This window comes from Hanstruepera ponticola, from assembly GCF_012931685.1.
GTDB classification, from domain to species: Bacteria; Bacteroidota; Bacteroidia; order Flavobacteriales; family Flavobacteriaceae; genus Hanstruepera; species Hanstruepera ponticola.
The window spans coordinates 519043-575267 of the sequence record NZ_JABANC010000002.1 but is presented as its reverse complement, the minus strand read 5'-3'; the positions used below and the strand labels follow the sequence as shown (position 1 = coordinate 575267).

The following is a 56225-nucleotide window of genomic DNA, read 5'->3' as shown; positions in this document are numbered from 1 at the left end:
AACTGCATCCAGTTTTCGCCATCGCGACTAAATTCACCTATTTCAACCCATGTATTGTCTTTACTGTAATCACTAGTAAACCTCACGGTACCTTGATTTGGGATTTCCATTTTCCAACGAATAACTTTATCTGAAATGATGTCTATTTCTGAAATGGATATTTTATTATCCTTATAGGCTCTTAACATGAGTTTTTTGGTTTCTGGATCTACATACATCACGCCAAAAGCTTCATGAACAACAACGGTTTCATTGGTTTCAGCATCGGTTTTTGTTCCCAATCCTTCAGCAACCATAATGTTGCAATCTGTTTTGCAATAAATATGTTCTTTGATACGCGACTCAACTCGGCCTTCTCGAGTCATAGTCCAAGCATCACCTTCCCATGTGCCCAACATAAAATGTAAAGGTTCCATAGCGTTGGTAACTTTATCCAAATTGTTCTGTGAAAAAACAGAGCATGAAAAAGCGAGTATAATTATAAGATTTCCAATAAGAGTTTTCATAATGTTTGATTTATAATTTTAGTTGTTTAGCAATGCTATAATGCGTAATGGCGCACCCGTTCCGCCTTTTATTTTCATAGGTAAGGCAATAATGTCAAAACCATCCTGTGGTAATTTATCCAGATTGGTCAAATTTTCAAAAGCTGGTATGTTTTTAGATAGTAAAATAACATGACTTTTAAACAGTTGCGATTGCCCGTAATCTATGCTTGGTGTATCAATACCAATGGCGTTAATGTTTCTATTGTCAACCAGCCATTGTGCGGCTTCAGGTGATAATCCAGGGAAATGTAACAAGGCAATGGCATGGTCACCACGTTCGGTTGTGCCTAAATATTGTTCTTTATTTGGATAGTATTTTGCAAAACCTGTTTGCAACAACACAATACTGTTATTAGGAATTTGATGACCATTTTGGGTTTCCCAGCTTGTTAAATCTTCAACCGAAATCAAGTAATCGGGATTACCCTTGGCATTATCAGACACATCAATTTTTATAGCTGAACCTATTAAGTTTTCTAACGGAATTTCTTCAACGGTTTGCCCTGTTTTAGAAAAGTGAATGGGTGCATCTATATGGGTTCCACCATGCTCGGCAGTGGCAAAATTATTAGCAGAATAATAAAACCCTTTATCGGTGTCGCCTGCAAAAACGGTATCGAGTTCAAACTCTTTGGCTGTAACCCAATACACGGTTTCTTTGGAATACTCATGTGATAAATCAATAATGGTTTTATCAGACAAGTATTTTGGAGTTTCTGCGGTAACCGATTTGGTTTGTGTTTCACAGCTTAAAAGTATTAAACTAAATACTATGCTAAAGCTTTTTAGCAAGAAACTAACGTTTTGATTAGGAAATTTTAATTTTAAGTATAAGAAATATACAACCATTTTTAAGGTTTCGTTTACGTGTTTGTGTATGGTTTGTTGCGGAATTCAGCCAAAGCTCATTTTGAGCAAGGATGAGCCAGTTTGTGACTGGCGAAAATTCCGTCGGAGAAAAATGAGCTAGGCTGTGCCTTGTTAATTTTCCGATGAACTAAATATACAAAAAACGAGTTCAACTCTTCCTCTTAACCAACTAGCGCAGCAATGAATTATACACGTTGTTGTGCACAGTATTGTTAACTATCTCTATTTGAGATTCCATCAATTTTATTACTAGGCAATCCATTGTAAATTCCACTTACTTTTTTAGGAAGAGCTATCATATACTCGACGATTATGTTCACTAAATCAAAAAGTTGACCAACGGTTTCGGGATTATCAGTATCAATTTGTCCTGGATGAACTGCATCATTTCCAGTAACTCTAACAATATCCAATGATTGTTGAACAATTTCTGGAAGCCCTTTTTTTACAAGTTCTCCGATATCTTTATTGATATTTTTTCCATCTTCTCCAAGTTCCTTACAAAGAACTTGAATTGCAAGTCTCAATAAAGCAGCTGCTCCGCGTGAAGATTTTGAATGTATCGAAGTAGCTTCTAAATAGAGTTTCCGAACTGATTCTGGCATTTCTGGGTTAGGAAATGGTGCGTTTCCATTTTCAGGATAATGCATTTTGTCCTTAATCCAGAGTGTGTTTTCATTACAGTTATGGCATTTACCAACTCTAATTGGTTCGTACTCTCTTCTATGACTAGAATCTCTTACACCATTCCACTTTGAACTCCACCAATCTTGCTTTGATAATACACCACAATTTGGGCAGGTAAAGTTATTAGAGAATACTTCAGGTTTTACAAATTTCATAAAGATAAATTTTATTCAAGATTATCGTAATTTATAAATTCCCAAGGAATTTCTCTTTTAAATGTCTGAATAAATTCTTCCATTTGTTCAAGTGAAATACTTTCTTTGAAAATTCGTATCATTCGAGTTTTTTCTGTGTCATCTCGAAATATTTCAGCAATTAATTCATCATTTCGATAGATTTCAACTCCAATTCCGTCACGCTTGTTTACGTCACTCGCAATTATAACTCTATCTTTATTTTCTTTCATTTGCGTTCAGTTGAGATATTGTGCACAACGCTATGATATGAATGCGTTTTAATATTTCGACAAGCTCAATACAGGTTATCTATATCAACTGTAAACGAAGTTCGTCTATTTTTTTGATATAATCAAGTAAATAGCGAACACCAAAAATAATAGCTGTATCTTTGACACCTAATAGAAAATGGCGCTATAAATAAGAATGTCATTTGTACAATTATTTATATGTCATTTCAATCTTTAGGCTTAACCGATGCCTTACTAAAAGCGGTTTCTCAACAAGGTTATACTGAACCATCACCCATTCAACAAAAAGCCATTCCAGTTATTTTGGAAGGAAAAGATGTTTTAGCCTCTGCACAGACAGGTACTGGAAAAACAGCTGGTTTTACCTTACCTATGTTGCAATTATTGGAAGAAAATAAGCATCAAAAATACAGACCCATTCGTGCGCTTATTTTAACACCAACTCGGGAATTGGCTGCACAGGTTTATGAAAACGTGAAAGCATATAGCGAATTTACCAATTTACGTTCGGTTGTTATTTTTGGTGGTGTTAATCAGAAGCCACAAGCGGCTGCTATACGCAGAGGTGTCGATATTTTAGTTGCCACTCCAGGTCGTTTAATAGATTTGCAAAACCAAGGGATAGTGTCGTTAAAACGTGTTGAAATTCTGGTTTTAGATGAAGCCGATCGTATGCTAGACATGGGTTTTTTACGCGATATTGAGCGTATCATGGATTCAATGCCTAAAAAACGACAAAGTTTGTTGTTTTCAGCTACATTTTCAAAAGAGATTAGAAAGTTGGCTAATGGTATTTTGCACCAACCTGTGACGGTTGAGGCCACGCCTGAAAACACAGCTGTTGAGGTTATCAATCAGAAAGTGTATCGTGTAGCCAAAGGCAAAAAAACGGGATTAATTATCAAGTTAATTTCAGATGGGAACTGGAAACAGGTTTTGGTTTTTACCCGAACTAAGCATGGTGCTAACAAGCTTTGTAAAAAAATGATTGGTGCGGGAATTTCAGCTGCTGCTATTCATGGCAATAAGAGTCAAGGTGCTAGAACCAAAGCATTAGGTGGTTTTAAATCAGGGAAAATTAGTGCTTTGGTGGCAACAGATATTGCTGCTAGAGGTTTGGATATTCCATTATTACCACATGTTATTAACTTTGAGTTACCCAATATTTCTGAAGACTATGTACACCGCATTGGCAGAACAGGTAGAGCAGGAGCCAGTGGTGAAGCTATATCTTTAGTAAGTGCTGATGAAACAACCTATTTACGAGATATTGAAAAATTAATTGGTGAAAAAATACAAGCAGCTATTATTGAAGGATTTGAACCAGATCCTAACGCGTCAACCGAACCCAGAAAGCAAGGTCAAGGTAGGCAACAACGCTCTAAACCTAAAGGAGAAAATAAGCAACAATCTAAAAGCGGTAATGCGTCTCATACTGGACGAAACCGAAATAGAAATAAAAATAGAAGACGCTCAAATAATTAAGTTTTGACACCAATTTTAAGAGATAAAATACTGGCTGTTTGTGATAAGAAAATAGCTCAAAAAGGCGATGCTGTTGGTTTGTCGTTTTATGCCTTTTTTGCTAATAAAAATGACCATCCAGAATTATTAATGGAAGCTGCAACATGGTGGATACAAACACACCAATTAGATCATTTTGAAAAGGCTGTAAAAATTAAAAGCTTGATACATGGAGAGTCAGCCAAATAATCCACTTCATGGTATTAAACTCGAACAAATCATTAATGAGTTAGAAGCTCATTATGGTTGGGAATATATGGGACATGTTATTAATATTCGTTGTTTTACTGATAATCCTTCGGTTAAATCTAGTTTAAAATTTTTAAGACGGACACCTTGGGCACGAACTAAAGTTGAAGCAATGTATTTAACTATGCTTAAAAATAAACAGTAGTTTATGCGTTTTTTGAAGATGCGGTAATATTTGTGTTCTTTAAAAAAATCATTTTTCAAGATTGATTATTCATACTCATTCGATTGCTATTTAATTGGAATTTCATGATTTTTAGAGGAGGAATAAACAAAAAGATTAATTATTGAATATTGAATATTGAATGGATTATCAAAAGGCTTTAATTAAATAATGTATTTATAAAGTGCAACCTATTTATATTAATGTCAATTAAAAAAGTCTATCCTTTTGAAAGAATAGACTTCATTTTTTTTAAGTATCTACAATTATTTTTTGCTTTTTTGTTCTTTTATAGTTTTCTCATCAATATCAAAATCGTTGGTTTCAATATTGGTGTTTCCTGTTGGATTTGTAGGATTTGTTTGTTCTTTTGTAGGTTTAAATTTTCTTTTATCTGTTATAGTTCCCATAGTTTTTAATTTTTGTGTTCGCTAAAAGATAACAATTATGTTGTGGATGTTTATTAAAACTCTCTTAAAATCAGGTTTTTAAGTGTTAAAATCCTAGCTTTTTTTCTTATTACTGGTAGCTATTATAGCTTCAACATCTAAACCTTCACCAAAAGCATATATAGCAGACATGGCAGCTTTCATAGAAATGTTGTAGTATTCAAAATCACTATTAGTCATATAGCGAACTTCACCAGCATCAATTTTTGGAGCATCAGGAATGTAAATGGTGGTATGCGTTTTTGTTTTGTCAGTAATAAACCCAATGCGATAAAAACTATCTTCTTTAAAAATTATAGCTTGCCAGAACTCATTTATAACATTATTGTTATCACCAATTAAACGGAATTTCAGCATTTGAAGTGATGGCATAAAAATGAATAATTTTTTTTCTACACCAGAACTCCAATTTTTTACAATCCCTTTTTCTATAAGTAAGCCAGCTACAAAACATAAAATTATAAGGAGTATAATAGTAACGATAATAATCGATGCCGAACCAAAAACTGAATTTAGATCAAGTGCCTCACTTATTTTGGCACTAATAGGCTTGAGAGTTTTGTGTATTTGTGTCCAAGCAAAAATTATCAATAATAGCGGAACTATAAAAAATAGTCCTCCAAAAATTAGAGCTCTTGACGATTTATTTAAAATACCCATAGTGATTATTAATTAAACTCCCAGCCAAAAGTAGATTGAAACACATAATCAGATACCGATGCTCCCTCAACAGGTTTGCTATCATAGTTATAGGTTAATCCTAATTTTATAAAGAAATCTAATGGGAGATCATATTTTAGATTCAAATTATAGTCGGCTCTGTATCTGCCGGATTCAGTTAAACTGGGATAAAATGTCAGATTTGTATTGAGGTTAAAATCTTTTACATCAAAAATATCCAAGGCCAATCCTACATAAGCCTCTAGGGAATTTCTATTGGTGTTATTAATGTCTGTGAACTTTTCGTTGTTGAAAGCTAAACCAAAACCACCACCAAAATACATACGGTTAGAATGTATGACATATTTACCTAGTCCACTTTTTACCGTAGAACGCAATTGAAGTTTTTGTTCATCGTTAGATAAAAAGTCACCTGAAAGGGAATAAAACCAATCTTTTTTCATGAAATATTTGAGACCTACAGAAGCATCTACACGGCTAGTTGCATCAACACTGTCTTGATTACTTCTTACCAAATTATAGCTTCCATTTAAGCCCCATTTATAAGCGGTATAAGATAAATTACTATTTACTGACAATTGACTTAAATTATTGCTTTTCGTAAAATTATAACCAAGCGAAACAGATGCTTTTATTCGGGATAAAAATTTATTTTTTACGGGATTGATATATACAATATCTCTTATTTTAACCAATTCATTATTATGACCTTGTAATGTGACAACAGCCGAATCACCATCTTTTGTATACATAGAACTATTTATTCTTGTACCGTCAGAAAGTGTCATAAGGTAGTTTTGTTTACTTTTAATACTAATGATGTCTATCCAGGTTATAGTAAAGTCAGAATCACTATAATCAGTTTCAATAGTAACAACACCTCTGTCCATTGATTTAATTTCACCAACTAACTTGTCATTGTTTTTTAAGACGATTGTGTCGTTTTGAGACCATGAAATAAAAGGTGCTAAAACGACTAAAAAAAGAAATGTAATTTTTTGATATGCCATTATTAACTTGTTTTTATGCATTTGGTATTTATCCTTTTGGGAATAATAGTACTAGCATGGCTCTAAAACCCCAATCTGCAGTATTGGCATTGCCGTAGGGTATTCTTGGACCAATAGCGAACTGTGTGAGTTGCTTTCCGATACTAAATACTTTTGCACCAACAAGATGAAGACTTCCTGAAGTTGCATCAGCATCCCAATTTTGAGTTAATTCAGTGTTTAGAGTTATAGAATAGCCACCTTTAATGTTTTTTGCAATAAAAGGTTGTAAAAATGTATTATTTACATCGGCTCTGTCATTACTTCCTGCCACAGACCAAATATGGTTTGCTAAAGCACCAATTGTAAATTTTCCTGCTTGTTTAAGTATGACTACAGTAGGACCCATTCCAAATTTTTCAGTCCCTAGTAAGTCGTCAGTAGCTGTTGGAACTAGCAATACAGGACCTGCTCCCCAAATAATACCATTTGATGTAGGTTCTTTTGGAGAGAAAAATCCACTCACAACAGCATCACTTAAGCCAAATTGACTACCACTATTACCATAAACATTGTGTTGAGAAATTACAGGTAAAATTACTCTGCCAATTAAGTTCCAATGCTCACTAATGCTTAATGGAATTACCGGTTGAATGTTTAGTGTCATTCGTGAACCGTTTTCCGTACCAATACCAAAATCAAAATTCCCTTGAAACGGTACGCTTATTAAACTAGCAACAGGGTTTTGTAATTGCTTGGCTAGTTTGTCTGCTTGAGATATTTCTGGGTCTTGATTATCGACTATGTTATCAGGGTTATCTTGTGAAAAGGCCAAACTTTGAATAAGTATGGCTAGTAGAAAATATAAATTCTTCATTTATTGATGATTGATTAGTCGTTATAAAGATAACTGTTTTTGAGCAAAACAACTAGCCTATAGATATTGTTGGGATGAAATTTTCAATATTATCTAAAGGACTTTTTTTTATAAATTTTACGAACGCACTACCAATAATGGCACCTTTGGCATATTGTGTTGCTTGATTAAATGTCTTGTGATTTGATATGCCAAAACCAACAATTTGCGGATTATTGAGATTTAAGTCTGCTATACGTTTGAAGTAGTTGGTTTGTTCTTCGCCGAATCCGAGTTTAGCTCCAGTGGTACTAGCCGAACTTACCATATAAATAAATCCATTAGAAACGGAATCTATATATCTTATACGTTCGTCAGATGTTTGTGGCGTAATAAGAAATACATTAATGAGTCCGTATTTTTCAAAAGTTGCTTTATACTGTTCTACAAAAACGTCCACAGGTAAATCAGGTAGTATTAAGCCATCAATCCCTATTTCTTGACATCTTTTACAAAAGGCTTCAACACCATATTGTAAAATGGGATTAAAATAGCCCATGATGATTAATGGAATAGAAACCGATTTCCGAATATCTTGTAATTGATTGAATAACACTTCAGTTGTCATGCCATTTTTTAAGGCTTGTGTAGAGCTAGCTTGTATGGTGGGACCATCGGCTAAAGGGTCGCTAAACGGTAGGCCAATTTCAATCATATCCACACCGCTTTTCTCAAGGTTTTTAATAATTGTGGTTGTATCATTTAAATTGGGATAACCCGCTGTGAAATAAATAGAGATTAACTTTTTGTCTTCTTGTAATTTTTGATTGATTCTATTCATATTTATAAGTTAAAGTAATCAATATAGTTTTGTAAATCTTTATCACCGCGTCCCGATAAACTAATTACTACAATGTCATCGGGTTTAAATGTTTTGTGCTTAAAAACAGCCAATGCATGGGCTGTTTCAATGGCTGGTATAATACCTTCTAATTGTGTTAGTTCTAGCCCAGCCTGCATAGCGTCATCATCAGTTGCCGAATAAAATTCGCCACGTCCAGTTTTGTATAAATGTGCATGCAGTGGTCCAACGCCTGGATAGTCTAATCCAGCCGAAATGGAATAGGGTTCTGTTATTTGACCATCATTAGTTTGCATTAAGAGTGTTTTACAACCATGAATAATACCTGCTTTTCCTAAAGCCGATGTTGCAGCACTTTTTCCAGAGTCAATGCCTTTTCCAGCTGCTTCAATAGCAATTATTCCAACCCCTTTATTGTCTAAAAAATGGTAGTAGGTACCAGCAGCATTACTACCACCTCCAATACAAGCCACGACATAGTCAGGATACTCACGATTTTCTTTTTCCTTTAATTGCCATGTTATTTCTTCAGAAATAACCGATTGAAAACGTGTTACCATATCTGGATATGGATGAGGTCCAATTGCAGACCCGATAATATAATGCGTGTTTTCAGGGTTATTAATCCAATCTCTAATGGCTTCGTTAGTAGCGTCTTTTAGTGTTTTACTACCAGAAGTAGCTGGTACAACCCTTGCTCCAAGCATTTTCATTCTGGCAACATTGGGTGCTTGTCTAGCTATATCAATTTCACCCATATAAACAATACACTCTAAACCCATTAACGCACAAACAGTAGCTGTGGCTACACCATGCTGTCCTGCACCCGTTTCTGCAATTATGCGTGTTTTGCCTAATCGTTTGGCCATTAATATTTGACCAATAGTATTGTTGATTTTATGCGCGCCAGTATGATTTAAGTCTTCGCGTTTTAGATAGATTTTAGTTTGATACTTTTTACTCAATCGATTGGCGAAATATAGTGGAGAAGGACGACCGACATAATCCTTAAGTAACTGGTTGAACTGTTTCTGAAAGCTCGGTTCAACCATTACTTTTAGATAATTTTGCCGTAGTTCCTCAACATTTGGATAGAGCATTTCTGGAATGAAAGCTCCTCCAAATTCTCCGTAGTATCCTTTTTCGTTGATGTTGTATGACATAATGTTATTTTTATGTCATGCTGAACTTGTCGAAGCATCTCTTTCGAGATTCTTCACTTCGTTCAGAATGACAATCTGTTTTTAAATTCTTTTAATTCTTCAATATTTTTTAAACCTGGTTCAATTTCAAATTTACTATTGACATCTATACCGTAGCAATATTTGGATTCCTGTTTGGCTAGGAATGACAAGATATCATCTACATTTTCTAATCCAATACCACCACTTAAAAAGAAAGGTTTTGTTGATGGATAATTACTTAAAACGCGCCAATCAAAAGAATAACCATTGCCACCAGGAAGTTTGCCTTTAGTATCGAACAAGAAATAATTGCATGCGTCTTCATAAGATTCTAAAACTGAAAAATCAAATTCATTTTTAATGGAAAAAACCTTAATAACTTCAACACCTGACGATTTTAAAATTCGACATAATTCAGGTGATTCATGACCATGAAGTTGAATTACATTCAAATTGTGCGCGTCAATCTGTCTGGAGATAAATTCAACTTTTTCATCAACAAAAACACCAACTTTTTTTATCTCTGGTGCTATTTCAGGTATTGAGTTTTCAAAACATCTAGGTGAGGGTTCATGAAATATAAAGCCGAGATAATCCGGTTGCAATCTGGCAACTTCAAAAATATTATCGTGATATTTCATACCGCAAACTTTTAACTTCATTTTATTCTCGCAAAAGCGGGAATCTCACCACGCTTCTTATTTTCTGTCATTGCTGCGAAAGCAGGAATTTTATTCATATTGTTTGATTTATAATTGATTCCGCATCAAGTGCGGAATGACAATTCTATATTTCTAAATTATCTATAAACTCTTTGGCAGTTTCACCAGGATTATTAGTTTTCATGAAATTCTCGCCAATTAAAAATCCTTTGTAACCGTAAGATTGCAATTCTCGAATTGATTCAATAGAACTTATACCACTTTCAGAGACTTTTACGAATTCATCTGGTATTATCTTGCTTAATGTTTTACTTGTTTCTAAACTAACTTCAAAAGTTTTTAAATTGCGATTATTCACGCCTAACATATCCAGACTAGGCATAATTGATTTATGTAATTCTGCTTCGTTGTGAACCTCTAAAAGTACATCCAAATGGAGTGTTTTAGCTAATTTTGAAAATTGTTTGATTTCATCTTTAGAAAGTATTGCAGCGATTAATAAAATGGCATCAGCTCCATAAGCTTTCGCTTCAATAATCTGATAGGTATCTACAATAAATTCCTTTCGTAGTATAGGTAAATGACAACTTGCTCTTGTTATAAGTAAGTCATCTAAACTACCACCAAAATACTTTCCATCAGTTAAAACCGACATCCCACAAACGCCTGCAACTTCATATCCTTTGGCTACATCTTGGATATTTGTATTTTGATTAATCACGGACTTTGAAGGTGAGCGTCTTTTGTGTTCTGCTATAATACCTGTTTTGCTTTTGCTTAAAGCAGTTGCAAGTGACATTGTTTGTCTTTCGAACAGTACAGAATTTTCTAATTGAGAAACTGGAATTAGACTTTTTTTTAAGCCAATTTCAACATGTTTGTCTCTTATTATTTTGTCTAAAATGTTCATTAGTTTTGGCTTAATTCTACAAGAGTTTTAAAACTATTTAGGGCTTTGCCTGATATCAAGGATTCTTTAGCTATTTGAAAGCTGTCTTCAATTGATGTATTATTTACTGTTGATATGGCCAATGCGGCATTGGCGCAAACTACATTGTTTTGTGCATCAGTGCCTTGACCTAGCAAAATATGGGTGAAAATTTTTGCCGATGATTCAATCGAATTTCCGCCGTGAATTTGTTCTTGTTTTAATGGGTTGAGATTAAAAGTTGAAGCATCAATAATTTGTTCTCTATCATTTTGAATAACTTTGGCTGCACCTGTAAGCGATATTTCATCGTAGCCATCCAATGCATGTACAAGTGTGTATTTCTTTTTTGTGTTTTGGTATAGATAACTGTAAAGCCTTAATAATTCTAAACTAAACACACCGACTAATTGGTTTTTTGGAAAAGCAGGATTAACCATAGGACCAAGCATATTAAAAAATGTTTTGACACCTAATTCTTTTCTAATTGGAGCTACATGTTTCATAGCTGGATGAAACAATGGAGCATGCAATACACAAATGCCTGCTTGCTCTAAACAACACTCTAAGAAATCGGGATTGTTAGAAAATTTAATGCCCAAAAACTCCATAACATTTGATGATCCACATGCTGAAGACACACCATAGTTGCCGTGTTTTGTAACATGAATACCTGTTCCAGCTGTAACAAATGAAGCTAAAGTTGATATGTTGAACGTATCTTTACCATCACCACCAGTACCACATAAATCAATGGTACTATAATTATCTAATTTTACAGGAATGCATAACTCTAATAAGGCATCACGAAAACCTTGTAATTCCTCTATGGTTATTGTTCGCATCATATAGACTGTTAAGAATGATGCAATTTGACTTTGATTATAATCTCCTTTAGAAATATTTACCAATACGGCTTTGGCTTCTTCGCTAGAGATGCTTTCTTGATTTATTAATCTGTTTAAAATATGTTTCATATTAATGTTCAACCCAGTTTTTTAAAATGTCTTTTCCATTTGGTGTTAATACGGATTCAGGATGAAATTGTACGCCTCTCACATCATAGTCTATGTGTTTTAAGGACATAATTTGCCCATTGTCATCTCGTGACGTTGCAACTAAACAATCAGGAAGGTCATTGCTCACAACCCATGAATGGTAACGTCCAACTTCAATATGCTTATCTAGTCCACTAAACAAATAATCTTCAGTATCAATAATTTCAATTTTAGTAGAAACACCGTGAAAAACTGAATCCAGATTAATTATGGAACCACCAAAAACTTCCCCTATTGCTTGTTGTCCCAAGCACACACCTAAAATACTTTTGGTGGAAGCAAACTCTTTTATCAAGGGTTTTAATAATCCAGCTTCATTTGGAATTCCTGGTCCAGGTGACAATAAAATTTTATTGAACGCTTTTACAGCTTCAAGTTGAAATTTATCATTTCTTAAAACGATTACATCACAATCTAAATCTTCTAAATAATGAACCAGATTGTAAGTGAAACTATCGTAATTATCTATAACTAATACTTTTTTCATGTTATAAGGTTTCGGCAAGTTCTATAGCTTTTGTTAATGCACCTAACTTGTTATATACTTCTTGTAATTCATTTTCAGGATTGGATTTTGATACCAAGCCTGCACCAGCCTGCCAATGTAACTGATGGTTTTTACTCAAAAATGTTCGAATCATAATGGCGTGGTTATAATTGCCGCTAAAGTCCATGAAACCTATGGCACCTCCATAAACCTCACGGCTTGTTTTTTCATATTGCTCTATAAGTTGCATGGCTCTGTGTTTTGGAGCACCAGATAACGTTCCAGCAGGAAATGTGTCCGCTACCACTTGCATGGTTGTTGTTTGACTGTTCTTTATTCCAGATACCTTACTGACTAAATGAATGACATGTGAAAAGAATTGAATTTCTTTATAAGTATCCACTTTTACCGTACTACCATGTCTGCTTAAATCATTTCTTGCTAAATCAACAAGCATAACATGTTCAGCATTTTCTTTGTCATCCATAGCTAATTTTTTAGCTAGTTCGGCATCGTGTTCATCATTACCTGTGCGTTTAAAAGTTCCAGCAATTGGATGTATTTCAGCCTTACCTTTATTGACAATAAGTTGTGCTTCTGGCGAGCTTCCAAAAATCTTAAAGTTTCCATAATCAAAATAGAATAAATATGGTGATGGATTGATACTTCTTAATGCACGATAAACATTAAATTCATCACCTTTAAATTGTTGTGAGAACTTTTTTGAAAGCACCAATTGAAAGACATCACCTCTGGCGCAATGTTCTTTAGCTTTTGTTACATGCTTTTTATATTCCTCATCAGTTAAATTTGATTTGGTTTCACCATTTGTTTCAAAATTAAAGGCTGCGTAATTTTTAGATTTTATGAGCTGTAATAAATCATCAATATTATTTTCGGCATTAAAACAATGTGCAAAAACATAAGCTTCATTTTTAAAGTGATTTATAGCAATTATGTTTTGGTAAACAGCATAGTAAATGTCAGGGATCTCTAAATTATTCGGTTTTTTTGAAATTGAGATATCTTCAAAATACCTTACAGCATCATAGGCTGTAAAACCAAAAATACCATTATTAATGAACTTGAATTCCTTGGACGACTGTGTCTTAAAGCGTTTTGTGAATTTATGTATTTTATCGGCAACTTTAGTTTTTTTAGTTATTTGTGTGGTCAAACTGCTGCCATCAGGAAATTGCTGTAAGATTTTTTCATTCTGAACTTTTATTGAGGCAATTGGATTGCAACAAATGTATGAGAAGCTATTATCATTGGCATGATAATCACTACTCTCTAGTAAGATACTATTGGGAAACTTATCCCTTATTTTAAGGTACACACTAACAGGTGTTAAGGTATCTGCCAATATTTTTTTGTAATGTGTATAGAGACTGAATGTTTTCATAATTCAAATAAAAAAGGCTTGTCGTGAATGACAAGCCTTTTAAATATTTTTAATTAAATATATAGGGTTAATTCACGAAAGTTGTTTTCGAAAATTCCACCACCAGATATTGTTTATTATTAATTTCATTGTTTAATCAAATATAGAATGAATTTGTTAGTATCCAAAATAAAATCAAAAAAAAACTACCATGCAAGATGGTAGTTTTCTAGTTACTAGACATGTAAAGAGAATTAGTTAGCTATTAATCGAATCTTTTCCAGTAACTTGTTTAATTCTCGGGATTCCACTTTGGTTAGTTGGCTTGTTAAATCTTTTTCAATGTTATCAATCAAAATATCTAGAGTTTCTAAAACTTCAAGACCTTTTTTGGTTATTGTTATATCTAATTTTCGTTTGTTTGCTGCATTTAGTTTTTTGGTAACATAATTCTTGACTACTAATTTGTCAATCAACCTAGTTGTGTTACTCATTTTTGTTATCATCCGCTCTTGAATATCAGAAAGCGACGCAGCAACCCCTTTTTTACCTCTTAATATTCTTAAAACATTAAATTGTTCTAAAGAAATATCATGAGCTTTAAGGCTTTCATTTAATTTGTGATTAACCAGATTGGCTGTATAAATTAAACTAACAACAGTTTTTTTAGTGTCTGATAACGATTTACTTGTTTTAAGAATGTCTTCAATTCTCATGACAACTGTTGTATATACAAATGTAAAAAAATATATGTATAAACCACTAATAATTAAATATTTGTTAAACATTATTTGGTCTCAAAAGTTATCTATAATTTTAAGCTTATGAAGTATATATTTGTGTTTTTAGCTGTTTTCTTATTTAATTGTAATAATGATAAAAAAGATGTTACGTTAAATAAAGATGATAGGGTTACAGAAAGTGTTGATGCAACACAGCAAGACACCTCTTTGAAAATTTATGATTTTGCAGGTGTTGAGAAATATCTAAATTATAATGATGATAAAACATATATAGTCAACTTTTGGGCTACATGGTGTGCACCATGTGTAAAGGAATTACCATATTTTGAAAAAATAGGAGCTGATTATAAATCAGAAGATGTAGAAGTGATTCTCGTTAGTCTTGACTTCCCAAAGCATTATGAATCTAAATTAAAACCTTTTATTGCTGAAAAAAAACTACAATCTAAAGTGATTGTTTTGAATGATGTTGATAGCAATTCATGGATACCAAAGGTTAACGAAAACTGGTCAGGAGCTATACCAGCAACTTTAATATACAATAATGATAAAAGACAGTTTTATGAACAGTCTTTCAGTTATGAAGAATTAGAAACCGAACTTAAACAATTTTTAAAATAACAATTATGAAAACACTAAAAACAATTTTTACTTTCCTGGTTGTAGCAACATTATTTGCCTTTACAACAGGTACTGATAGTGGTGGTTATGATATTGGCGATATTGCTACCGATTTTAGTTTAGAAAACATCGATGGGAAAATGGTGTCATTGGCTGATTTTAAAGAAGCCAAAGGGTTTATAGTAATCTTTACCTGTAATACCTGTCCTTATGCTGTTGCCTATGAAGATAGAATAGAAGCTCTGAATAAAAAATATGCAAGTAAAGGTTATCCAGTAATTGCCATTATGCCTAATAATACAGATGTAAAACCTGGAGACAACATGGAAGCTATGAAGGCAAGAGCTAAAGCTAAGGGCTTTACATTTCCTTATTTAATGGATAAAGGACAAAAAATTTATCCGCAATATGGTGCTACAAAAACACCGCATGTATATGTTTTACAAAAAACAAAAAAAGGAAATGAGGTGAAGTACATTGGAGCAATAGATGATAATTACCAAGATGCCAGTGCGGTCAATCAAAAGTATGTTGAAAACGCTGTTGACGCTTTATTAAATGGGAAAGAAGTCCCAGAAACAAAAACAAGAGCGATAGGCTGCTCCATAAAAGTTTAATAATTATCTAATCCGAAGCGTAACACTTCGGATTTTTTTTCGTCTTTTAATTAAAGAAATCTTAATTTTGTTTTAATTCAAATTAAAGATCATGGCAGATTATACCCAAACTGAATGGCGCGAAAAGTTAGATAAAGATTCTGATGCAGTAATAATTGATGTGCGAACCGAACAAGAACTAGAGGACGGTTTTATACCCAATGCCATTCATCTTGACATCTACCAAGGACAAGCATTTATTGACAAGGTCCAAGAATTGGATAAAAACAAGCATTATTATGTTTATTGTAAATCCGGTGGCAGGAGTGCTCAAGCATGTGCCATTATGAACCAATTAGGTTTTAAGAGTGCTTATAACCTTGTAGGAGGATTTACAGAATGGCAAGGAGAAACCACTAAAAGTTAAACACAACAAATGAAAAAAAGTATCATACTTTGCGCTTTATTACTATTTATAGGTGTTAGTAGCTGCAAAAAAGAGGCGAAAAAAGGAGAGGTTAAGGTTGTATCGGTTGAAGAAATGCAATCGCTATTAGAATTGGAAGATATTCAATTGGTTGATGTGAGAACACCTGAAGAATATCAAGAAGGCTATATTGCAAATTTTCAGAACATCGATTTTTTATCGCCAACCTTTGATGAGGATATTGCTAAATTAGATAAAAATAAACCTGTAATTTTATATTGTAAATCTGGAGGCAGAAGTGCTAGTTGTGCACAAAAAATGCTAGATGCTGGATTTGTCAAAATTTATGATTTAGAAGGTGGTATTTCTAAATGGCAACACGAAGGGCAAGAGGTTAAAGTGTTGCAGTAAGCATTTATAATAGTGTTAATTGTCACCTAAATTATTCCCTAAAAAATGAAACCCTTGAATTTACTAGGTTTTCAAGGGTTTTTTGTGGAGTCGGAGAGAATCGAACTCTCGTCCAAACAAGTAATCAAAGGGCTTTCTACACGTTTATTCTGTTCTTGTTTTTTCGATTATAAGCTGGTTACAGACAACCTACTTACAACTTATCTTCTTAAGTTTCAAACGCAAATCGAAGCACTTCACGTTCTATATTAACATTTACGATGCCTCTAATCGAACGCCGTTAATCAAGGCTTTCAGGAGACATTTAGCTTGTACACCTTGTGTACCTAGGCCAATCCTACTATAATTCGGATTAGGCAGCTAAAGCGTAGTTATTCTCGCCGTTTAAAAGTTTGACCTAGCCTTTTACGTGTTTCAAAGTCATTACACGACGTGCTTACCATTTCATTAATCTCGCTGTCAAAACCAGTCGACCCCAATTTTTAATTATCAAAATGATAATGGATTGCAAAGTTATCAAAAAGTTTGTATAACCTTGCCAATACACTTATTTTCGTGCAATAATTATTCCAACTTATAAGTTATGAAGTTTGCCATCATAAAAGAACGTAAAAATCCTCCTGATAGACGTGTTGTTTTTTCACCTGAAAAATTGGCTGAAGCCAGAGCACAGTTTCCTCATGCCGAGTTTGTGGTTGAATCTAGCAATATTCGTATATTTCCTGATAGTGCTTATAAAGCAATGGGTTTTACAGTCACTGAAGATGTGTCAGATTGTGATGTCATGTTAGGCGTAAAAGAAGTCCCGATTGAAAATTTGATACCCAATAAAAAATACTTTTACTTTTCTCATACCATAAAAAAGCAGCCTTATAATAGGAAGTTATTGAAAGCTATGCTTAATAAAAATATTGAGATGTATGATCATGAAACTATAATTAAGCAAAGTGGGGCACGTTTAATTGGTTTTGGGCGTTATGCTGGATTGGTTGGAGCTTATAATGGGTTTAGAGCTCTAGGATTACGCGATAACCTTTTTAACTTACCAAAAGTTGAAACTTTAGCCGATTTAAATGAGGTTAAAGCCGAGCTCGATAAAATTACATTACCAAACATTAAAATATTGTTGTCTGGAACGGGTAAAGTTGCTCAAGGTGCGAAAGAAATTTTAGATCACCTCAAAATTAAAGAGGTTAGTGATGCGCTATATCTAACTTCTGAATTCACAGAACCAGTTTATTGTAGGGTTGATGTGATGGAATATAATAAGCGTAAAGATGGTAAAGTAGGAGATAAGTGGGCTTTTTATAAGGATCCAACAGCTTACAAGAGTAACTTTATGCCTTATGCCAAAGAAACTGACTTTTTTATAGCGGGTCATTTTTATGGTAATAATGCACCCTATTTGTTTACAAGAGAAGATGCCAAGCATCCAGATTTTAGAATAAATTTAGTGGCTGATATTAGCTGTGACATTGACGGACCAGTAGCATCGACCATACGAGCATCAACAATAGCCAATCCTTTTTATGGGTATGATGCCCAGACAGAAAGCGAAGTAGCCTTTGATGCTAGTGGAGCTATTACTGTAATGGCAGTAGATAATTTACCTTGCGAATTACCAAAAGATGCCAGTGAAGGTTTTGGTGATATGTTTCTAGAGCATGTTATTCCAGCTTTTTTTAACAATGATGAACGTGGTATTTTAAAGCGTGCAAAAATTACCGAGAATGGTAAGCTTACAGAACGCTTTGCGTACCTTCAAGATTATGTAGATGGAAACTAGAAAAACGGCTTTAATAACAGGAGGCGCATCTGGTTTGGGGTATGAATTAGTCTTGTTGTTTGCAAAAGATAACTATGGATTGGTGTTAGTTGACATTGATTCGGATAAGCTTTTGGAAACCAAAAAAGAAATAGAATCTACTTATCAAGTACCAGTACAAATAATGGCTAAAGATTTGAGCCAAGTCAATATCTCTGAAGAAATTGTGTCTGAATTGGGAGAAACTCAAATAGATGCTTTAGTAAATAATGCAGGATTTGGTGCTTTTGGAGCCTTTCATGAAGTTGATTGGGAGCGTCAGGAACAAATGTTGAATCTGCATGTTATGACTACAACCCATCTTACAAAGTTGATTTTAGATGGTATGGTGAAACGTGGTTCAGGAATGATATTAAACTTATCATCATTAGCGGCTTTTCAGCCAGGACCATTGATGTCTTTGTATTATGCTACCAAAGGTTATATTTTATCTTTTTCCGAAGCTATTGCTAACGAATTAAAAGGAACTGGTGTTACAGTTACAGCCTTGTGTCCTGGGCCAACTAAAACGTCTTTTCAGCAAGTTGTATCCAGTGCTTCTTCAGAGAATAAAATCACTTTCAATATGGCTAATGCCAAAGATGTGGCTGCTTATGGTTACAAGGCTATGAAAAAAGGCAAGTCTGTTGCTATCCCTGGTGGATTGAATAAAATTTTGGGGACACTACCGCGTTTTGTACCACGCAATATGGCCACTCAAATAGTAAGAAGGATTCAAGAAAAGAATAGGGAAGAATAAACTTCAGGTTTTTTTATCTATTGATATTTCAACTAAAATTACAAACATAACACCTATAGTATAAGCTACTAAATCAGAAATATGAAAGGTGGTTCCCAGAACTATTTTTGCAAATTGGTTGTTTTGAAAGTTTAGCGCCTCCAACATAGAAGTCATTTGTAAAAATTCAACACCATAAGCGAAAAGAAGAACACCAAAAGCTACAAGGGTTGTTTTGAGATTGAAGAAACTTTTAATAAAGCAATACATAAGTATAACTACTAAAAAATCACCAAATGTATGACGTATAAAGCCATTTTTTAAGAATAAAGCTATTAGAATTTCTACAGCAAGTAGGAAAGCAAAACAAGCAAAGTATCTTTTATTAAAGGTGACTTTCATATCTGAATGGGATTAAAGCAACACACAGATATAAAATATTACTATTGGAATATTTAGTAACATGATGGCACAAGTTTTAATTAATTTTAAGCGATGTTTAGGATTTAATATAGCAGATCCAATTAGTACAGATAAAAGAACGATATTGACTGTAAATACAACAATTATAAATACTAATCCAAATTCAATTATAAAACTAGACTCACCATAATACAAAAAGAATGCTAGTAAACTAGTACCAATTACAAAGCTTAAAGTTGCCGTTATTTGACCTAATTCGTTTAAACTATTCATAATATATTATTTAAAACCTCGCACATTACACATGTAAGAGGAGCGAGGTTGCAACACACTAACTAAACTTATCCGTTATTCCAATCTATTTTTCTAGACACATACATAACACTGGCTAGAATTAAAAATAATCCAATACTACCAACAAGAAGCGCATAGTTTTCGAGCTGTATAATTACATAAATAAACGTGTACAATGCTGTTAAGGATATTCCAATAAAAAGAGGAAACTTGAGTGTTTTTAAAATTGATTTTGAGTAAAGTGTTATTAACGCAATTACTGAAATGTCAGCAACTAAATAGGCCTTTAAAAAATCACTATGTTCAGATATGGAAACTAACAAAGTGTAAAACATGGTTAATGCCAATCCAATCATTAAATATTGAAACGGATGAATATGAATTTTACTCATGGTTTGAATTAAAAAGAAAATTAAGAAGGTTAGACCAATAACCAGAAAACCGTACTTTGCTGAGCGTTCACTCTTTTGATATTCGTCTACCATTACCATGAACTTGGTGCCAAATGCAAAACTATCAAGGTTAGGAATCTTGTTGAAGTATTGTTGGGAAAATGCACGGTTAATGTGTAATACTTTCCAATTAGCTTTAAAACCATCTTTAGTAATCTCTTTAGTTTCGTCATTAGGTAAATAATTACCTGTGAAGCTTGGATCTGGCCAATTAGATGTCATTTTCATAGTTGTAGTTTTTCCAATTGGAATAATTTTAATGTCTTTACTACCATTAAAGGTCATGCCAATATTAAATGGTGAACTTAAAAGCTGTTTTAAACTTTCTTCGTTTAAAAAAGTAGATTCAAGCTCTTCCAAATAACCATTATACGTTTTAGAATCACTATTAAAATTGGTTTCAAAATCTAATGTTTTGTTCATTAGTTTAAGTTTAATGGCATCTTTTATGCCTTTGAGGTTGGATGTTTTAATTAACACTGTTGCTTTACTCCAAATAATATCCTCATCTTTTATGTCTTTTGAACTCAATTCTGGACTTTTAAATTGCCCACTAAAATCCATGGTAGTTGTAAATACAGCAGATTCAAAATTTCCGCGATTTAAAGTTTTAGAATTCACTTCAATATTAGCATTGAGTGATTCTGGAAAAAAGTAAGCATAATTTATGTGCGTTTTGGTTTCCTTTAAATAGGTTTTTGTTTTCTCATTGTATGTGGAGGTTTCAGTATAGGTTTTGTATGGTAGTTTTAGAATAGGACCATAAACCAAAACATGGTTTCCCCATTTGTCGTTAATTTCGTTTACAACATCTTGTTGCCGTATTGAGCGTTCAGCTATTAAACTATTGATGTAGGATGGTATGAGTAATACGATTACCAAAAAGCCAACCATGAGCATTCTAGCTGTAATCGAGGTTTTTAACCAGTTTCCAAATTTACTTTTGTTTTGTTTTTCTTGTTGTTCCATGATAGATGATTTTAAAGTACTTTGAAATACAAAGTAAATTGATAAAAAAATAGCTCGTTTTGAGCTTGATGCCTGTTATTGTTTATTTATTAATTTTTCTAGGGCTTCTATGTGTTTTTTGAATTCTGAACGACCTAATTGAGTAGTTGCGTAACGTGTATTTGGTTTTCTGCCTATAAATTGTTTTTCAACCAAAATGTATTCCGCTTTCTCTAAAGCTTTGGTGTGGCTTGCTAGGTTGCCATCTGTAACATCTAATAATTCTTTGAGTGTGTTAAAATCGGCATACTCATTAACCATTAGAATAGACATAATGCCTAATCGAATGCGATGATCAAAAACTTTATTTATGTTAGTTATTATGCTCATAAGGTGTCCTGCTATGGAGGACATTTTAGTGATTACTTAACTGCCAGCGAAAGGTGTTCCAAATACTCCAACTGCCAATTCGGCCCAAGTTAATAATAGTATTGCTGCAATTATTAAAATTAATAATAATCTAGTCTGTTTCTTTTTGATAGTTCTCATAACTATTTCAATTGTTAAACCTGCTCCTAATAATAGAACGCCAGCAACTAAAAAATCGGAAACTGTCCAATTAACGTCATTAGAAAATTGCATCCCTATGAATGGAATTAATAATAGGAGTCCAACCCAGAGCATGATTGTAATCAATCGCTTGTTTTGTGTCAACATAATTTTAAATTTTAGTTATTAATTTATTGTTTATCGTATTTAAAATGCATCCAAGTGCCATAAATAATGTGCATAACGCCAAAACCAAGTGTCCAAAGCCAGAAGCCATAACCTGGAAAAAGCGCACAAATTAGTCCCAAAACTATTTGAATAAGTCCTAAATATCGAATATCGCCAATACTGTATTTCGAAGCATTAATTAATGCTAACCCATAGAAAAGTAACATTAATGCAGCTGTTTGCCCATATTTTTGTTGATTGAGAATAATAAGAATATAAATACCGCCAACTGCTAATGGAATTAAGAAGTTAAAAACTAAACGCTTTGAAGTAGTGTCCCAAATTTTCTCACCGTGTTTTTTTGCTTTGCGTGTGGTAAGTAGTATTCCAGTGACTATACTAAAGAATGCCACCAAACCTAAAATTAACACACAGGTTCTAAATACCCAACCATCTAAAGTTAAGGTGCCATAACTATAAGTTGTTACTAGCCAATGAGCTGTTGCAGCGCCTACAAGTGCATAAATACCTGCTAATATTCCTGAAAGTCCAGATAGTGATATGAAGCGAGACGATTTATTCATGAGGTTTTTAATCTCACTAATGTCTTTTAGATAATCTTTTGATTCCATATAAAAGTACTTTGAATTACAAAGTAAAATAAAATTATGTTATTATCCTAGTTAAATTTTTCACAATAGTTAAAATTCTAAATGCCCCTTTTTATGGTAGATTCTATTTTTATAGTAAGCGTTATATTATATATTGATTTTTTTGTAGCTAAATCAATTTTCATTCTTTTTCCAACAATGTATCAATTAGGTTGAGTACTTCAGCAGACTGTTCTTTAACCTTTAAATGTCCGCTAATAGAATTCTCGAACATAAATTTACGTAAACCGAGAATTGAAGTAAAACTGCCTACGAGTTCCTTTTCGTTGACATCTTCCCATAAAATTTTTTCAACTATTGAATTTTCGGGTATATCACTATAAATGGGATAATCTTGAAGATAGTCAGACATTATTCTTTCAAAATAACCCATATGGCTATAAAAGCGTTCCAGCTGATCGAGTTGTAGGCTATTTAAATCCATTAATTTTTGAGTAAGTTCTTTATCTAAAAGTTCAATGTTACCTGTTGAAATTAATGTTTTAAAAGTGTTGTTGGCATACTCCCGTTTAACAGCAAACTTAAAATTATACTCATTTTTTGCTATGTTAATTATCGTGTCTATGGTGCTATTTGGTGCCAGAATACGCTTTAAGTACTGATCTGAAGCCTGGTTATCGGTACGTTGAATTCTAGTTATACGATTGATATCTATAGTATCTTTTTTTAAGTCGTTTTTAATGGAATTCATGTAATAGACTTTTAACTGGTGGTTCTTTTTTTCTTCATTCCAATTATTAATTTGAAGCGCAATGAGAATACCTAAGACCACAAGTATAATCTCACCAATGGCATATTTGAAATATTTGCCTGCCCGCCCGACCGAGTCATTCGGGCTGGTTTTATTTTCCATAATAAGATTTTGACGTATTTTCCTAAAAAACTTAATCATGGTTTTTGGGTTTTGATAGATTAATAATCTTAACCAAAGTGTTTTGTACTTTTTGAAGTTCACCAGTGGCAGTCAATATTTGATCAATTAAATAATATTGATTTCTGACTAAATATTCAAACTCCAATGTTTGAAGTGCATTAAAATCATTGCGTTCATCGTTGAAATTAAAATTCCAGTCAAAATGTTTAGACATATATGGATCATATTGTTGAACCATATGTTCCGAAACTCTTAATTCTTCTTCTTGATAATCTGTAATTAAATCATTCCATGAAATTAAATGATCACGCAAGGTATTGTTTTTAATAATATCAAAAGACGATGTGCTAGCTAGTGCATTAATACTTGTTTGAGATGGATTAAAAGTGGTACCACCATAGGACCAAAACAATTGATGTTGCAGAGAGTCTAAAATAGCAGGTTCTGGTTTAGATTTTATTGGAAATAAATTGATAATTTTTGCACAATTATTTCTTGCCATAAGATGTTGATTAACTACCGAGTCCAACTGTTTTTTATTTTTCTTAAATTCTTTATGAATAGTGGCTAAAATAGCAGTTTCTTTATTGGATTTTATTCTGTTTTCATTCCAATTATTAATCTGCAATGCAATGAGAATACCAATAACCACAAGAATAATTTCCCCAATGGCGTATTTAAAGTATTTGCCAGTTTTATTCTGTTCCATAAGAGAGTGGCGTATTTTTTGAAAGAATTTAATCATGGTGAATTTCAGAATTTAAGAGGGCTAATATTTTTAGAATTTGTTTTCGAAGCACCATGGATTGGCCGTTTATTATTTTATTATAAAGTATGCATGTGCTAGCTGCACTTTGAAAAGCGATGGTGTTTTCTTGCAACTTTTCAAGCAAGTCGGTGTCGGTCATTTCAATATTATAAACTAAAGATATACTGCGGTCAAGAGCATGATCTGGAGTATATCCATTTTTTAGTAGGTATGAAGCTGTGTTTCTTGCAAAGTCTTGAGTCATAAAAACAGGCATAACATATTTACTACGCATCTCTTGCCAACTTGTTTCTAATTCTTGAACCTGATATACATCCGATGTCCAGTTTGAAAGTAAAATTATTAAACTGTCGTTTTGAATACTTCTTAATTTGCCAGAAACCACAAGATCATTTTGAATAGGATCAAAGGTAGGTTCTTGAGTAAGTCTGAACGAGTAGTATATTAAACTGTCTCTATTATATTTTTCCGGATGATCAATATAGTTAAGAATACCTGCAGATGCCAAAGTCATTTTATCACGCATATATATTTTTTCATCTAATTGATTTAAATTTTTTTGATATTCATTTTTTAATTGTTTCAGAATTTTTTGCTCTTCGTATTCAGCCTTTCTATTTTCATTCCAATTGTTTATCTGCAATGCAATAAGAATGCCTATAACTACAAGAATTATTTCGCCAATGGCATACTTAAAGTATTTCCTGGTTTTATTTTGTTCCATGAGGTTTAAGCGTATTTTACGGAAAAATTTTATCATTAGTTATTATTTAGTTCTTGCTCAATAATATTTAAAATTTCAACAATGCGTTGTCGTAAACTCAATGCTTGACTATTGGTGAGTTTAGCAAACGAAGCACATTGTGCGATGTGATTTTCAAATCTTGAGTCATTTATAAACTCTGTGATGTTAATCTCTTTTTTTGATGGTCCTAAATCGAATTCAGTTTGAGTGCCTTTGTCTAAATGGAAAGCCCCAATAATATTGGATTTCCAGTATCGATTAATGAGATTTCTATATAAACCATACTCTATCAAAAGGGGTGTATAGTAGTTTGACCGATAATTTAACCAAACTTGTTCTTCTTCAGTAACTTGAACTAATTCACTAGTCCAGCGTGATAATTTTTCTTTTAATTGGCTATTTTCTAGTAACTGTATTCTTCCAGAGCTAATAATGTCGTTTACAATAGGATCAAATGTTGGAGCAATTACAGTATATCCTACATGATTGAGAATACTATCAGTTTCTAGTGATTCTGGATAATCTATGTAGTTAAGTAGTTTTGCTGAGGCTTTGAGCATATTATTTCGTAATGCTATTTTTTGGTCTAACTGATCTAGGTTACTTAAAAATTCAGATTGTAATTGAGCTAAAAGTTCTTGTTCTTCTAAACGGTCTTTTCTGTTTTCATTCCAATTATTAATCTGTAGTGCAATTAGAATTCCTATAACTACAAGAATGATTTCGCCAATAGCATATTTAAAGTACTTGCCCGCCCGCCCGCCCGAGTCATTCGGGCTGGTTTTGTTCTCACTCATTAGGTTGTAGCGTATTTTTCTAAAGAATTTTATCATGGGTTGATTATACTTGTGTTAACTATACTTTTTCAATTTTGACTGTCATTTAGTTCAGTCTTTATCAATTTAATAATAGATACTATTTCATTGTGTAGATCTTCCCTGTATCCCAATGCCTCATTTGTCAGAACGGCCTTAATCCCCATTAAGTTACGAACTTTTGGTTGTGACATGATTTCGATATAGTCATTTTGAGAACCTAATGAAATATTATAGTCAGGTATTTTAAATTTTAAAAGTTGAAGAAAATTTACATTTTCCACACATATTTCATCAATCCTAATTTGATGAACATTCATCCTATCTTGGATTAACTTATCTAAATTGTAAATATTTGCCTCTAAAATGCTTAACCTGTCTCGAATAGAATCGTTTTGAACAATGGCAATTTTTCCTGCATTTTTTAAATCGGAATATGTATTAATTACAGGAATTTTTATTTCGAAGTCCCAAAATGCTTTGTTGAAATATTGTGTTGTTTTATCATTACTGTTTATGATTGTTTTTATTGAATCATTATGCAGTATTGTTTCAATAACATTCAGGTAGCTTTGCTCACTTTTAATGTATTGCGCTGAAAACGCTTTTGCAGAATTTAAATCTTCAAGTAATACATTCAGAATTTCTTTTTCTACTTTTCTGATTTGTCTTGTCTCATTCCAGTTGTTGATTTGTAAGGCTATTAATATACCAATAACGACTAGAATGATTTCACCAATGGCATATTTTAGGTACTTGCCTGCTTTATTTTCCATGAGGAGTGATTTACGTATGTGTCTGAAAAACTGAATCATATTTCACACATTTTAATTTTGAGCTTTCCGCAAGCGGCTATTTCCAACAAAGGTCTACAAGACCTTTGATTTTGCAAACGCAAAATTATTTTTCGATAATGGAAAAATTTAATCATGATTGCGGTTTATTTGTTGCTCCAATAATATCTTTAAACTCTTCAAGTCTCTATCAAGTTTCCTGTAGCTTTCTTCTAGCAATGTGTTATATATAAAATGGAGGTTGTCAATTTCATTTTCCCAAAATAACATGGAGAGTATTTGACGATTATCAATTTCTTTTACTTGGCTTTTTCCTAGGTTATCAAGGTTAGAGAATTGGTAGTCCACATTCCTTAAAGAGATATAATTATAAAGAAAAGGAATTAAATTGGTATTGGTGTCTTGTTCAATGTTTTGCTCGCGAAATTTGACTGTTTCCATAGTCGTTGGAATACTGTAAATGATATTTTTTAAACTGTCATTTTCAAAACTAGACACTTGACCAGTAGATAAAGCTTCGTTTAAAACAGCATCGTTAAAATAATAGGTTGGTGTGCCTAAAATATTATAAATTAAACTATCAACTTTTTTGGGATCAACTTCATGGTAGTCTTCACCTGAAAGGTGTAACATCATTAGCAATGAGTTTATTGATTTTTCTATTGAAATGATTTCTTTTTCTAGTTCAATGATGTTTTTATCAGTTTCTACAAGTAGCCGTTTACTTAAGAATATATTATTGTTTTCTTGTTTTTTGAGAGCATTCCAATTGTTAATCTGTAAGGCAATGAGAATACCTATAACTACAAGAATGATTTCGCCAATGGCATACTTGAAGTAACGTCCTGTTCGCCCGACCGAGTCATTCGGGCTGGTTTTATTTTTCATAATTAGTGATTGACGGATATGACGGAAGAATTTAATCATGGGTTAGCTCAATGATTTGTTTAATTAATTTTTCTAAACGTTTTAATACGATTCTGTAGTTTACAACAGCCCATCCAAGATTGTCCAAGTGGTTTTCAAATTCCAAATCATTGAAAACACTTTCATAGTCAATCTCGAATTTTGATTTTTCCTCCCAAGCCATTAAGGAATATTTGTCAATATTTTTCATTGAAGCTTTTTTAGTTAAGTAAGGAATAACCATATGTTGGTTAAAGTCGTCTAGGGTTTCCCAGGCTTCATTTAATTCGTTGAATTCGCCAGACCAATGGAGTAATTGGTATTTTAAGGAATCATTCTTGATTAAATTTAAACTCCCTGTCGATAATATTTCAGTCAAGATATTTTGTGTAGGATGGTATTCATAGACATCTACTGCTGCAGCAAGGAGACTGTCTATGTTTTCAGTTTTCAACTCTTCTGAAGACGCTTTTATTTTAGACATTAAAAACCGAATGGCTTGCTCGGTTTTGTAATATTGAACAATGCTGGTTTCAATTTTTGTCAGGTTGTTTTTGAATTCGGAATGGATACTGGCCATCATTTCTTTTTCCAACTTTCTGTTATTATGTTCTTGATTCCAGGTGTTAATCTGTAAGGCAATTAGAATACCTATAACCACAAGGATAATTTCACCAATGGCATATTTTAGGTATTTACTTGTTTTACCTTCGGCAAGAAGTGATTTTCGGATATTTCTGAAGAATTTAATCATTAATTTGAATCTTGATTTTTATTATTTATTTATCTCTACATTAATCAAAGGAATCAGTTTAGTTATAGATTCTTCTATTTTAACTAGGTTGTTTGTATTAAATGCTATCATCGGGTAGAGATCTCTTGAGGCCAAAGCCAATTCTTCAAAATGCTCTTCAAAACGGTTCATGGTTGCTCTGTGCGTAATTGTAAGATTTGGGTTATATTCAATAATCAGAACTATTTTTTGTCTTAAAACCGTGCCCAGTTGGCTGTGATATTTATTGTCTACTTGCTTATCTAGATCTTCATAGGCTTTATATTGGTAATCATAAAGATGAATTAATGATGACTTTATTTTGTCAGATTTCATTAAATCAAAACCGTTATTTGAGGTTAGTAAATTATACACTCCTGTTTGTGGGATAAAACTTCTTACAGAAAACCCAAGTTCTATTAAAAACGTGTTTAAATCGTCATCATTTAGTTCAAATAGGCTATCATTAATCTTGGTTGGAATTATTTTACGTAATGCAACTAGGCTTTTTTTGTTGTAATTACTAATTTTCTTAACCTTAATAAGGTCCTGTTCTAGTGAGGTTAGTAAATTTATATAATTTTCTTTAGCTAGTTTCTGAGCCTTTCTGTTCTCATTCCAGTTATTGATTTGTAATGCAATTAGAATCCCAATTACTACTAGAATAATTTCACCAATAGCATATTTAAAATACCTACTAGTTTTACCTTCGTTAAGAAGTTTTTTTCTGATATTTCTAAAGAATTTAATCATTTGTATTCAATTCTTTGTCGATTAATGCAATTGTTTTGTCTGTTAGTCTAACAAGGCCATACTTAACCCAAACTTCATCGGCTGCATACATTAAATATATTTTATTTAATGTTAGGTAGGTGTCAGGATTTTTGACTAGAGATGATAACTCCATATTGCTTAATAAAAAATCAGGATGTGTTGGAATTAATGGATGACTTAAAAATTCATCAGGAATTACAGGAAGCATATTTAATCTAGCCATTAAATTAACTATCCTGTTATCAATATCAACATTTAGCATGGCAGTACTTCTATCACTAATCACTTTTCTAGAATTGGTATAATCTTTTAGTACAGAAAGGTTTTGCTTTAAGCTATCACTTAACATTTCAAATTTACCAGAATTAATAGCTTCTTCTTGAACGGAACTCAATAAGGATAATGTTCTGCCATAAATCATTTCAGATAGATAAAACTTTAGACTATCATTAGGAATGGTATAATCTCCTACCGAATAAAGAAGCACTTTATTGAATCTTGAGTTGCTTTCATGTATTTCTAAACTATAATTATCCAATTCCTTTTTATTCTTGACCAATTCGCTTTTTAAAGCTAACATAAGTTGGCTTTTACTTTTTTCTAGTTTTCTGCCTTCATTCCAATTATTAATTTGAAGGGCAATTAGAATACCAATAACTACTAGGACAATTTCGCCTATTGCGTATTTAAAGTACTTGCCTGTTTTATTTTGTTCCATGAGGTTGTAGCGTATTTTCCTGAAGAATTTAATCATTGTAATTTTTTTAATAATTGATTCACTTCTATTTTAGTTTCATCTAAAATTTTATTGTACCAGTTTAATTGAATATAATGAAAGTGGAAGTCGTCTAACATTTTGGTATATGTAATATTATTTACATCGTTAAAGGCATTTGTTCTTCTGTAATGAATATATTTTTTACTTAAATGACTCCATCTTTCATCTACAATTTTACCATTGTCAATAAGTCTATCATAATTAGAACCATAGAGTTTTATAATACTTTGGATATTACTTTTTTGACTGTAGGTATTGATTTCATTACCCGCTATTGCAGATTTGAAAGCTCCAGAGACAGGGTAGAATGTACGTTGTCCAGAAAAAAGATAAATAGACATTAAAGAATCTATTTGTGTTTTATGGTTTTCATAATCTGTTGAGTACTTACTATTTAATAAGTTATAAGCATCTGTTTTAGGTTTTAAATACCTTTGAACATAGTTTATAAATTTTAGATCTTGATTAAGATCATTTGTTATGCTTTTAAAAAATTCTTTTTCTGCTATGGCATGTTTTCTAGTCTCATTCCAATTATTTATCTGTAGTGCAATCAAAATCCCAATGACTACAAGAATAATCTCACCAATAGCATATTTAAAGTATTTGCCAGTTTTGTTTTGTTCCATGAGGTTGTAGCGTATTTTTCTGAAGAATTTAATCATGATTAACAGTGGTTTCTAGGTCTTGAATGAGTCTTTGTAATTGAGTTAAGTGGGTTTCTAAAAGGAATTTTTTAGCACCTTCATTTCCAATTAAAAACCGAAGGTCTTTTTTTAATGAGGTGTCATTCCGAAGTAATTCTATAGCTATAACAGCTTCATCATTTGGTATATCCACCTCGCAATTTTCTGGTAATCGTGCCTCTATGCTGTTTCGTACTTTATAATAGATGTCATCGCATTTTTCACGAATTTTTTCCTGTATAAAGTTTGGCATCTTACTTCTCAAATTTTTTCTGTAGTCATTATTCATTTCAAATAATTTGTTTTTTGACCATTCCACTTCATAATGTCTTATTAAGGCGGTTTTTAAGCTGTCTTTCTTAATAAGATTTATTTGCCCAGATGCAATCAATTCTAAATAAGTTGATTTTATAGAGTTAGGGTCTTGTAATTGACTGGCTTGATACATGTCTATTAAGCTACGTGATGGGTTAGTAATTTCTTTTTGTGGATCTTCAAATAAGCTTATGGCATTTTTTGCATGATGTAGAATCTGATTAGAATAATTAATAACAGCTTTAACCAAAGCTTCTTCTTCTTTTAGATCTTCTATTAGTCTAATTATATATTGTTTTTCAAGTGAATTTTTATTTCGCTGTTCATTCCAATTATTAATCTGCAATGCAATCAAAATCCCAATGACTACAAGAATAATTTCGCCAATGGCGTATTTAAAGTACTTGCCTGTTTTATTTTGTTCCATGAGGTTGTAGCGTATTTTTCGGAAGAATTTAATCATTAGTATTCACCTTTTTATAGTTTAGATACTTGTGTTTTGCCATAATCTTAATACTTGTCTCATTTGGGTCGCTGTATAAATTAAATTTTACAACTTCAACTTCATTGGTTTTAAACATGAAAAACGAGGTGTTCGAATGTCTGTACATCCTAGTAGTTTGACCGTCTGAATCCTGTCTTTGTAAATAGTTGTTTGTTAATATAATTCTTGTCATATCTATAGATTCGCTATCGGATTTATAGTTTCCTAAATAATGATCAAGTTGATGCTCTTGACTGATTTGTAACTTAAGTAATTCGTTGTCTTCTGGAGTTTCATTTAACACATCGCTTATCTTTTTGTAGAGTGATACAGCCTGTACTCTGAAGGTTTGTGCACCTCTATTAAGGTTTTTATAATCGTTAATGTAATTAGCAACTTGGTTTTTATATATAGGGTCTTCTAAAAAAAACAAATGGCTTTCATCATGGTTTCCAGTGTCGCTTCCATATTGCCATTCGTGATACCATGTTTTACTCTTGGCGAGGTAGTCTAAATTTTTATATACTGTTGTGCTTATACGTTGATTGAACTTGTCTATATAATTACCTTGAGTAATGTAGAGTTCATCTAATGAGTCCTGAAAGCTAATAAATGAATCATCCAAGTTTTTCACGAAGTCTTTAAACTTTAAAAAAGCTTCTTTATTGATTACGAAGTTGTCATACCAATACATGAAATAGGTGCCTTCTGGTCCGTATATACTATTTTGATAATCAGATATTGTGAATTTATTATTGACAACTAATCGTGCCAACGAATCCTTTATTACGTAGGTTTCTAAAATATTTGTAGCACTTTCTATATCTGTTAAAAGATCTTTTTGAATATTTTTCAACAATTTACGTCCAGTTTGTTCTAATTGTCTTTCAGTGTTCCAATTATTGACTTGTAATGCAATGAGAATTCCAATGACTACAAGAATTATTTCACCAATGGCGTATTTAATGTATTTACCTGTTTTGTTATCGGCAAGAAGATGTTGCCTGGTACGACGAAAGAATTTGAGCATTTACTGGTTAGTTCCAAGTAAATTAAATTGGCTAGTAGTTTTGGTTGGTCATTTTCGATTAGTAATTTAGTAAATTCTTACAAATTATAATCAATTTCACATAACTAAATGAAACCAGTTGATGTTTATTTTTTGGAACAACAAGAGCCATTGCAATCTATTATGCTGTACGTAAGACAGGTAATTTTGAAGACTTTGCCTAATATTCAAGAACGCTATAGCTATAAAATTCCGTTTTATAACATGGGGAAAAAGCCTATGATATATTTGAATGTTTTAAAAGGAACTGATTTTGTAGATGTGGCTTTTGTTCAAGGTATTTTATTGGAAAATGACTTTCCGGAGTTACAGGATTATAATAACCGAAAACAAGTGCGCTCTATTCAATTAAAAAGCATTGAAGATTTAGATGAATTGCGTTTTGTTAAATTGCTGCAGGCAGCAGCAAAGCAATTGGAGCAGAGTAAAAAGGCTTGGTTTATTTAAAGTTGTTTTGAAACAATGTAATTCTCAAAAGACATGCCTTTCAATACTTTCTTTTGCTTTTTAATAACATCGTAGTAATGGTCTTCAAAAAAGGGTAATGCTGTAATACTCACATCAGATTTTATTTCATCGAAACCATCCATCATAACTTTTGATTCTATAATACGTAATAATTTTGAAGCAATACCTTGACGTTGATAGTCTTTATGAACGAACAGACCATCAAAATAGTTGCCGTTTTTTAAATAGGCAAAACCGACAATGGTGTCATTAGTTTCAGCAACTAAAAAATAGAATCTGTTAACTCTTTCTTCCCATTTTTCAGTATCATTGGCTCCAGCAGACCAGGTTTGAATCTGCTTATCTGAATAATCTTTTGAATTCACTTCGCGAACAGTATCCCTAAATAGTGTAGTTATCTCTGGAACATCTTCAATTGTTGCTTGGCGAATTTCAATATCCATAGAATAGACTTATTTCAAGCTGTTTATTGTTTTTCTAATAGCCACTAAATTAGAGAGTAAACCTTCTAGATTGTCTAAATGTAACATGTTGGCGCCATCACTTTTAGCATTGGCAGGATCAAAATGGGTTTCTATGAATAAACCATCAACATGATTTACAACACCAGCTCGCGCAATAGTTTCAATCATATCAGGTCTTCCGCCTGTTACACCAACCGATTGGTTAGGTTGTTGTAATGAGTGAGTAACATCTAATATTGTTGGTGCGTATTGTCGCATGGTTGGAATACCACGAAAATCAACTATCATATCTTGGTAGCCAAACATCGTTCCTCTATCGGTTATCCAAGCTTTATCGCTACCAGAATCTTTGACTTTCTGTACGGCATGTTTCATAGCTTCTGGACTCATAAATTGTCCTTTCTTTAGGTTAACTACTTTGCCTGTTTCAGCAGCCGCAACTACTAAATCTGTTTGACGGACCAAGAATGCTGGGATTTGAAGCACATCTACATATTCGGCAGCCATTTTAGCATCAGATACTTCATGAATATCTGTAACTGTTGGTACATCAAAGGTTTCAGAAACTTTACGTAAAATTTTTAAAGCTTTTTCATCACCTATTCCAGTAAAACTATCTATACGACTACGATTGGCTTTCTTAAAACTGCCTTTAAATACAAATGGAATGTGTAATTCGTTGGTAATAGCAATAATCTTTTCAGCAATGCGCAAAGCCATATCTTCACCTTCAATTGCACAAGGTCCTGCTAATAAAAAGAAGTTATTACTATTTGTATGCATTAACTTCGGAACGTCTCTTAAATTCATGAGCTTAAAAATTTAAGCTACAAAGATAGTTAAATTAAAACGCTTTTTTAATGCTATTTCTAATCATCCAAAGCGCCATTAAAAAATTGGTAAACACAAAGAGACCGCCATAAATAATGAAGGTTCTAGTTGATGCCGAAAAATCAATAATATTGAATAAATCAGATAAATAAGCGAGAATTAGATAGGATGACAAGCACACAAATACAATTCCTAGTGAGAAATTGAGTTGCTTATTTGGTTTAATTAATTGCCAAAGAAAAGGTATGCTAAATAATAAAATGGGATATGCAGTAAGACCATCGCTTCTATTTACATCTGTAAACCAATAGGCAATTACAGCTATATAATAAAGATATGGGATGAATTTAGAATATTTACTAATCAATTTCATTTTTTACATTTTTAAGGGTTAAACATGTAATTTAACATGAGTAAAGCGCCTTTGGTGGTTATGAAGTTGGTTAGTAATGGCTATTTACTAATAATACTTAAACGAAAGATAATTATAAATCGTATGTGTTATATTGATTGTAACATATAATTAACTATAATTTATAATAGTTGTTAAAATATAACGTACCTTTGCGCGCTTAAAATAGGGCATTATTATGGCTACAATTAAAAACATTGCAATTATTGCACACGTTGACCACGGTAAAACAACTTTGGTTGATAAGATCATGTATCACTGTCAGTTATTTCGTGATAACGAGAACACTGGAGATCTTATTCTTGATAACAACGATTTAGAGCGTGAAAGAGGTATTACAATTACTTCTAAAAACGTATCTGTTATTTATAAAGACACTAAAATAAATATTATAGATACTCCTGGTCACGCCGATTTTGGTGGTGAAGTAGAACGTGTATTAAATATGGCTGATGGTGTGCTGTTATTGGTTGATGCCTTTGAAGGTCCTATGCCACAAACGCGTTTTGTATTACAAAAAGCTATTGATTTAGGATTAAAACCATGTGTGGTTATTAATAAAGTTGATAAGGAAAATTGCACGCCAGATGAAGTACATGAAAAAGTATTTGACTTAATGTTTGAATTGGGTGCTGAAGAGTGGCAATTAGATTTTCCAACGGTTTATGGGTCTGCAAAGAACAACTGGATGAGTGACGACTGGAAGAATGAAACTGATAATATTGAGCCGTTACTAGATATGGTTATCGAGCATATTCCAGAGCCAAAAATTGAAGAAGGGACAACGCAAATGCTGATTACGTCTTTAGATTTTTCTTCGTTTACAGGTCGTATTGCAATTGGTCGTTTAACACGTGGAGAATTAAAGGTTAATCAAAATATTTCTTTGGTAAAACGCGATGGAAGTATTGTAAAATCTAAAATTAAAGAATTACATACATTTGAAGGTTTAGGTCGTAAGAAAGTTGAAGAGGTTAAAGCTGGAGATATTTGTGCCATTGTAGGTTTAGAAGGATTTGAAATTGGTGATACGGTTGCTGATTGGGAAAATCCAGAAGGTTTAAAAACCATAGCCATTGATGAGCCAACCATGAGTATGTTATTTACTATTAACGATTCGCCTTTCTTTGGAAAAGATGGTAAATATGTTACCTCAAGACACATAAAAGAACGTTTGACTAAAGAACTTGAAAAGAATTTAGCCTTACGTGTTGAAGAGACTGATAGTGCTGATAAATTTATGGTTTTTGGTCGTGGTGTACTGCATTTATCTGTTTTAATTGAAACGATGCGTCGTGAAGGATATGAATTACAAATTGGTCAACCACAAGTAATCATTAAGGAAATTGATGGTGTAAAATGTGAACCTGTTGAAGAAATGACAATTGATTTGCCTGAAACAGTTTCTGGTAAGGCTATTGAAATGGTTACTATGCGTAAAGGTGAAATGTTAAGTATGGAAGCTAAAGGTGAGCGTATGGTTTGCCAGTTTATAGTACCTTCAAGAGGTATTATAGGTTTGCGTAATCAATTATTAACAGCTACTGCTGGTGAGGCTATTATGGCGCACCGTTTTAAAGAATATCAGCCTTTAAAAGGCGGTATTCCAGAACGTCAAAATGGATCGTTAGTTTCTATGGAAAAAGGACAAGCTATTCCATATTCAATTGATAAATTACAAGATCGTGGAAAGTTTTTCGTTGATCCAGGCGAAGATATCTATGAAGGTCAGGTAATTGGAGAAAATTCTCGTGGAGATGATATGGTTGTTAATGTGACTAAAACTAAAAAATTAAGTAACGTGCGTTCATCAGGTGCTGATGATAAGGCTAAAATTGTTCCTGCTATCAAGTTTTCATTAGAAGAAGCGTTAGAATATATCCAGAAAGACGAATATGTTGAGGTAACACCTAAACATTTACGATTACGTAAAATTCTATTGACGGAAGTTGAACGTAAGCGTAATAAAAGTATATAAATTATGGAGTTGATTACTGTAACAGATTGGGTTGGTTATGCTGCCATGGCTACAGTTTTAATTTCATTCTTAATGAAAAAAGTAAACAACTTACGAATGGTAAATTCTGTGGGTTGTTTACTTTTTGTGATTTATGGCTTTATGCTTAATCCGTTGTCTTATCCCATTATTATTACCAATACAGCCATATTCTTGATAAACATATATTACTTGGTGTTAAAGAAAAGGTAGAGTTCATTATATTTACAAAAAGTTTGAATATGCATTTTCTATATTTCGATCCAAGTATTGGTGCTATGATTGTGCAAGCGGTCGTTGCAGCTGTGGCAGGAGTTGTTTTGTTTTCGAAAAGTTTTATGTTTAAAATCAAATCATTTTTGGGTCTTGTTAAAAACGACGATGACTTATTTGATGATATTGACGTTAAAGATTCTGACATAGAAAACAACAAAGCAGGTGACAAGTAATAAAAGGCATCCATCTTCATTTAGAGATCCATCTGGATACGTTTTTAAAGACCAAAATGTTTTTAAGCGTGTTATTAACCCAATATACTTTCGGCAATATAGAAGTTTAAAAGATTCAGGTTTCTTTAAAAAATTATTTCAGAATAAGTTATTGATTTCACATACTGAAGATCAATCTAACGATTCTGAAATAGTAATAGTACCTGAACATATTCCTTTTATTACCTATCCTTACGAATGGAGTTTTTTGCAATATAAAGAAGCTGCATTACTTACTTTAAAAATCCAAAAATATGCTCTAGAACATGGCTATTCATTAAAAGATGCATCGGCTTTCAATGTGACGTTTCATAATAGCCAAGCCATTTTTATAGACACCCTCTCATTTGATTTTTATATTGAAGATCAACCTTGGCGTGCTTACAAGCAATTTATAGCACACTTTTTGGGTCCATTACTGCTTGCACAATACCATGGTACACAATCTCTAAAACTATTATCAAGTTTTATAGACGGTATGCCAATGAGGCAGTTAGCATCCATGTTACCATTTAAAACAAAATTGAACCCGTTTTTGTATTCAAATGTGCACTTACTAGCAAAATTTGAAGAGAATTATAATGACGACTACGAGGGAAACATAAAGCAAACCAAACTTTCTAAAAAAGCGCAACTAAATATTATTAAATCGCTTTACGATTTCATAAAAAAAATGTCCTTAAAGGAACAATCTGAATGGGGCGACTATTATAGTAAAACCAATTATTCAGATACGGCTTTTAAAACAAAATCTGAAGTTATAAATAGATGGGTGAATTCAATTAAACCTAAAACCTTAATTGATATTGGTGGCAACGATGGTACTTTTGTTAGACTTCTAAATAATGAATTAGAACAGGCTTTGGTCTGTGATATTGATAATAATGCCGTTGATTGTAATTATAAAATTACTAAAACAAATAACGAAGCCTATATGTTGCCTTTTGTTTTAGATATTTTAAACCCATCGGCAAATATTGGGTTTAACAATGAAGAAAGAACGTCTTTTCTAAATCGTATTGAAGAATATGCTCCAGATATTACTTTAGCGTTGGCAGTTATTCATCATATAACGCTTTCAGGAAATGTGACCTTTGACATGTCTGCTGAATTTTTTGCCAATTTTTCTAGAAATTTAATAATTGAATTTCCAAAACCAGACGATTCTTGGGCTTTACGTTTACTAAATACCAAAGGAGAATTCAGAAATCATTTTGATTTTTATAACGAAGAAAATTTTGAGAAAGCCTATTTGAAGAAGTTTTATTTGGTAGAAAAAATAGACATACCGAATTCTAAACGGGTTATGTATTCTTTTAAAAGAAAATAGGAATGAGTAATCTGCGTGATAGAATTATAGCATTCATAAACAGTGATGAGGACAAACCACTAATTGCTGCTATAGCTGCTGGATTGTACCCCTTATTGTATTATTATAACAACAATTTGACTTTACTAAACTCTTCAGAACAAATTGTATTTTTTGTAATATACTTCTTAATTGTTCCCATTGCCGTATTTAAGCTTATGGGATTTTTGATTTCAAGAGTTTCCTATTTCAAGAGCATTAAAGTATATGCAACACCTGTTTTTAACTTAATGTGGTTTGCTTATTTATTGGTTTTAATTACGAAAGGGTTTCATATTAAGTTTATGCTGCTGGCAGTGGCATTAGGTTTTGTGCTTGGAGTTGTCCTAAAAAAGCATTTTAATAAAATAATTGCTTTGCAAATATTAATGGCTGTTTTGGTTTTAATTCCTTTAATGAAATACATTTTTTTTGATATCGAGACACCTATTGAATGGATTAATCAACCTGATAATATTGAAAATGTAGAATTCAAGAAGAAACCGAACATTTATATTATTCAACCTGATGGCTATGTTAACTTTTCTGAAATAGATAAGGGTTATTACAACTATGATAATTCAGATTTCAAAGGATATCTTTTAAATAATAATTTTGAATTATTTGATAATTATAGGAGCAATTATTATTCAACATTAAGTTCTAATAGTTCGCTGTTTGCAATGAAGCATCATTATTATAATTTACCAAGTAATAAAATTAGGGAGGTTTATAATGCAAGAGATGTTATTGCAGGAAATAATCCTGTAATTGATATTCTAAAGCAGAATAAATATAAGACTCACCTATTAATGGAAAAATCATATTTATTGACTAATAGACCAGAAATGCAATATGATTATTGTAACATAGATTATAATGAGTTTACATATTTCTCTAGAGGATTTCATGTAACAAAAGATGTACGCGAGAATTTAGAATCATTGTTTCCTCTTGAAAATGACTCTCATAATTTTTTCTTTATTGAGCAATTGTTGCCTGGTCATATAACCAATAGTTCTAATCTAGGAGACGTAGCTGATTTTGAACGGGATAAGTATTTTAGTAAGCTAGAGTTGGCTAATGTTTGGTTAAAGGATATTATCAACTTTATAATTGATAATGATCCAAATAGCCTGATAGTCATAACCGCAGATCATGGAGGGTTTGTTGGTATGCATACAACCATAGAGTCTCATGAAAAGCAGACAGATCGAGACTTAATTTACTCTATTTTTTCTTCACAATTAGCAATTAAATGGTCAAATGATACTCCTCATTTTGAAAAAGAAATTGAAACGCCAGTAAACTTATTTAGGTTTCTATTCTCTTATTTAAGCGACAATGAGATATATTTAGAAAACCTTCAAGCAGATAAAAGCTATATTCCTATTAATAGAAAAGCTGCTTTTGGTGTTTACGAATATATCAACGATAAAGAAGAAATTACTTTTAATCGAGTTTCAAAAAAAACAGCCCAATAGAGTAAATTATAATTAGTATTTTCATCTCAAATTTAAACCAATTTAGAAATTAAGTATTTAGCAAAGCCATATCATTCAAAATATAAACCTCATTGGGACGCCTTTATTGGTAGTGCAAAAAATGCTACTTTTTTATTCAATAGAGATTTTATGGAATACCATCAAGATCGATTTGAAGATGCCTCACTATTAATATTTAAAAATGATGAAGTTGTAGCTCTTTTACCTGCTAACAAAGTTGATAATATGGTTTATTCACATCAAGGTCTTACCTATGGCGGATTGGTTGTAAGTGAAAAATTGAAATTTCATGCTATTTTAGAATGTTTTAAGGAGGTTTTGAAATACTATTCAGAAAAAGGTTTTAATAGCCTTCAAGTTAAAACGTTACCTGCTATATATAGTAAGCAACCAAGTGATGACATGTTGTATTTAATGCATATTTTGGATGCTAAATTAATAAGAAGAGACATGCTCTCGGTTGTAAATCAGTCAAACCCAATAAAATATTCAAAAGACAGAAAGGATGGTGTCAAACGTGCAAAGAAAGCACATTTAATTATTAAATCAGATGATGATTTTGATAATTTTTGGAATGAAATATTAATTCCAAACCTGCAAAAAAAACATGGTGTTAATCCCGTTCATAGCTTGGATGAAATTAAATTACTTAAAAAGCGTTTTCCAAAAAACATCATGCAGTTTAATGTTTATGACCAGCAAAAAATTATTGCTGGGACAACTATCTTTATTACTGAAAAAGTTGTCCATTCACAATACATTTCTGCAAATGAAACAAAGAATAAAACAGGGAGTTTGGATTTTTTGCATGACTATTTATTGAAAGAAGTTTTTACAGAGAAACCATATTTTGATTTTGGTATTTCAAATGAAAATAATGGCTTCAAAGTTAATTCTGGATTACAATATTGGAAAGAAGGTTTTGGTGCGAGAGCCATAGTTCAGGATTTTTATCAATTACCAATTGAAAATTACAAGCGGTTAGATGCTGTTTTGATATGATTAAATTTTTAGATCTAAAGAAAATAAACGAACGTTTTGATAAGGCTTTTCAAGAGCGATTTAAGCAGCTTTTAAATTCCGGACAATATATTCTCGGTAATGAATTAAATACTTTTGAGAATGACTATGCGAAATATTGCGGTACTGATTATTGCCTAGGAGTCAGTAATGGGCTAGACGCCTTAATATTGATTTTTAGAGCATATATTAAATTAGGTATTTTAAAAATAGGTGATGAGGTGCTAGTTCCTGCAAATACTTATATAGCTAGTATTTTGGCTGTTGTTCATGCTGGACTGAAGCCAGTTTTTGTAGAGCCTGATGAAAAGACTTTTAACATATCAGCTAAAGAATTAAATAAGCATATTTCCAAAAATACTAAAGCTATTTTAGTAGTTCATTTGTATGGGCAATTAGCGGAAATGGATGAAATCAATCTTTTGGCAAAAAAACAAAATTTACTAGTAATTGAGGACGCTGCGCAAGCTCATGGAGCTATTAATAGTAAAGGAAATAGAGCAGGAAACCTGGCTGATGCTGGAGCATTTAGCTTTTATCCGAGTAAAAATTTAGGTGCGCTTGGTGATGCTGGTGCGGTAACTACTAATGATGTTCAATTGGCTGAAACTATTAAGGAGTTACGAAATTATGGCTCCACTGAAAAGTACGTGCATACAAGTCTGGGCTTTAATAACCGTTTAGATGATATTCAGGCTGCCATGCTATCAGTTAAACTTCCTTCATTGGATAATGACAATAGCAGAAGACGTGAGGTTGCTAAAAAATATTTAAGTGAAATTAAAAATAGTAAGATACAACTACCTTTTTATGACTTAAGTAAAAATCATGTTTTCCATGTCTTTGTTGTTAGGGTAGAAGATAGAGACGCATTTGTCTCTTTTTTGGAGAAGAATGATGTACAATACCTAATTCATTATTCTAAACCAGCTCATAGACAATTAGCCCTAGCGGAATACAGTAATCTGAAATTGCCAGTAACAGATGCCATACATGAACAGGTAGTCAGTATTCCAATGAGCCCAGTTATGACTGATGCAGAGGTCTCTCAAATTGTTAACCTACTAAATTCTTATTAATTGAAACGATTACTTAATTATATAAATAATAATGTTTTAATCAAGGTTGCTTCATTGAATTCTGCTTCAGTAGCAACGAGAATTATAGCAGGATTTTTAACTTCAAAAGCCATTGCCCTTTTTGTTGGAGCAGAAGGAATGGCCTTAATAGGAAATCTACGGAACTTTTTGAGTTCAGTTCAAACAGTCTCCATATTGGGTTTTTATAATGGTATCGTAAAATATGTGGCTGAATTTAAGGAGAATACTATTGAATTGAGTAAAACCCTTTCTACTATTTTTTATCTAGGCTTTTTTTCTACCATATTAGTGTCTTTTACCTGTTACTTTGGAGCAGATTATATTAATGATTATGTGTTTTCCTATTACAATGATTACGCTTATGTTATTAGAATTCTCGCGATAGCTTTGCCGTTTTACGCATTGAATATGTTTACGTTTGGTATTCTCAATGGGTTTTCTAAATATAAAATTTTAATCATAATTAACATTATTGGACAGATTTTAGGTCTTTCTATTACCATTTTGTTAATATATAAAGAGCGTATTGATGGTGCATTAATTTCGGTAGCTATTTCAGAATCATTGATTTTTTTAATCACACTAGTAGGTGTTGCCAATAGAAGAAGTTTGGCACCATTAGTCAAAGTAAAGAACATCAGTTTTGGTTATGTCAAAAAATTGAGTTCATATTCCATGATGGCTATTTTTTCAGCTATTTTATTACCCATAGTTGCCATATTCATAAGAAATTATATTACTGATTCGGTTGGAATACGAGAAGCTGGTTTTTGGGAAACTATGAACAGGATTTCAAAGTATTATTTGATGTTCGTATCTTCATTATTGACACTTTATATATTACCTCGTTTATCTGAAATAGATAATGTAAAAGAATTTAGAAATGAAGTTTTTAATTTTTACAAAACCATTATTCCCATTTTTGGATTAGGATTATTGGTTATATATCTTTTTAGAAAATATATAATCCTTTTAATTTTTTCTGAAGAATTTTTACCCGTACAGGATTTGTTTTTATGGCAGCTTTTAGGTGATTTTGTTAAAGTGCTATCCATAGTTATTGCTTATCAGTTTTTGGCTAAAAAAATGTTTTGGCATTATATCATTACCGAAGCATTTTCTGTGATCATTCTATATTTTACGAGTATTTATTTTATTGATATTTATGGAACAAAAGGAGCCAATATTGCGCACTTTGTGACATATGTTGCTTATTATGGGCTAATACTTTTAATATTCAGTTCATCATTGTTTGGTGTATTACCGGATGAACCTGATTTAGAGAATTAATTTTTTGAATGATTTTGCCAAATTTCTAGATAACGTTTTGTGATGTTCAAGTAGTTATGCTCTTTCTCAATAAAGGCTCTAGCATTTTCGGAGATTTCAATAATTTTTTCTGAATTTTCAATAAGCCATGACAATTTGTTGGCAATTTGGTTGGAATTAGGTAAAGCATTAATAGCAACAGTATCTTCCTTCAAACCATAATAATCTAACCATTCTTGTTCAGCACCTGTAAAAACCACTTTGCCTTTAGCCATAGCTTCTAAAGCGTTATAGCCTTGATCATAAGCATAGACTTGATCTAGAATAATATGTGCCTTATTATATGATTGGATGTATTCATCATAGGGAAGGTTTTCTGTTTTTATAATGCTTACCTTATTATCATACTTTTTAGATATTATTTCTAAAGCTTCATCAAAAAAATTGCTTCCTTTTTTTAAGTAGTTTGCCCTATTAATACCCATGAAAATTATGATTCTATCTTCAATTTTAGGTTTAATAAAGCTAATCTTATTAATATTGATAGGGTTTGGTATCAGGCATAAATACTGCTTGTTATTAAGAAGTGGTAGATGATAATCTAAATCAGAAGCAATGACGCCTTTAATGTTTTTATAAACAAAATGATGAAGCTTTTGATAGGAGGGAGTTAGGAATTTAATGATATGCCAGTAGCTTTTTTTGGAAGCTCTACTTTCTTTATAGGGATTTAATATTGAATATTTGAATCTGTCTTCGGCTGCAAAATTTACACTTATGTAGTCTGCTCCACAAGACAGCAAAAATACATTTTTATTGTTTTTGAAGATGTGGCTTAACAATTTTGATTCAATTTTTGGAATGGAGTTAAACGGAGCTTCATTTATAAGTTGAACAACATCATAATCAACAAATAAATGCTTTTGTCTATTATATTCAACTTTTATTTTTTGTGAATTTAAATCAACACCTAGAGATTTGAAAAGAACTTTATTTAAAAGCGAACTGCCCTTTTTTGACTGATTAGCTCCCAATGAGATATCAACAGGAAACTTTTTAAATCTATCTCCATTGCCAACAATAAGAACTTCATGTCCCAGTTCTTGCAATCCTTCCTTTAGTGAGTTGTGAAGTCTGCTGTATTCACCAATCAATAAAATTTTCATGTTAAAATTTTTAGACAGTCAGTTTTAAAAATTTAAAAGTAACTTAAATCATGTTAATTTAATAGCGTTATTAGCATTTAGTATATTTGAGCATTAAATAATGAATTTGAAAACCAACAATAAAAAGATTTGTTTAGTAGTGTCTTCTTTAGGAAAAGGTGGAGCCGAGAAATCAAGTGCTTTACTATCTGAGATGCTTGATAGTTTAGGGTTTGAAGTGTACATTGTTTCTGTGCAAAATAATATTGCTTATGATTTTAAAGGCGAACTACTAAATTTGGATTTATTAGTGACTAATCGAAATAGTCTTCTAAAAAAAATAGCGAAAGCAAAATATTTTAAAATTTTTTTAAAACAGCATCAATTTGAATACATTATAGACAATAGATCACGTAATTATTGGTTGAGAGAGTTTATTATTACAAATTTTTGTTACTCAAAATATAAGATAATTTATGTTGTCCGAAGCTATAATTTAAACTATTATTTTTCTAAAAATAAGTTTTTGACAAAATTAAATTATAGAGGAGCTTCAGCGATAGTTGGTGTTTCTAAAGCTATAAAAGAAGAAGTTGAAAGGCTTTACGGTTTTAAAAATGTCTATGCTATTTCTAACCCTGTTAAAATTAATAATACAAAAACTGAAATGACTGACCATTTGGGTAAGTACATTTTGGCTTATGGTAGGATAGATGAAAAGGTAAAAAATTATACACTACTTTTAGAGGCTTACAAGCAATCTAAATTATCAGAAAATAATGTTGGATTAATTATTTTGGGTTCGGGTCCGGATTTGGATTTGTTAAAACGAAAAGTGAATGAATTAAATATTTCTGAATATGTAGAATTTAAACCTTTTGATGATAAACCTTATGACATAATTAAACAAGCTCGTTTTGTATGTCTTACAAGTAGATTTGAAGGTTTTCCCAGAGTTTTAATTGAGTCACTTTCCTTTGGGATACCTGTGATTTCTGTTGATTGTAAATCTGGTCCAAATGAAATTGTACAATCAGGATATAATGGTTTGTTAGTTGAAAATAATAACCCGAAAGAACTTTCTGAAGCTATGAATAGTTTTATATTTGATAAAGCACTCTATGACCATTGTAAATCAAATACAATAAAAAGTGTTGAAAAGTATGATTCTGATACGATAGCCAAAGAGTGGCAAAAACTATTAAATTCAATAGAATAAGAGCTAATATGAAGCAAATAGAGTTTATTGAAATCCCTAAAGTACAAGATCCAAGAGGTAATTTGGCAGTTATAGAAAAAGATGTACTACCTTTTGATATAAAACGGGTTTACTATTTATATGATGTGCCAAGTAATGCCCATAGAGGTGGCCATGCCCATAAAAAATTAGTTCAGGTTTTAATAGCGTTAAGTGGTAGTTTTGATGTGATATTGGATGATGGTAATGAGCGTAAAACCATCACCCTCAATAAGCCTGACAAAGGATTAGTAGTGCCAACTGGAATGTGGAGAGAATTAGGGAATTTTTCTTCTGGTTCAGTTTGTTTGGTTTTGGCTTCAGATGTTTTTGAGGAAGCAGATTATATTCGTGATTACGATTCTTTTGTGTCAATGAAAAGGCGATGAATTTATTTTTATTTTTCGTAATAAATTTTGAATAGCTACAAAGAACCTCAAAGCATTAGTACTTTTGTTTATTAAAAACCTTTGTTTTTTGTTCAAGGAATTAAGGTCAATTTTTTTTAGATAGGCATCAGCTTTTTTATTATTTCCAACTAATTTATATTGAATACCAATAGAAAATCTATTGACATCTAAATATTTTTTAAGTGATTTATTAGTTTTGACTAATGGTTCGTAAACGTCTAAATCAATAAATTTTCTATCATTTGTATTAGATTTAGTAATCCTATTTTCACTTTCTAAATTATGTATCGCTGTAATTGTATTACAGAATGCCACTGAATAGTTTAGAGCTATTCTAATCCATAAATCAGTATCTTCTCCAGCTCCTAAAATGATTTTTTCATTAAAAAGACCAATTTCATTAAGTACTTTTTTGGGAATCATTGTTGCAGATGTCCAAGCAATAGCGTTTTTTAAACTTGACTCAAAATAATCATCTATGAGTCCCATCCAACCATTAACTTTTGAGACGTTATTATAACGTGCAGGATAAGTAAGCGATTTATGCTTTTTGGCATAAGCCATGCAATACATGCCACAGTTGGGAAACTTATTTAATAACATGTTTAATAATTCTAAATGATTTTTCTTCCAAAAATCATCAGCATCTAAAAAAGCTATATAATTTCCTTGAGCTTTTTTAATTCCAAAATTTCTAGCAGCAGATACGCCTTGGTTTTTGGTTGTTAATAGTTTAATTCTTGTATCAGTAAATTTTTCAACAACTTTAAGACTTTTATCTGTCGAGCCATCGTTAACAATAATGATTTCAAAATCAGAAAATGTTTGATTTATCACACTATTTAAAGTCTCAGCTATAGAGTTAGCTTTGTTGTAGAGTGGTATGACAATAGAAAATTTAGACATTATCTTTTTGGTTTAATCTACAGAAGTAACCTAGTCTATAAATATCAAATAATATTAAATTGGGTGACTTACTTAACAGTTTCTTTTCTATTTCATTATTAAATTTTAGAGTTATTGTTCCAAGAAAATATGCTAAACCAATAGCCCTAAGCTTATTAAATACTTTCAATAATTTTGTTTCAGATGAAGAAATTTTGTTTTCCTTTACCAGATAATACAAGGTGTCAATAGCTTTTTTAGTTTTAGATAAGAATAATTTATTGTTTTCAATTCCAAAATGAATTACAGGATTCTCGATATGAACAACATTCGTTTTGTTTTTTTTTAATAACGTACTAAAGAGAATATCCAATCCATATTTGTTCTCTGTTAATTCAGAATTAGTTTTCAGAAAGACATCTTTTTTTATAGCCAAAGCTCCTGAAATTATAGATTGATATGGCTTGTTTTTTCTATGTTTTAAAGGCTGTTGCTCCCTGTTTCGGCCATAATGCCAACGTAGTATTTTGATTGCTTCTGGTTTTGTTTTTTGATAAGTAATACCGCCAAAAATGATGTCGGTATCATTTTCTATGTTTGAAACTATTTTTTTTATGAAGGTATTGTCTTTTGGCATCACATCAGCATCCAAAAATAGCAACCAATCATATTTAGCGTTTTGAGCTAAAATTTGTCTCGTAGCTGTGCGTCCAACATTCTTTTCGCTTATTATAAATTCTGCGCACTCAAGTGTGTTTATTTTTTGGTTTTCAGTGTTAAGATTTGAGTTTGAACCGTCATCCATACAAGATAACTCAAAATTAATTCCCAACACTAAAGATTGTGTTACAAGTTTTTCAGCTAGTGGATAAGCATTATAATTGTATGTAGGTATTAAAATGGAAAGCATAGATTTTTATCAATGAATTCAAAACTAAACAATAAATCACATTTTTTTTTAATAATAACAACTTTAAAATTATCATGATGGTATGGTAATTGTAAATTTGCTATCATGAAATCAATTTTAGCAGCTATTAGTTTTTGTTTTATTGTGTTCCAATTACAGGCACAAAAGGCCTTCCATGTATTCCCTAAAGATCATCCAACTATTAAAGGCTCAAAACTGGGTGATGGTAGCTTAAAGAACCCTTGGGATTTACAAACAGCACTTAACCAAAAAAGTGAAGTCGTGAATGGTGGTGATACTATTTGGTTGCATGGAGGTATTTATTCGGGTAGGTTTACAAGTAAGCTGCAAAGTACTATACCAAATAAAAATATTATTGTTACTTCATACAAAGGTGAATGGGCAATTATAAACGGAAATGTTCCTGGGCCTAATGTTGCTACTTTAAGTGTCGTAGGCAGAAATGTAACATACAGAGATTTTGAAATTTCACCAATTAATTTAAAAGTTAGAGATGAAAAAGTAGCAGGTTTTCGCCCATTTGGAGGCGTAAGTCATAATAGTGGAAAAAATTGTAAGTTCATTAACCTTATTATTCATGGAAATAATGGTTTGGGATTTGGGTCATGGAACAAAACAGGAGGAACCATGATTTCTAATTGTATTGTTTATGATAATGGGTATGTAGGTAAAAGCATTAAAGGTCTAGGTGAGGGGTTTTATGTTCAAAATGATAGTGATACTGAAATAAGGGTTTTAAAAAATAATATCATTTTCAATAACTATTATAAAGGTATTGAAGTCTGGTCTGCCAATAAAAAAGCGAATAGGGAATATGTTAAAAACATAACTTTAGACAATAATGTAATTTTTAATAGTGGTTTGGTTTCAGGAAGGACAGTTGATAATATTATTGTTGCAACCAATGATAGAAATGGTATTAACATAGCTAAAAATATAACGGTAACAAGTAACATACTTTACCATAATACCAATTATTTGCAAAATGAAGTTAATGGAGATGCACCATCATTAACAATAGGCTACTACAAAAATGCGCCAGTAGAAAACATCTTCATTAAGAATAATTTAATATTAGGAAGAAATAATCCGTTTAGATTGCTTCATCTTAAATCGGCAGAAATTTCAAATAACATAGTCTACGGTGGCTATATTCATATGCTTTCTATCACTGCAAATAGATTGAAGCCAGAAAGTCTTGATAGTAATACCTACTTTACAAAAAATGGTACGCCTTTCATGATTGATAAGAAGAAATATCAATTTGATAATTGGCGATTTACTTTTAAACAAGACCTAAATAGCCAACAAAAAAGTATTAAACAGTTTGATTTGCCATCGGTTTTAGATATTTCAAAAAATGATTATAAAGACCATAATTATAGAGTTGTTTTATTTAGCAAAAATGAAAATGATATTATAGTTGACTTTAGTAATTATGATATTGCTGAAAACTCTAATTATGTTATTCGCGATGTGGAAAATTTAGATGTAGAATTAAAAACAGGAACTGTAAAAAACGACTCTAAAATAGTATTTCCAATGAAGCTTGAAAGAAATGAAAGCAAATCTTTAAACAATTTTGGGGTTTATATTATTGAATTTAAACCGCAGTTATTGATTGAAGAAAAAGAGGGTTTTTTTAAGCGTTTATTTAAATGGTTGTTTTAGTTTTTATAGGTAGGCACATTTAGTTTTGTTAATATTCATTACTTTAGACACGTTATGATTATTTAGCATGAAATTTTATAAAAACTTTGTTGTTTTTTGGACTGTTATTTATTTGGCTATTGCTTTTATTGGCAGATTTACAACGTATCATAAAGAAGTTTTTCCTTTTTTTAGATGGTCCTTATATTCGAAAACACCAAATAAAGTCGAATTTCCATTTGTTATGGTAACCAAAATAGGTGATTCACTGATTCCACCAACTAATATATTAGATTTAAGCAATATTCATCATGTTTCAGCTATTGATATGAATTTGAATGTGATTAACCTTTACAATGTTGTCTCCAATAATTTAAATGAATTTGAGTTGGATGATAGCAGTTTTTTGAGAATTCTACCTTCGGGAAGTAACTTTGAACTTTTTGTGAAAACGTTAGATTTGAGTAAAAAAGAATATTTAAATACAGAAAAAACCACAAAGGTTTGTAACATTATAGATAACAAGATTATAGATTTTGATTGAGTTCTTAAAAGATCATTATTTTTGGAAATATACCTTTGGTAAATTCCCAATTTTCAATAAGCCAGTTGATAAGCTATACAGCGATATACAAACTATAGTTAAGTTCTCTTATGTCTTGTTTTTGGTTTTAATTCTAGATAATGTGTTTAATATTAGGGGATTGGAATCGGCTGAACGAATTAACCCGTTGTGGCCTTTAGAAGTAATTAAAGGTGTTTCATCAGTTTACCTTGCTTTATATTTTAAATTAAGTCTATTGCTTTCGTTTGTTTTGCTTTGTTTTAAGAATAACAATCTCTTTTTAAAGATTTTTGCTTTTATCAATTTCTTTTTATTTGTAGCATTTACTAATTCATTTGGTAAAATAAACCATGGCTTATATTTGCCGCTCATGTATTTGTTTGGGATAATTTTCTTGCCAAATAGTAATAAAGCACATTACAAAGAAAAAACCATTTTAATGTTTGCCTCTTTGCAATTTTTTTTGTTGCTAACATATTCGTTAACTGGTTTTTGGAAAGTATTCTGGGGCGTTATTGAATGTTTTAATGGTCAGGTAAGTCTGTTTTCACCACTATCCATGAGAAATGTTATTATTTTGCAAAACCAATTAATTGAACCAACAGTAGTTGGATCGTGGCTTGTAGAAAATTATTGGATTGCTTGGTTTTTATATTTGGGAGCTGTTTATATTGAATTGTTTTCAATACTAATATTTTTTAGAGCAAATCTTCATAAAATTTGGGGCGTGCTATTGTTGTTTCTGCATGCAGGAATAGCATTGGTATTAGATGTCTCAATGTATGGTGCTATTATGTGCATTGGGTTGCTATTAATAATGTCGCCTTTTATTATGACCTCAAAACTAAAGGTAGCTCTAATATCATTGCCAATTGTAAATTTCTTATATAAAATAATAAAGCGATAAATCTAAATATAATATGCTTTTCAATTCTATAGACTTTGCCATTTTTATGCCAATAGTCTTTTTATTGTATTGGTTTGTATTCAATAAGAATTTGCGTATTCAGAATTTATTTTTGATTGCCGTTAGCTATTTCTTTTATGCATGCTGGGATTGGCGATTTTTATCACTCATTTTAATTAGTTCTGTAGTTGATTTTTTAGTTGGGAAAAAGCTGTCTAATGAAACAAAAAAGCAAAATAGAACTTATTTATTACTCACAAGTTTATTTGTTAATCTTGGGGTACTTGGTTTTTTTAAGTACTATAACTTTTTTATAAATAGCTTTCAAGAGGTTTTCATGTTTTTTGGAAGTGAATTTCATGTCAGTACTCTCAAAATAATATTACCTGTTGGAATTAGCTTTTATACTTTCCAAACTTTAAGTTACACGATTGATGTTTACAAAAATCGCATATCAGTAACCAAAAATCCAGTTTCTTTTTTTGCTTTTGTAAGTTTCTTTCCTCAATTAGTTGCTGGTCCAATTGAAAGAGCAAGTAATTTGTTGCCGCAGTTTGAAAAAACACGTATTATGAATTATGCCAATGGTGTTAATGGTTTACGGTTAATATTATTAGGGCTTTTTAAAAAAATGGTTATTGCAGACAACTGTGCAAAAGTTGTAAATGAATTATTCGAATATTACCCAGAGCATAGTGGTAGCACATTATTATTTGGAGCTTTCTTTTTTGCTTTTCAAATCTATGGTGATTTTTCAGGTTATACGGATATTGCTATTGGTTGCTCAAAACTTTTAGGGTTTGATTTAATGCAAAACTTTAAAATGCCATATTTGTCAAGAAATTTAGGTGAATTTTGGAGACGTTGGCATATTTCATTATCCACCTGGTTTCGTGATTATGTTTATATCCCCTTGGGAGGTAGTAGGGTTTCAAAAACAAGGATAATTCGAAATATTCTTGTGGTATTTTTATTAAGTGGTTTGTGGCATGGTGCTAATTGGACTTTTATCATTTGGGGTTTAATACATGCCCTTTGTTTTCTACCATTAATACTATTTGATAAAAACAAAAAGTTTAATAATATACCTGATGAAAATAGAATACTGCCTTCGTTTAAAACATGCAGCCAAATATTAATCACATTTTTAATAGTAGTATTTGCATGGATTTTTTTTAGAGCTGAAACTTTATTCCATGCATTACAATATTTGAATGGAATATTTGATGAAACGCTTTTTTCAATGCCTCAAGTATCTAAAGAACTTACATTACTTTTGACAGCTTATATGTCAATTGAGTGGTTTCAGCGTAAAAAAGAGCATGTATTAGATATTGATTTTATAAACTATAGACCAATAAGGATAGTAATTTATTACCTTGTTTTGTTCTGTATAGTTTACTATTCAGGTAACACACAGCCATTTATTTATTTTCAATTTTAATGAAAAAACTACTTAAGTATATAATATTGTTTTTGTCGCCCATAGTATTGATAATTATAGGTATTGAAATATTTTACAGGACGGTTCCAACTAATTATAGTTTTAAGCATCAAGAAATTTTGAAACATCGAGATTCTATTGAAGTTCTAATTTTTGGAGATTCACACGCTATGTATGGAATTAATCCTAAATATTTAGATAAAAAAGCATTTAATTTAGCTAATTTGAGTCAGACAATATATTTTGATAAGTTACTATTTCAAAGTTACGTTGACCAATTACCTAATTTAGAATGTATAATTATTCCTATGGAATATACTACAATGAGCCAAGCCGATAATACTGAAGAAGACATATGGAGAAAATACTTTTATAATGCACAAATGGGACTAAATGTTCCAATTATAAAGTGGTATAATCCTAAAAAATATAGCCTAGCACTTTCGCAAAAAATGGTCAGAACAGTGAAGGCTTTAAATACTTGGAGACAAACAAATACATTAGTTAATTGTGATAACAATGGATGGGGTTTAGGTTATAATTCATCAGTAGATTCATCGGATGTTCATAGACTGGCAAAAGTAATTTCCAGAAAGCATGATGATGCAAAATATGATATTTCTCAAAATTTAGAGCGAGTTAAATCAATAGTAAAAGTTTGTAAAAAGAAAAATATAAATGTTATACTAGTCAATTTACCAGTAACCAATCAGTATTTCAATTTGTTGGTTCAGGATGAGGTTATAGAAATATTAAAACAATCCTATATTTTGAATGCTCAAAATAAACACGTGAAAAATCTAAATTTAGTTCAGGACCCAAGATTTTATTTAGAAGATTTTCAAGATGTAGATCACTTAAATCGAAACGGAGCCAAAAAATGTTCCGTGATACTTGATGACTTTATAAAAGATTTTTAATTCTTTTTCTGCACCACTTCATAAACTTGATTATCGTCGCATTTAAGTGTTTTACTAGGATATTTTAATAATAGAGCATAATCATGGGTAGCCATTAAAATGGTATTGCCATTTTTGTTTATATCTTGGAGAACCTCCATGACTTCCACACTTGTCTGTGGATCCAGGTTTCCAGTAGGCTCATCTGCCAGAATTAGTTCAGGGTTATTCAATAAAGCTCTTGCGATAGCTACACGCTGTTGTTCTCCTCCAGAGAGCTCATGCGGAAATTTAAAGCCTTTGGTTTTCATCCCTACTTTATTTAAAACTTCTTCTATTCTTGTAGTCATTTCTTTTTTGTCTTTCCAGCCTGTTGCTTTCAAAACAAATAATAAATTTTCGTTTACTGTTCTATCCGTTAAAAGTTTGAAATCTTGAAAAACAACACCCAATTTCCGTCTTAAGAACGGAATATCTTTCTCTTTAAGAGTTCTCAAATCAAAATCAACAATGCTGCCTTCGCCTTTGGTTAATGGTAAATCACCATAAAGCGTTTTCATAAAACTACTTTTTCCAGTTCCGGTTTTACCTATTAAATAAACGAAATCACCTTTATTAACTTCAACGTTAATATCAGACAATACCAAACTATCACCTTGGAAAATAGAAGCGTCTTTAAGATAAAGTACTTGCTGCATGTTTATGATTTTGAGTTTTTAAATGAAAATAAATTAGTCATGACAAAGTAAACAATTAATGCGAAATAGGGAAAGCAGAATCGGGAATTTGTACCATAAGCTACCAATGCTTGAGCCAGAGATCCAGATAAGATTATTAATACCAAAAATAAGTCGTAGTCTAAAACCCTTAATTTCTGTTTTAAGGCAGTCAATATTTTTTTGAAAGCAAATATTAGAAATAGGATATTTATGAGTATTAATAAAGGCTTTTGAATATAATTCCATAGGCCAACTAAACCTTTTCTAATAACTTTGTATTCAAATTTATCTACATTCCATAAAAGGGTTGAAGTCCCTCCCCAAAAATCTTTCCATGAAATAAAAACTTGTTTTGAATACTGGTCAGGATGTTCTTTAAAAAGGTTTATTGAGATTTCACCTAATTCATGAGATAAATCTGGAGGAGATAGATTGGTTGCTGTAATAAGCTCATCATAAGCATACCAAACAGTCATAGGATATTTATGATAAGGTTCGTTTTTTACAACATAATTACGGTGTTTTACAAAAATATCACGTATAACTTGGTGTTCATCAGGTGCTTTTTCAAAAAATGAAGTTGCTGTTTGTGCTAGATTGATTCCTAAATAATAACTACTAGTAAAATAACCAATATTATGTTTGTTCAGTGAACTCCAACTGTAAAAACTAATAAAGGGAATGATTAAAATAATAGCCGATTTTAAAAATGCTGACTTGAGATTGACTTTAAAATTCTTAAATACAAAATACAGAAAATAGCCTAATGGGAAATATATAAATAGTGGTCTTGTTAGGTATAAAGCACTGAAAATAAGCGATAATATAATTACATGTTTAATTGAGGTAGTGACATGTAGCAATTTGTACTTTTCAATATACCAAAAAGCCAAAATCATTAAGGTGTAAGTTAAGGATTCAGTTAATATGGCAAATTCATAAAAAACCACAGATAAAAAAGAAGTTGTTATAACTGCTGTTATAAAAGCAATATCCTTGCTTTTTGTTTTTACCCAGCAAAAATCATAAAGTAGATAAGTATTTACAACCCCTAAAATGACTTGAAAAAAAACCACAAGATGTAAATTTTGCCCAGTTAAAGCAATTAAAAATGGAAATCCAGGTGTTCTTTCGCCAGTATAATTGAAAAGATTAAGATTGCCTATATAAGTTGCGAGATTAATATAGTCTTCAGTATCTGGAAAAATAGTGATAGCATTATAGAAAATGAATACCAAAACCCTAACCAAAACGGCATAAATTAGAATGTTCCTTATAGGATTGGTTAAAATTGTTTTATATGTGTTTTGGAATGTTTTCACTTATAATGGTTGTAGATTTTTATAAAATCCAATGGTAGCTTCAAAATATCTGTATTAGAAATTTTTGATGCTCCAATATCTTTCCATTCGAGTAATGGAACTTCATGGATGTTATCTAAACAATACGCTTTACCATATTTTAGCTTAGCACGCAAAATCAATTCAACATCAAAAAGCCATTTGGTTTTAAAAGGTTCAGCAAATAATACTTTTGCTAAATTATAATCAATAATTTTGGCACCACATTGGGTGTCGTAAATCCCTAGCTGCAAAATAAAGGAATCGATAATAGTAGCAACGATTCTCCCAGAAATATGTCTTTTTAAACGTCTATCAATATCGCTTCCAATGCGTTTAATACGTGAACCCATAACAAAGGGTTTTTGCTTGTTTTGAACATAGTGCAACAGACGCTCTATTTCCTCTAGTGGTGTTGAAAGATCTGCATCCAAATAGCCAACATAGTCGTAATTAGAATTAAGTTTTAAGAACCCATGGCGAATAGCCTCTGCTTTCCCAACATTAGTTTCAAGATGCAGGGAATGAAATCGTTCTGATGTATTAGAAAGTCCATC

68 protein-coding genes and 1 other RNA gene (2 of these 69 only partly in view) are annotated in these 56225 nt (G+C 31.7%); 25 read left to right on the top strand and 44 right to left on the bottom strand.

Annotated features, from left to right (window positions below):
• The 4 genes from HGK31_RS08595 to HGK31_RS08580 all read right to left on the bottom strand — a co-directional run.
• Window positions 1–506 carry the 5' portion of a hypothetical protein gene (locus HGK31_RS08595; RefSeq protein ID WP_191859358.1) on the bottom strand. 34 nt of this gene lie to the left of the window's left edge, so only the first 506 of its 540 coding nucleotides appear in the window; the start codon lies at window positions 504–506; the stop codon falls past the left edge of the window.
• 18 nt (window positions 507–524) lie between these two features.
• On the bottom strand, window positions 525–1340 hold the full coding sequence (locus HGK31_RS08590) for a cyclase family protein (RefSeq protein ID WP_233451036.1): 816 nt from the start codon (window positions 1338–1340) through the stop codon (window positions 525–527).
• Window positions 1341–1630: 290 nt separating this feature from the next.
• Window positions 1631–2260, bottom strand: a complete 630-nt coding sequence (locus HGK31_RS08585; protein ID WP_191859356.1) for a DUF4145 domain-containing protein — start codon at window positions 2258–2260, stop codon at window positions 1631–1633.
• A gap of 11 nt (window positions 2261–2271) precedes the next feature.
• Window positions 2272–2511 (bottom strand): hypothetical protein, encoded by a 240-nt coding sequence (locus HGK31_RS08580; RefSeq protein WP_191859355.1) that lies wholly within the window; start codon window positions 2509–2511, stop codon window positions 2272–2274.
• Window positions 2512–2730: 219 nt separating this feature from the next.
• On the opposite strand from HGK31_RS08580, the gene HGK31_RS08575 reads away from it, so the two are divergent.
• Genes HGK31_RS08575 through HGK31_RS08565 form a run of 3 tightly spaced genes read left to right on the top strand, consistent with a single transcriptional unit; the run spans window position 2731 to window position 4450 of the window.
• Window positions 2731–4017 (top strand): DEAD/DEAH box helicase, encoded by a 1287-nt coding sequence (locus HGK31_RS08575; RefSeq protein WP_191859354.1) that lies wholly within the window; start codon window positions 2731–2733, stop codon window positions 4015–4017.
• 3 nt (window positions 4018–4020) lie between these two features.
• A complete protein-coding gene (locus tag HGK31_RS08570) occupies window positions 4021–4245 on the top strand; it encodes a DUF6500 family protein (protein ID WP_191859353.1) in 225 nt (74 codons plus the stop codon).
• On the top strand, window positions 4226–4450 hold the full coding sequence (locus HGK31_RS08565) for a VF530 family protein (RefSeq protein WP_191859352.1): 225 nt from the start codon (window positions 4226–4228) through the stop codon (window positions 4448–4450). The genes HGK31_RS08570 and HGK31_RS08565 overlap by 20 nt, the downstream gene beginning before the upstream one ends.
• Before the next feature lie 284 nt (window positions 4451–4734).
• Here the strand turns inward: HGK31_RS08565 and HGK31_RS08560 are convergent, their stop codons facing one another.
• The 12 genes from HGK31_RS08560 to HGK31_RS08505 form a co-directional block, all read right to left on the bottom strand.
• A complete protein-coding gene (locus HGK31_RS08560; protein WP_191859351.1) occupies window positions 4735–4878 on the bottom strand; it encodes a hypothetical protein in 144 nt (47 codons plus the stop codon).
• A 93-nt stretch (window positions 4879–4971) separates the two neighbouring features.
• A complete protein-coding gene (locus tag HGK31_RS08555) occupies window positions 4972–5577 on the bottom strand; it encodes a hypothetical protein (protein ID WP_191859350.1) in 606 nt (201 codons plus the stop codon).
• A gap of 8 nt (window positions 5578–5585) precedes the next feature.
• Window positions 5586–6608 carry a DUF481 domain-containing protein gene (locus HGK31_RS08550; protein ID WP_191859349.1) on the bottom strand — a complete coding sequence of 341 codons (1023 nt, stop codon included), beginning with the start codon at window positions 6606–6608 and terminating at the stop codon, window positions 5586–5588.
• Window positions 6609–6636: 28 nt separating this feature from the next.
• Window positions 6637–7464 carry a transporter gene (locus tag HGK31_RS08545; RefSeq protein WP_191859348.1) on the bottom strand — a complete coding sequence of 276 codons (828 nt, stop codon included), beginning with the start codon at window positions 7462–7464 and terminating at the stop codon, window positions 6637–6639.
• 52 nt (window positions 7465–7516) lie between these two features.
• Window positions 7517–8284: a tryptophan synthase subunit alpha gene (gene trpA / locus HGK31_RS08540; protein ID WP_191859347.1), complete on the bottom strand. Its 768-nt coding sequence runs from the start codon at window positions 8282–8284 to the stop codon at window positions 7517–7519.
• Window positions 8285–8286: 2 nt separating this feature from the next.
• Entirely contained in the window at window positions 8287–9468 is a 1182-nt protein-coding gene (gene trpB, locus HGK31_RS08535; RefSeq protein WP_191859346.1) for a tryptophan synthase subunit beta, read from the bottom strand.
• Window positions 9469–9530: 62 nt separating this feature from the next.
• Window positions 9531–10151: a phosphoribosylanthranilate isomerase gene (locus HGK31_RS08530; RefSeq protein ID WP_191859345.1), complete on the bottom strand. Its 621-nt coding sequence runs from the start codon at window positions 10149–10151 to the stop codon at window positions 9531–9533.
• A 124-nt stretch (window positions 10152–10275) separates the two neighbouring features.
• Window positions 10276–11061 carry an indole-3-glycerol phosphate synthase TrpC gene (gene trpC / locus HGK31_RS08525; protein ID WP_191859344.1) on the bottom strand — a complete coding sequence of 262 codons (786 nt, stop codon included), beginning with the start codon at window positions 11059–11061 and terminating at the stop codon, window positions 10276–10278.
• Window positions 11061–12056: an anthranilate phosphoribosyltransferase gene (trpD, locus tag HGK31_RS08520; RefSeq protein WP_191859343.1), complete on the bottom strand. Its 996-nt coding sequence runs from the start codon at window positions 12054–12056 to the stop codon at window positions 11061–11063. Before trpD ends, trpC begins: the two co-directional genes overlap by 1 nt.
• Before the next feature lies 1 nt (window position 12057).
• A complete protein-coding gene (locus HGK31_RS08515; protein WP_191859342.1) occupies window positions 12058–12624 on the bottom strand; it encodes an anthranilate synthase component II in 567 nt (188 codons plus the stop codon).
• A gap of 1 nt (window position 12625) precedes the next feature.
• Window positions 12626–14029: an anthranilate synthase component I family protein gene (locus HGK31_RS08510; protein WP_191859341.1), complete on the bottom strand. Its 1404-nt coding sequence runs from the start codon at window positions 14027–14029 to the stop codon at window positions 12626–12628.
• Between the two features lie 233 nt (window positions 14030–14262).
• Window positions 14263–14724, bottom strand: coding sequence for a MarR family winged helix-turn-helix transcriptional regulator (locus HGK31_RS08505; RefSeq protein WP_104734506.1), 462 nt, complete (start codon window positions 14722–14724; stop codon window positions 14263–14265).
• Between the two features lie 108 nt (window positions 14725–14832).
• On the opposite strand from HGK31_RS08505, the gene HGK31_RS08500 reads away from it, so the two are divergent.
• From HGK31_RS08500 to HGK31_RS08485, 4 genes are all read left to right on the top strand, one after another.
• Window positions 14833–15372: a TlpA disulfide reductase family protein gene (locus tag HGK31_RS08500; protein ID WP_191859340.1), complete on the top strand. Its 540-nt coding sequence runs from the start codon at window positions 14833–14835 to the stop codon at window positions 15370–15372.
• 5 nt (window positions 15373–15377) lie between these two features.
• Entirely contained in the window at window positions 15378–15989 is a 612-nt protein-coding gene (locus HGK31_RS08495; RefSeq protein WP_191859339.1) for a thioredoxin family protein, read from the top strand.
• Window positions 15990–16080: 91 nt separating this feature from the next.
• Window positions 16081–16395: a rhodanese-like domain-containing protein gene (locus HGK31_RS08490; protein WP_191859338.1), complete on the top strand. Its 315-nt coding sequence runs from the start codon at window positions 16081–16083 to the stop codon at window positions 16393–16395.
• Between the two features lie 9 nt (window positions 16396–16404).
• Window positions 16405–16806, top strand: a complete 402-nt coding sequence (locus HGK31_RS08485; protein ID WP_191859337.1) for a rhodanese-like domain-containing protein — start codon at window positions 16405–16407, stop codon at window positions 16804–16806.
• 82 nt (window positions 16807–16888) lie between these two features.
• Here the strand turns inward: HGK31_RS08485 and ssrA are convergent.
• Window positions 16889–17283: a transfer-messenger RNA gene (gene ssrA / locus HGK31_RS08480) on the bottom strand.
• A gap of 106 nt (window positions 17284–17389) precedes the next feature.
• Here ssrA and HGK31_RS08475 point away from each other — a divergent pair.
• Both HGK31_RS08475 and HGK31_RS08470 read left to right on the top strand, forming a co-directional pair.
• Entirely contained in the window at window positions 17390–18592 is a 1203-nt protein-coding gene (locus HGK31_RS08475; protein ID WP_191859336.1) for an NAD(P)-dependent oxidoreductase, read from the top strand.
• On the top strand, window positions 18582–19370 hold the full coding sequence (locus tag HGK31_RS08470) for an SDR family NAD(P)-dependent oxidoreductase (RefSeq protein WP_191859335.1): 789 nt from the start codon (window positions 18582–18584) through the stop codon (window positions 19368–19370). Before HGK31_RS08475 ends, HGK31_RS08470 begins: the two co-directional genes overlap by 11 nt.
• Before the next feature lie 3 nt (window positions 19371–19373).
• Here HGK31_RS08470 and HGK31_RS08465 read toward each other — a convergent pair whose 3' ends face one another.
• From HGK31_RS08465 to HGK31_RS08380, 18 genes are all read right to left on the bottom strand, one after another.
• Window positions 19374–19751 (bottom strand): ribosomal maturation YjgA family protein, encoded by a 378-nt coding sequence (locus HGK31_RS08465; protein ID WP_191859334.1) that lies wholly within the window; start codon window positions 19749–19751, stop codon window positions 19374–19376.
• 12 nt (window positions 19752–19763) lie between these two features.
• Complete coding sequence (locus HGK31_RS08460) at window positions 19764–20045, bottom strand: hypothetical protein (protein WP_191859333.1); 282 nt, start codon at window positions 20043–20045, stop codon at window positions 19764–19766.
• Between the two features lie 68 nt (window positions 20046–20113).
• Window positions 20114–21487, bottom strand: a complete 1374-nt coding sequence (gene creD / locus HGK31_RS08455) for a cell envelope integrity protein CreD (RefSeq protein WP_191859332.1) — start codon at window positions 21485–21487, stop codon at window positions 20114–20116.
• A 75-nt stretch (window positions 21488–21562) separates the two neighbouring features.
• The gene (locus HGK31_RS08450; protein ID WP_191859331.1) at window positions 21563–21856 is read right to left on the bottom strand and encodes a winged helix-turn-helix domain-containing protein; all 294 of its coding nucleotides are present in this window, start codon (window positions 21854–21856) and stop codon (window positions 21563–21565) included.
• 36 nt (window positions 21857–21892) lie between these two features.
• Entirely contained in the window at window positions 21893–22183 is a 291-nt protein-coding gene (locus HGK31_RS08445) for a hypothetical protein (protein ID WP_191859330.1), read from the bottom strand.
• Window positions 22184–22206: 23 nt separating this feature from the next.
• Window positions 22207–22815 (bottom strand): hypothetical protein, encoded by a 609-nt coding sequence (locus HGK31_RS08440; protein ID WP_191859329.1) that lies wholly within the window; start codon window positions 22813–22815, stop codon window positions 22207–22209.
• A 160-nt stretch (window positions 22816–22975) separates the two neighbouring features.
• Window positions 22976–23707: a DUF6090 family protein gene (locus HGK31_RS08435; RefSeq protein ID WP_191859328.1), complete on the bottom strand. Its 732-nt coding sequence runs from the start codon at window positions 23705–23707 to the stop codon at window positions 22976–22978.
• A gap of 31 nt (window positions 23708–23738) precedes the next feature.
• Window positions 23739–24437, bottom strand: a complete 699-nt coding sequence (locus HGK31_RS08430) for a DUF6090 family protein (RefSeq protein WP_191859327.1) — start codon at window positions 24435–24437, stop codon at window positions 23739–23741.
• 28 nt (window positions 24438–24465) lie between these two features.
• A complete protein-coding gene (locus HGK31_RS08425; protein ID WP_191859415.1) occupies window positions 24466–25257 on the bottom strand; it encodes a DUF6090 family protein in 792 nt (263 codons plus the stop codon).
• A complete protein-coding gene (locus HGK31_RS08420; RefSeq protein WP_191859326.1) occupies window positions 25257–26075 on the bottom strand; it encodes a DUF6090 family protein in 819 nt (272 codons plus the stop codon). The genes HGK31_RS08425 and HGK31_RS08420 overlap by 1 nt, the downstream gene beginning before the upstream one ends.
• A gap of 32 nt (window positions 26076–26107) precedes the next feature.
• On the bottom strand, window positions 26108–26833 hold the full coding sequence (locus HGK31_RS08415) for a DUF6090 family protein (protein WP_191859325.1): 726 nt from the start codon (window positions 26831–26833) through the stop codon (window positions 26108–26110).
• 147 nt (window positions 26834–26980) lie between these two features.
• The gene (locus HGK31_RS08410; RefSeq protein WP_191859324.1) at window positions 26981–27739 is read right to left on the bottom strand and encodes a DUF6090 family protein; all 759 of its coding nucleotides are present in this window, start codon (window positions 27737–27739) and stop codon (window positions 26981–26983) included.
• A 31-nt stretch (window positions 27740–27770) separates the two neighbouring features.
• Window positions 27771–28511: a DUF6090 family protein gene (locus HGK31_RS08405; protein WP_191859323.1), complete on the bottom strand. Its 741-nt coding sequence runs from the start codon at window positions 28509–28511 to the stop codon at window positions 27771–27773.
• 21 nt (window positions 28512–28532) lie between these two features.
• Window positions 28533–29282 carry a DUF6090 family protein gene (locus tag HGK31_RS08400; protein WP_191859414.1) on the bottom strand — a complete coding sequence of 250 codons (750 nt, stop codon included), beginning with the start codon at window positions 29280–29282 and terminating at the stop codon, window positions 28533–28535.
• Complete coding sequence (locus tag HGK31_RS08395; protein WP_191859413.1) at window positions 29275–30057, bottom strand: DUF6090 family protein; 783 nt, start codon at window positions 30055–30057, stop codon at window positions 29275–29277. Before HGK31_RS08395 ends, HGK31_RS08400 begins: the two co-directional genes overlap by 8 nt.
• On the bottom strand, window positions 30054–30746 hold the full coding sequence (locus HGK31_RS08390; protein ID WP_191859412.1) for a DUF6090 family protein: 693 nt from the start codon (window positions 30744–30746) through the stop codon (window positions 30054–30056). The genes HGK31_RS08395 and HGK31_RS08390 overlap by 4 nt, the downstream gene beginning before the upstream one ends.
• Window positions 30739–31545 (bottom strand): DUF6090 family protein, encoded by an 807-nt coding sequence (locus tag HGK31_RS08385; RefSeq protein ID WP_191859322.1) that lies wholly within the window; start codon window positions 31543–31545, stop codon window positions 30739–30741. Before HGK31_RS08385 ends, HGK31_RS08390 begins: the two co-directional genes overlap by 8 nt.
• Entirely contained in the window at window positions 31538–32596 is a 1059-nt protein-coding gene (locus HGK31_RS08380) for a DUF6090 family protein (protein WP_191859321.1), read from the bottom strand. The genes HGK31_RS08385 and HGK31_RS08380 overlap by 8 nt, the downstream gene beginning before the upstream one ends.
• A 108-nt stretch (window positions 32597–32704) precedes the next feature.
• Between HGK31_RS08380 and HGK31_RS08375 the strand changes: the two genes are divergently transcribed.
• The gene (locus HGK31_RS08375) at window positions 32705–33082 is read left to right on the top strand and encodes a DUF1801 domain-containing protein (protein WP_191859320.1); all 378 of its coding nucleotides are present in this window, start codon (window positions 32705–32707) and stop codon (window positions 33080–33082) included.
• On the opposite strand, the gene HGK31_RS08370 is transcribed toward HGK31_RS08375, so the two are convergent.
• The 3 genes from HGK31_RS08370 to HGK31_RS08360 are packed head-to-tail and all read right to left on the bottom strand — an operon-like array spanning window position 33079 to window position 34771.
• Window positions 33079–33546, bottom strand: coding sequence for a GNAT family N-acetyltransferase (locus HGK31_RS08370; protein WP_191859319.1), 468 nt, complete (start codon window positions 33544–33546; stop codon window positions 33079–33081). The genes HGK31_RS08375 and HGK31_RS08370 overlap by 4 nt on opposite strands.
• A gap of 9 nt (window positions 33547–33555) precedes the next feature.
• Complete coding sequence (gene kdsA, locus HGK31_RS08365; RefSeq protein WP_191859318.1) at window positions 33556–34377, bottom strand: 3-deoxy-8-phosphooctulonate synthase; 822 nt, start codon at window positions 34375–34377, stop codon at window positions 33556–33558.
• A gap of 34 nt (window positions 34378–34411) precedes the next feature.
• Window positions 34412–34771: a hypothetical protein gene (locus tag HGK31_RS08360; RefSeq protein WP_191859317.1), complete on the bottom strand. Its 360-nt coding sequence runs from the start codon at window positions 34769–34771 to the stop codon at window positions 34412–34414.
• A 217-nt stretch (window positions 34772–34988) separates the two neighbouring features.
• On the opposite strand from HGK31_RS08360, the gene typA reads away from it, so the two are divergent.
• The 8 genes from typA to HGK31_RS08320 all read left to right on the top strand — a co-directional run bounded on the left by typA (window position 34989) and on the right by HGK31_RS08320 (window position 43557).
• Complete coding sequence (typA, locus tag HGK31_RS08355) at window positions 34989–36788, top strand: translational GTPase TypA (protein ID WP_104734482.1); 1800 nt, start codon at window positions 34989–34991, stop codon at window positions 36786–36788.
• Between the two features lie 3 nt (window positions 36789–36791).
• Window positions 36792–37019: a uroporphyrinogen decarboxylase gene (locus HGK31_RS08350; protein WP_191859316.1), complete on the top strand. Its 228-nt coding sequence runs from the start codon at window positions 36792–36794 to the stop codon at window positions 37017–37019.
• 29 nt (window positions 37020–37048) lie between these two features.
• Window positions 37049–37255, top strand: coding sequence for a hypothetical protein (locus HGK31_RS08345; protein WP_104734480.1), 207 nt, complete (start codon window positions 37049–37051; stop codon window positions 37253–37255).
• Window positions 37245–38624, top strand: coding sequence for a class I SAM-dependent methyltransferase (locus HGK31_RS08340; protein WP_191859315.1), 1380 nt, complete (start codon window positions 37245–37247; stop codon window positions 38622–38624). Before HGK31_RS08345 ends, HGK31_RS08340 begins: the two co-directional genes overlap by 11 nt.
• 2 nt (window positions 38625–38626) lie before the next feature.
• Window positions 38627–40126: a hypothetical protein gene (locus HGK31_RS08335; RefSeq protein WP_191859314.1), complete on the top strand. Its 1500-nt coding sequence runs from the start codon at window positions 38627–38629 to the stop codon at window positions 40124–40126.
• A 150-nt stretch (window positions 40127–40276) separates the two neighbouring features.
• Entirely contained in the window at window positions 40277–41149 is an 873-nt protein-coding gene (locus HGK31_RS08330) for a GNAT family N-acetyltransferase (protein WP_223115321.1), read from the top strand.
• Complete coding sequence (locus HGK31_RS08325; RefSeq protein ID WP_191859313.1) at window positions 41146–42246, top strand: DegT/DnrJ/EryC1/StrS family aminotransferase; 1101 nt, start codon at window positions 41146–41148, stop codon at window positions 42244–42246. Before HGK31_RS08330 ends, HGK31_RS08325 begins: the two co-directional genes overlap by 4 nt.
• Complete coding sequence (locus HGK31_RS08320) at window positions 42247–43557, top strand: O-antigen translocase (RefSeq protein ID WP_191859312.1); 1311 nt, start codon at window positions 42247–42249, stop codon at window positions 43555–43557.
• Here HGK31_RS08320 and HGK31_RS08315 read toward each other — a convergent pair.
• A complete protein-coding gene (locus HGK31_RS08315) occupies window positions 43554–44702 on the bottom strand; it encodes a glycosyltransferase (RefSeq protein WP_191859311.1) in 1149 nt (382 codons plus the stop codon). The genes HGK31_RS08320 and HGK31_RS08315 overlap by 4 nt on opposite strands.
• A 100-nt stretch (window positions 44703–44802) precedes the next feature.
• Between HGK31_RS08315 and HGK31_RS08310 the strand changes: the two genes are divergently transcribed.
• Both HGK31_RS08310 and HGK31_RS08305 read left to right on the top strand, forming a co-directional pair.
• Window positions 44803–45900, top strand: a complete 1098-nt coding sequence (locus HGK31_RS08310) for a glycosyltransferase (RefSeq protein ID WP_191859310.1) — start codon at window positions 44803–44805, stop codon at window positions 45898–45900.
• Between the two features lie 8 nt (window positions 45901–45908).
• Entirely contained in the window at window positions 45909–46307 is a 399-nt protein-coding gene (locus HGK31_RS08305) for a sugar 3,4-ketoisomerase (protein ID WP_191859309.1), read from the top strand.
• Here the strand turns inward: HGK31_RS08305 and HGK31_RS08300 are convergent.
• Together HGK31_RS08300 and HGK31_RS08295 are read right to left on the bottom strand one after the other, a co-directional pair.
• Window positions 46290–47234: a glycosyltransferase family 2 protein gene (locus HGK31_RS08300; RefSeq protein ID WP_191859308.1), complete on the bottom strand. Its 945-nt coding sequence runs from the start codon at window positions 47232–47234 to the stop codon at window positions 46290–46292. The two genes, HGK31_RS08305 and HGK31_RS08300, sit on opposite strands and share 18 nt — an antisense overlap.
• The gene (locus HGK31_RS08295; protein ID WP_191859307.1) at window positions 47227–48123 is read right to left on the bottom strand and encodes a glycosyltransferase family 2 protein; all 897 of its coding nucleotides are present in this window, start codon (window positions 48121–48123) and stop codon (window positions 47227–47229) included. The genes HGK31_RS08300 and HGK31_RS08295 overlap by 8 nt, the downstream gene beginning before the upstream one ends.
• Window positions 48124–48228: 105 nt before the next feature.
• Between HGK31_RS08295 and HGK31_RS08290 the strand changes: the two genes are divergently transcribed.
• From HGK31_RS08290 to HGK31_RS08270, 5 genes are all read left to right on the top strand, one after another.
• The gene (locus tag HGK31_RS08290; RefSeq protein ID WP_191859306.1) at window positions 48229–49815 is read left to right on the top strand and encodes a right-handed parallel beta-helix repeat-containing protein; all 1587 of its coding nucleotides are present in this window, start codon (window positions 48229–48231) and stop codon (window positions 49813–49815) included.
• Window positions 49816–49882: 67 nt separating this feature from the next.
• Window positions 49883–50338, top strand: a complete 456-nt coding sequence (locus HGK31_RS08285; RefSeq protein ID WP_191859305.1) for a hypothetical protein — start codon at window positions 49883–49885, stop codon at window positions 50336–50338.
• A complete protein-coding gene (locus tag HGK31_RS08280) occupies window positions 50331–51266 on the top strand; it encodes a hypothetical protein (RefSeq protein WP_191859304.1) in 936 nt (311 codons plus the stop codon). The genes HGK31_RS08285 and HGK31_RS08280 overlap by 8 nt, the downstream gene beginning before the upstream one ends.
• A 13-nt stretch (window positions 51267–51279) precedes the next feature.
• The gene (locus HGK31_RS08275; protein ID WP_191859303.1) at window positions 51280–52710 is read left to right on the top strand and encodes an MBOAT family O-acyltransferase; all 1431 of its coding nucleotides are present in this window, start codon (window positions 51280–51282) and stop codon (window positions 52708–52710) included.
• Window positions 52710–53630 carry a hypothetical protein gene (locus HGK31_RS08270; protein ID WP_191859302.1) on the top strand — a complete coding sequence of 307 codons (921 nt, stop codon included), beginning with the start codon at window positions 52710–52712 and terminating at the stop codon, window positions 53628–53630. Before HGK31_RS08275 ends, HGK31_RS08270 begins: the two co-directional genes overlap by 1 nt.
• Here the strand turns inward: HGK31_RS08270 and HGK31_RS08265 are convergent.
• The 3 genes in view from HGK31_RS08265 to HGK31_RS08255 are tightly spaced (at most 2 nt apart) and all read right to left on the bottom strand, a layout consistent with a single transcriptional unit that may run on beyond the window.
• Window positions 53627–54307, bottom strand: a complete 681-nt coding sequence (locus HGK31_RS08265; protein WP_104734466.1) for a cell division ATP-binding protein FtsE — start codon at window positions 54305–54307, stop codon at window positions 53627–53629. The genes HGK31_RS08270 and HGK31_RS08265 overlap by 4 nt on opposite strands.
• 2 nt (window positions 54308–54309) lie before the next feature.
• Entirely contained in the window at window positions 54310–55650 is a 1341-nt protein-coding gene (locus tag HGK31_RS08260) for a glycosyltransferase family protein (RefSeq protein ID WP_191859301.1), read from the bottom strand.
• A protein-coding gene (locus HGK31_RS08255) for a glycosyltransferase (RefSeq protein ID WP_191859300.1) crosses the window boundary here: on the bottom strand, window positions 55647–56225 show its 3' portion. The gene runs 150 nt beyond the window's last position; 579 of the gene's 729 nt are visible here — the last part of the coding sequence; its start codon lies off the right edge, out of view; its stop codon occupies window positions 55647–55649. Before HGK31_RS08255 ends, HGK31_RS08260 begins: the two co-directional genes overlap by 4 nt.

Excerpts from the sequence above, each read along its gene's own strand:
- HGK31_RS08465 (WP_191859334.1), bottom strand. The coding sequence starts at position 19,751 with ATGAAAGTCACCTTTAATAAAAGATACTTTGCTTGTTTTGCTTTCCTA.
- HGK31_RS08445 (WP_191859330.1), bottom strand. The coding sequence starts at position 22,183 with ATGTTGACACAAAACAAGCGATTGATTACAATCATGCTCTGGGTTGGA.
- HGK31_RS08500 (WP_191859340.1), top strand. The coding sequence starts at position 14,833 with ATGAAGTATATATTTGTGTTTTTAGCTGTTTTCTTATTTAATTGTAAT.
- HGK31_RS08470 (WP_191859335.1), top strand. The coding sequence starts at position 18,582 with ATGGAAACTAGAAAAACGGCTTTAATAACAGGAGGCGCATCTGGTTTG.
- HGK31_RS08530 (WP_191859345.1), bottom strand. The coding sequence starts at position 10,151 with ATGAAGTTAAAAGTTTGCGGTATGAAATATCACGATAATATTTTTGAA.
- trpA (WP_191859347.1), bottom strand. The coding sequence starts at position 8,284 with ATGAATAGAATCAATCAAAAATTACAAGAAGACAAAAAGTTAATCTCT.
- HGK31_RS08270 (WP_191859302.1), top strand. The coding sequence starts at position 52,710 with ATGAAAAAACTACTTAAGTATATAATATTGTTTTTGTCGCCCATAGTA.
- HGK31_RS08370 (WP_191859319.1), bottom strand. The coding sequence starts at position 33,546 with ATGGATATTGAAATTCGCCAAGCAACAATTGAAGATGTTCCAGAGATA.
- HGK31_RS08290 (WP_191859306.1), top strand. The coding sequence starts at position 48,229 with ATGAAATCAATTTTAGCAGCTATTAGTTTTTGTTTTATTGTGTTCCAA.
- HGK31_RS08310 (WP_191859310.1), top strand. The coding sequence starts at position 44,803 with ATGAATTTGAAAACCAACAATAAAAAGATTTGTTTAGTAGTGTCTTCT.
- HGK31_RS08305 (WP_191859309.1), top strand. The coding sequence starts at position 45,909 with ATGAAGCAAATAGAGTTTATTGAAATCCCTAAAGTACAAGATCCAAGA.
- HGK31_RS08555 (WP_191859350.1), bottom strand. The coding sequence starts at position 5,577 with ATGGGTATTTTAAATAAATCGTCAAGAGCTCTAATTTTTGGAGGACTA.
- HGK31_RS08265 (WP_104734466.1), bottom strand. The coding sequence starts at position 54,307 with ATGCAGCAAGTACTTTATCTTAAAGACGCTTCTATTTTCCAAGGTGAT.
- HGK31_RS08315 (WP_191859311.1), bottom strand. The coding sequence starts at position 44,702 with ATGAAAATTTTATTGATTGGTGAATACAGCAGACTTCACAACTCACTA.
- HGK31_RS08420 (WP_191859326.1), bottom strand. The coding sequence starts at position 26,075 with ATGATAAAATTCTTTAGAAAAATACGCTACAACCTAATGAGTGAGAAC.
- HGK31_RS08300 (WP_191859308.1), bottom strand. The coding sequence starts at position 47,234 with ATGTCTAAATTTTCTATTGTCATACCACTCTACAACAAAGCTAACTCT.
- HGK31_RS08565 (WP_191859352.1), top strand. The coding sequence starts at position 4,226 with ATGGAGAGTCAGCCAAATAATCCACTTCATGGTATTAAACTCGAACAA.
- HGK31_RS08360 (WP_191859317.1), bottom strand. The coding sequence starts at position 34,771 with ATGAAATTGATTAGTAAATATTCTAAATTCATCCCATATCTTTATTAT.
- creD (WP_191859332.1), bottom strand. The coding sequence starts at position 21,487 with ATGGAACAACAAGAAAAACAAAACAAAAGTAAATTTGGAAACTGGTTA.
- trpC (WP_191859344.1), bottom strand. The coding sequence starts at position 11,061 with ATGAACATTTTAGACAAAATAATAAGAGACAAACATGTTGAAATTGGC.
- HGK31_RS08390 (WP_191859412.1), bottom strand. The coding sequence starts at position 30,746 with ATGATTAAATTCTTCAGAAAAATACGCTACAACCTCATGGAACAAAAC.
- HGK31_RS08380 (WP_191859321.1), bottom strand. The coding sequence starts at position 32,596 with ATGCTCAAATTCTTTCGTCGTACCAGGCAACATCTTCTTGCCGATAAC.
- HGK31_RS08475 (WP_191859336.1), top strand. The coding sequence starts at position 17,390 with ATGAAGTTTGCCATCATAAAAGAACGTAAAAATCCTCCTGATAGACGT.
- trpD (WP_191859343.1), bottom strand. The coding sequence starts at position 12,056 with ATGAAACATATTTTAAACAGATTAATAAATCAAGAAAGCATCTCTAGC.
- HGK31_RS08415 (WP_191859325.1), bottom strand. The coding sequence starts at position 26,833 with ATGGAAAATAAAGCAGGCAAGTACCTAAAATATGCCATTGGTGAAATC.
- HGK31_RS08460 (WP_191859333.1), bottom strand. The coding sequence starts at position 20,045 with ATGAATAGTTTAAACGAATTAGGTCAAATAACGGCAACTTTAAGCTTT.
- HGK31_RS08425 (WP_191859415.1), bottom strand. The coding sequence starts at position 25,257 with ATGATAAAATTTTTCCGTAAAATACGCTTAAACCTCATGGAACAAAAT.
- HGK31_RS08330 (WP_223115321.1), top strand. The coding sequence starts at position 40,277 with ATGGAATACCATCAAGATCGATTTGAAGATGCCTCACTATTAATATTT.
- HGK31_RS08495 (WP_191859339.1), top strand. The coding sequence starts at position 15,378 with ATGAAAACACTAAAAACAATTTTTACTTTCCTGGTTGTAGCAACATTA.
- HGK31_RS08405 (WP_191859323.1), bottom strand. The coding sequence starts at position 28,511 with ATGATTAAATTCTTCAGAAATATCCGAAAATCACTTCTTGCCGAAGGT.
- HGK31_RS08450 (WP_191859331.1), bottom strand. The coding sequence starts at position 21,856 with ATGAGCATAATAACTAACATAAATAAAGTTTTTGATCATCGCATTCGA.
- HGK31_RS08550 (WP_191859349.1), bottom strand. The coding sequence starts at position 6,608 with ATGGCATATCAAAAAATTACATTTCTTTTTTTAGTCGTTTTAGCACCT.
- HGK31_RS08435 (WP_191859328.1), bottom strand. The coding sequence starts at position 23,707 with ATGGAAAATAAAACCAGCCCGAATGACTCGGTCGGGCGGGCAGGCAAA.
- HGK31_RS08580 (WP_191859355.1), bottom strand. The coding sequence starts at position 2,511 with ATGAAAGAAAATAAAGATAGAGTTATAATTGCGAGTGACGTAAACAAG.
- HGK31_RS08375 (WP_191859320.1), top strand. The coding sequence starts at position 32,705 with ATGAAACCAGTTGATGTTTATTTTTTGGAACAACAAGAGCCATTGCAA.
- HGK31_RS08385 (WP_191859322.1), bottom strand. The coding sequence starts at position 31,545 with ATGATTAAATTCTTCCGAAAAATACGCTACAACCTCATGGAACAAAAT.
- HGK31_RS08325 (WP_191859313.1), top strand. The coding sequence starts at position 41,146 with ATGATTAAATTTTTAGATCTAAAGAAAATAAACGAACGTTTTGATAAG.
- HGK31_RS08585 (WP_191859356.1), bottom strand. The coding sequence starts at position 2,260 with ATGAAATTTGTAAAACCTGAAGTATTCTCTAATAACTTTACCTGCCCA.
- HGK31_RS08440 (WP_191859329.1), bottom strand. The coding sequence starts at position 22,815 with ATGGAATCAAAAGATTATCTAAAAGACATTAGTGAGATTAAAAACCTC.
- HGK31_RS08515 (WP_191859342.1), bottom strand. The coding sequence starts at position 12,624 with ATGAAAAAAGTATTAGTTATAGATAATTACGATAGTTTCACTTACAAT.
- HGK31_RS08545 (WP_191859348.1), bottom strand. The coding sequence starts at position 7,464 with ATGAAGAATTTATATTTTCTACTAGCCATACTTATTCAAAGTTTGGCC.
- HGK31_RS08295 (WP_191859307.1), bottom strand. The coding sequence starts at position 48,123 with ATGCTTTCCATTTTAATACCTACATACAATTATAATGCTTATCCACTA.
- HGK31_RS08505 (WP_104734506.1), bottom strand. The coding sequence starts at position 14,724 with ATGAGAATTGAAGACATTCTTAAAACAAGTAAATCGTTATCAGACACT.
- HGK31_RS08560 (WP_191859351.1), bottom strand. The coding sequence starts at position 4,878 with ATGGGAACTATAACAGATAAAAGAAAATTTAAACCTACAAAAGAACAA.
- HGK31_RS08285 (WP_191859305.1), top strand. The coding sequence starts at position 49,883 with ATGAAATTTTATAAAAACTTTGTTGTTTTTTGGACTGTTATTTATTTG.
- HGK31_RS08345 (WP_104734480.1), top strand. The coding sequence starts at position 37,049 with ATGCATTTTCTATATTTCGATCCAAGTATTGGTGCTATGATTGTGCAA.
- HGK31_RS08400 (WP_191859414.1), bottom strand. The coding sequence starts at position 29,282 with ATGATTAAATTCTTTAGAAATATCAGAAAAAAACTTCTTAACGAAGGT.
- HGK31_RS08430 (WP_191859327.1), bottom strand. The coding sequence starts at position 24,437 with ATGGAACAGAATAAAACTGGCAAATACTTTAAATACGCCATTGGGGAA.
- HGK31_RS08485 (WP_191859337.1), top strand. The coding sequence starts at position 16,405 with ATGAAAAAAAGTATCATACTTTGCGCTTTATTACTATTTATAGGTGTT.
- trpB (WP_191859346.1), bottom strand. The coding sequence starts at position 9,468 with ATGTCATACAACATCAACGAAAAAGGATACTACGGAGAATTTGGAGGA.
- HGK31_RS08510 (WP_191859341.1), bottom strand. The coding sequence starts at position 14,029 with ATGAAAACATTCAGTCTCTATACACATTACAAAAAAATATTGGCAGAT.
- HGK31_RS08350 (WP_191859316.1), top strand. The coding sequence starts at position 36,792 with ATGGAGTTGATTACTGTAACAGATTGGGTTGGTTATGCTGCCATGGCT.
- HGK31_RS08395 (WP_191859413.1), bottom strand. The coding sequence starts at position 30,057 with ATGATTAAATTCTTCAGGAAAATACGCTACAACCTCATGGAACAAAAT.
- HGK31_RS08410 (WP_191859324.1), bottom strand. The coding sequence starts at position 27,739 with ATGAAAAATAAAACCAGCCCGAATGACTCGGTCGGGCGAACAGGACGT.
- typA (WP_104734482.1), top strand. The coding sequence starts at position 34,989 with ATGGCTACAATTAAAAACATTGCAATTATTGCACACGTTGACCACGGT.
- HGK31_RS08275 (WP_191859303.1), top strand. The coding sequence starts at position 51,280 with ATGCTTTTCAATTCTATAGACTTTGCCATTTTTATGCCAATAGTCTTT.
- HGK31_RS08490 (WP_191859338.1), top strand. The coding sequence starts at position 16,081 with ATGGCAGATTATACCCAAACTGAATGGCGCGAAAAGTTAGATAAAGAT.
- HGK31_RS08575 (WP_191859354.1), top strand. The coding sequence starts at position 2,731 with ATGTCATTTCAATCTTTAGGCTTAACCGATGCCTTACTAAAAGCGGTT.
- HGK31_RS08335 (WP_191859314.1), top strand. The coding sequence starts at position 38,627 with ATGAGTAATCTGCGTGATAGAATTATAGCATTCATAAACAGTGATGAG.
- kdsA (WP_191859318.1), bottom strand. The coding sequence starts at position 34,377 with ATGAATTTAAGAGACGTTCCGAAGTTAATGCATACAAATAGTAATAAC.